This window comes from Streptomyces sp. NPDC025784 (genome assembly GCF_055558435.1).
This window is the reverse complement of record NZ_JBVHMN010000014.1, coordinates 125,712-180,848: the sequence shown is the minus strand read 5'-3', so window position 1 is coordinate 180,848 and position 55,137 is coordinate 125,712. Positions and strand designations below refer to the sequence as shown.

At 72.0% G+C, this 55,137-nt stretch carries 56 protein-coding genes (1 of these 56 cut by a window edge); 27 read left to right on the top strand and 29 right to left on the bottom strand.

From position 1 onward, the window contains the following. The 6 genes from ACZ4IF_RS29120 to ACZ4IF_RS29095 all read left to right on the top strand — a co-directional run. Nucleotides 1–390: the 3' end of a BMP family lipoprotein gene (locus ACZ4IF_RS29120; RefSeq protein WP_467568017.1), read on the top strand. Its footprint begins 660 nt before the window's first position; only the last 390 of its 1,050 coding nucleotides appear in the window; its start codon lies off the left edge, out of view; the stop codon is at nt 388–390. A 287-nt stretch (nt 391–677) separates the two neighbouring features. Beyond that, nucleotides 678–2,345: an ABC transporter ATP-binding protein gene (locus ACZ4IF_RS29115; RefSeq protein ID WP_467568015.1), complete on the top strand. Its 1,668-nt coding sequence runs from the start codon at nt 678–680 to the stop codon at nt 2,343–2,345. Continuing rightward, nucleotides 2,345–3,469 (top strand): ABC transporter permease, encoded by a 1,125-nt coding sequence (locus tag ACZ4IF_RS29110; protein WP_359493706.1) that lies wholly within the window; start codon nt 2,345–2,347, stop codon nt 3,467–3,469. Before ACZ4IF_RS29115 ends, ACZ4IF_RS29110 begins: the two co-directional genes overlap by 1 nt. Next, on the top strand, nt 3,466–4,731 hold the full coding sequence (locus ACZ4IF_RS29105) for an ABC transporter permease (protein WP_359493710.1): 1,266 nt from the start codon (nt 3,466–3,468) through the stop codon (nt 4,729–4,731). Before ACZ4IF_RS29110 ends, ACZ4IF_RS29105 begins: the two co-directional genes overlap by 4 nt. Continuing rightward, nucleotides 4,728–5,141: a cytidine deaminase gene (locus ACZ4IF_RS29100; protein WP_467568012.1), complete on the top strand. Its 414-nt coding sequence runs from the start codon at nt 4,728–4,730 to the stop codon at nt 5,139–5,141. The genes ACZ4IF_RS29105 and ACZ4IF_RS29100 overlap by 4 nt, the downstream gene beginning before the upstream one ends. Before the next feature lie 77 nt (nt 5,142–5,218). Continuing rightward, entirely contained in the window at nt 5,219–6,502 is a 1,284-nt protein-coding gene (locus ACZ4IF_RS29095; RefSeq protein ID WP_359493715.1) for a thymidine phosphorylase, read from the top strand. 57 nt (nt 6,503–6,559) lie between these two features. Here the strand turns inward: ACZ4IF_RS29095 and ACZ4IF_RS29090 are convergent, their stop codons facing one another. Beyond that, nucleotides 6,560–7,480 carry an AEC family transporter gene (locus ACZ4IF_RS29090; protein WP_467568009.1) on the bottom strand — a complete coding sequence of 307 codons (921 nt, stop codon included), beginning with the start codon at nt 7,478–7,480 and terminating at the stop codon, nt 6,560–6,562. 122 nt (nt 7,481–7,602) lie between these two features. Between ACZ4IF_RS29090 and ACZ4IF_RS29085 the strand changes: the two genes are divergently transcribed. Then, nucleotides 7,603–7,989 (top strand): STAS domain-containing protein, encoded by a 387-nt coding sequence (locus tag ACZ4IF_RS29085; RefSeq protein ID WP_467568007.1) that lies wholly within the window; start codon nt 7,603–7,605, stop codon nt 7,987–7,989. Here the strand turns inward: ACZ4IF_RS29085 and ACZ4IF_RS29080 are convergent. Together ACZ4IF_RS29080 and ACZ4IF_RS29075 are read right to left on the bottom strand one after the other, a co-directional pair. Further along, on the bottom strand, nt 7,882–8,889 hold the full coding sequence (locus tag ACZ4IF_RS29080; RefSeq protein WP_467568005.1) for a sigma-70 family RNA polymerase sigma factor: 1,008 nt from the start codon (nt 8,887–8,889) through the stop codon (nt 7,882–7,884). The two genes, ACZ4IF_RS29085 and ACZ4IF_RS29080, sit on opposite strands and share 108 nt — an antisense overlap. 237 nt (nt 8,890–9,126) lie before the next feature. Further along, entirely contained in the window at nt 9,127–10,425 is a 1,299-nt protein-coding gene (locus ACZ4IF_RS29075; protein WP_467568003.1) for an MFS transporter, read from the bottom strand. A 65-nt stretch (nt 10,426–10,490) separates the two neighbouring features. Here ACZ4IF_RS29075 and ACZ4IF_RS29070 point away from each other — a divergent pair, with 65 nt between their 5' ends. Further along, the gene (locus ACZ4IF_RS29070; protein WP_467568001.1) at nt 10,491–11,441 is read left to right on the top strand and encodes a LysR family transcriptional regulator; all 951 of its coding nucleotides are present in this window, start codon (nt 10,491–10,493) and stop codon (nt 11,439–11,441) included. 139 nt (nt 11,442–11,580) lie between these two features. Here the strand turns inward: ACZ4IF_RS29070 and ACZ4IF_RS29065 are convergent, their stop codons facing one another. Then, a complete protein-coding gene (locus tag ACZ4IF_RS29065) occupies nt 11,581–12,345 on the bottom strand; it encodes an alpha/beta hydrolase (RefSeq protein ID WP_467567999.1) in 765 nt (254 codons plus the stop codon). Between the two features lie 113 nt (nt 12,346–12,458). Between ACZ4IF_RS29065 and ACZ4IF_RS29060 the strand changes: the two genes are divergently transcribed. Next, nucleotides 12,459–13,613, top strand: a complete 1,155-nt coding sequence (locus ACZ4IF_RS29060) for an adenosine deaminase (RefSeq protein WP_467567997.1) — start codon at nt 12,459–12,461, stop codon at nt 13,611–13,613. A 139-nt stretch (nt 13,614–13,752) separates the two neighbouring features. Next, nucleotides 13,753–14,106: an ATP-binding protein gene (locus ACZ4IF_RS29055; RefSeq protein ID WP_345656359.1), complete on the top strand. Its 354-nt coding sequence runs from the start codon at nt 13,753–13,755 to the stop codon at nt 14,104–14,106. Between the two features lie 77 nt (nt 14,107–14,183). On the opposite strand, the gene ACZ4IF_RS29050 is transcribed toward ACZ4IF_RS29055, so the two are convergent. The 5 genes from ACZ4IF_RS29050 to afsQ1 all read right to left on the bottom strand — a co-directional run bounded on the left by ACZ4IF_RS29050 (nt 14,184) and on the right by afsQ1 (nt 18,112). Further along, the gene (locus ACZ4IF_RS29050; protein WP_095936224.1) at nt 14,184–14,384 is read right to left on the bottom strand and encodes a PspC domain-containing protein; all 201 of its coding nucleotides are present in this window, start codon (nt 14,382–14,384) and stop codon (nt 14,184–14,186) included. A gap of 91 nt (nt 14,385–14,475) precedes the next feature. Beyond that, complete coding sequence (locus tag ACZ4IF_RS29045) at nt 14,476–15,027, bottom strand: VanZ family protein (protein WP_467567994.1); 552 nt, start codon at nt 15,025–15,027, stop codon at nt 14,476–14,478. Nucleotides 15,028–15,118: 91 nt separating this feature from the next. Beyond that, nucleotides 15,119–15,745 carry a hypothetical protein gene (locus ACZ4IF_RS29040; RefSeq protein ID WP_359493736.1) on the bottom strand — a complete coding sequence of 209 codons (627 nt, stop codon included), beginning with the start codon at nt 15,743–15,745 and terminating at the stop codon, nt 15,119–15,121. Next, the gene (locus ACZ4IF_RS29035; protein WP_467567992.1) at nt 15,742–17,313 is read right to left on the bottom strand and encodes an ATP-binding protein; all 1,572 of its coding nucleotides are present in this window, start codon (nt 17,311–17,313) and stop codon (nt 15,742–15,744) included. The genes ACZ4IF_RS29040 and ACZ4IF_RS29035 overlap by 4 nt, the downstream gene beginning before the upstream one ends. 121 nt (nt 17,314–17,434) lie before the next feature. Further along, nucleotides 17,435–18,112, bottom strand: a complete 678-nt coding sequence (afsQ1, locus tag ACZ4IF_RS29030; protein WP_028802973.1) for a two-component system response regulator AfsQ1 — start codon at nt 18,110–18,112, stop codon at nt 17,435–17,437. Between the two features lie 295 nt (nt 18,113–18,407). Here afsQ1 and ACZ4IF_RS29025 point away from each other — a divergent pair, with 295 nt between their 5' ends. Further along, nucleotides 18,408–19,199, top strand: a complete 792-nt coding sequence (locus ACZ4IF_RS29025; RefSeq protein ID WP_467567990.1) for a SigE family RNA polymerase sigma factor — start codon at nt 18,408–18,410, stop codon at nt 19,197–19,199. A 157-nt stretch (nt 19,200–19,356) separates the two neighbouring features. Here the strand turns inward: ACZ4IF_RS29025 and ACZ4IF_RS29020 are convergent, their stop codons facing one another. Beyond that, nucleotides 19,357–20,382, bottom strand: a complete 1,026-nt coding sequence (locus ACZ4IF_RS29020; protein WP_467567988.1) for a hypothetical protein — start codon at nt 20,380–20,382, stop codon at nt 19,357–19,359. A 216-nt stretch (nt 20,383–20,598) separates the two neighbouring features. Between ACZ4IF_RS29020 and ACZ4IF_RS29015 the strand changes: the two genes are divergently transcribed. Continuing rightward, nucleotides 20,599–21,006 carry a peptidase inhibitor family I36 protein gene (locus ACZ4IF_RS29015; protein ID WP_345656364.1) on the top strand — a complete coding sequence of 136 codons (408 nt, stop codon included), beginning with the start codon at nt 20,599–20,601 and terminating at the stop codon, nt 21,004–21,006. A 29-nt stretch (nt 21,007–21,035) separates the two neighbouring features. Here the strand turns inward: ACZ4IF_RS29015 and ACZ4IF_RS29010 are convergent, their stop codons facing one another. The 3 genes from ACZ4IF_RS29010 to ACZ4IF_RS29000 form a co-directional block, all read right to left on the bottom strand. Beyond that, nucleotides 21,036–21,674, bottom strand: a complete 639-nt coding sequence (locus ACZ4IF_RS29010; protein WP_467567986.1) for a uridine kinase family protein — start codon at nt 21,672–21,674, stop codon at nt 21,036–21,038. A 97-nt stretch (nt 21,675–21,771) separates the two neighbouring features. Further along, nucleotides 21,772–22,140 (bottom strand): hypothetical protein, encoded by a 369-nt coding sequence (locus ACZ4IF_RS29005; RefSeq protein WP_467567984.1) that lies wholly within the window; start codon nt 22,138–22,140, stop codon nt 21,772–21,774. Continuing rightward, the gene (locus tag ACZ4IF_RS29000; RefSeq protein ID WP_467567982.1) at nt 22,113–22,298 is read right to left on the bottom strand and encodes a hypothetical protein; all 186 of its coding nucleotides are present in this window, start codon (nt 22,296–22,298) and stop codon (nt 22,113–22,115) included. The genes ACZ4IF_RS29005 and ACZ4IF_RS29000 overlap by 28 nt, the downstream gene beginning before the upstream one ends. A 21-nt stretch (nt 22,299–22,319) precedes the next feature. On the opposite strand from ACZ4IF_RS29000, the gene ACZ4IF_RS28995 reads away from it, so the two are divergent. Beyond that, nucleotides 22,320–22,553, top strand: a complete 234-nt coding sequence (locus ACZ4IF_RS28995) for a hypothetical protein (RefSeq protein WP_467567980.1) — start codon at nt 22,320–22,322, stop codon at nt 22,551–22,553. A gap of 114 nt (nt 22,554–22,667) precedes the next feature. Next, nucleotides 22,668–23,078 (top strand): hypothetical protein, encoded by a 411-nt coding sequence (locus ACZ4IF_RS28990; protein WP_467567978.1) that lies wholly within the window; start codon nt 22,668–22,670, stop codon nt 23,076–23,078. Nucleotides 23,079–23,201: 123 nt separating this feature from the next. Here the strand turns inward: ACZ4IF_RS28990 and ACZ4IF_RS28985 are convergent, their stop codons facing one another. From ACZ4IF_RS28985 to deoC, 3 genes are read right to left on the bottom strand one after another with little or no spacing between them, the layout of a single operon-like run. Then, entirely contained in the window at nt 23,202–24,086 is an 885-nt protein-coding gene (locus tag ACZ4IF_RS28985; protein ID WP_467567976.1) for an aldehyde dehydrogenase family protein, read from the bottom strand. Continuing rightward, nucleotides 24,079–25,530, bottom strand: coding sequence for an aldehyde dehydrogenase family protein (locus ACZ4IF_RS28980; protein WP_426677299.1), 1,452 nt, complete (start codon nt 25,528–25,530; stop codon nt 24,079–24,081). Before ACZ4IF_RS28980 ends, ACZ4IF_RS28985 begins: the two co-directional genes overlap by 8 nt. Nucleotides 25,531–25,535: 5 nt before the next feature. Then, complete coding sequence (gene deoC / locus ACZ4IF_RS28975; protein WP_037765347.1) at nt 25,536–26,486, bottom strand: deoxyribose-phosphate aldolase; 951 nt, start codon at nt 26,484–26,486, stop codon at nt 25,536–25,538. A gap of 638 nt (nt 26,487–27,124) precedes the next feature. On the opposite strand from deoC, the gene ACZ4IF_RS28970 reads away from it, so the two are divergent. Then, on the top strand, nt 27,125–27,805 hold the full coding sequence (locus ACZ4IF_RS28970) for a PH domain-containing protein (protein ID WP_467567973.1): 681 nt from the start codon (nt 27,125–27,127) through the stop codon (nt 27,803–27,805). A 25-nt stretch (nt 27,806–27,830) separates the two neighbouring features. On the opposite strand, the gene ACZ4IF_RS28965 is transcribed toward ACZ4IF_RS28970, so the two are convergent. The 4 genes from ACZ4IF_RS28965 to ACZ4IF_RS28950 form a co-directional block, all read right to left on the bottom strand. Continuing rightward, nucleotides 27,831–29,042, bottom strand: coding sequence for a hypothetical protein (locus ACZ4IF_RS28965; protein WP_467567971.1), 1,212 nt, complete (start codon nt 29,040–29,042; stop codon nt 27,831–27,833). Nucleotides 29,043–29,211: 169 nt separating this feature from the next. Continuing rightward, complete coding sequence (locus ACZ4IF_RS28960) at nt 29,212–30,852, bottom strand: phospho-sugar mutase (RefSeq protein WP_467567969.1); 1,641 nt, start codon at nt 30,850–30,852, stop codon at nt 29,212–29,214. A gap of 112 nt (nt 30,853–30,964) precedes the next feature. Continuing rightward, a complete protein-coding gene (locus ACZ4IF_RS28955; protein WP_095936237.1) occupies nt 30,965–31,789 on the bottom strand; it encodes a purine-nucleoside phosphorylase in 825 nt (274 codons plus the stop codon). 128 nt (nt 31,790–31,917) lie between these two features. Continuing rightward, entirely contained in the window at nt 31,918–32,355 is a 438-nt protein-coding gene (locus ACZ4IF_RS28950; RefSeq protein ID WP_095936238.1) for a gamma-glutamylcyclotransferase family protein, read from the bottom strand. Between the two features lie 108 nt (nt 32,356–32,463). On the opposite strand from ACZ4IF_RS28950, the gene ACZ4IF_RS28945 reads away from it, so the two are divergent. Beyond that, a complete protein-coding gene (locus tag ACZ4IF_RS28945) occupies nt 32,464–33,912 on the top strand; it encodes an NAD(P)H-quinone dehydrogenase (protein ID WP_345656388.1) in 1,449 nt (482 codons plus the stop codon). Between the two features lie 178 nt (nt 33,913–34,090). Further along, nucleotides 34,091–35,059 (top strand): DeoR/GlpR family DNA-binding transcription regulator, encoded by a 969-nt coding sequence (locus ACZ4IF_RS28940; RefSeq protein WP_467567966.1) that lies wholly within the window; start codon nt 34,091–34,093, stop codon nt 35,057–35,059. A 78-nt stretch (nt 35,060–35,137) separates the two neighbouring features. Here the strand turns inward: ACZ4IF_RS28940 and ACZ4IF_RS28935 are convergent, their stop codons facing one another. Both ACZ4IF_RS28935 and ACZ4IF_RS28930 read right to left on the bottom strand, forming a co-directional pair. Next, entirely contained in the window at nt 35,138–35,683 is a 546-nt protein-coding gene (locus ACZ4IF_RS28935; protein ID WP_179332551.1) for a TetR/AcrR family transcriptional regulator, read from the bottom strand. Nucleotides 35,684–35,960: 277 nt separating this feature from the next. Further along, the gene (locus tag ACZ4IF_RS28930) at nt 35,961–37,733 is read right to left on the bottom strand and encodes an acetyl/propionyl/methylcrotonyl-CoA carboxylase subunit alpha (protein WP_467567964.1); all 1,773 of its coding nucleotides are present in this window, start codon (nt 37,731–37,733) and stop codon (nt 35,961–35,963) included. Between the two features lie 355 nt (nt 37,734–38,088). On the opposite strand from ACZ4IF_RS28930, the gene ACZ4IF_RS28925 reads away from it, so the two are divergent. Beyond that, nucleotides 38,089–38,580, top strand: coding sequence for a hypothetical protein (locus ACZ4IF_RS28925; protein ID WP_095936241.1), 492 nt, complete (start codon nt 38,089–38,091; stop codon nt 38,578–38,580). Here the strand turns inward: ACZ4IF_RS28925 and ACZ4IF_RS28920 are convergent, their stop codons facing one another. The 4 genes from ACZ4IF_RS28920 to ACZ4IF_RS28905 all read right to left on the bottom strand — a co-directional run bounded on the left by ACZ4IF_RS28920 (nt 38,581) and on the right by ACZ4IF_RS28905 (nt 41,372). Beyond that, nucleotides 38,581–39,201 (bottom strand): Maf family protein, encoded by a 621-nt coding sequence (locus ACZ4IF_RS28920; RefSeq protein WP_467567962.1) that lies wholly within the window; start codon nt 39,199–39,201, stop codon nt 38,581–38,583. A 67-nt stretch (nt 39,202–39,268) separates the two neighbouring features. Continuing rightward, the gene (mmpB, locus tag ACZ4IF_RS28915) at nt 39,269–39,397 is read right to left on the bottom strand and encodes a morphogenic membrane protein MmpB (protein WP_359493777.1); all 129 of its coding nucleotides are present in this window, start codon (nt 39,395–39,397) and stop codon (nt 39,269–39,271) included. A gap of 145 nt (nt 39,398–39,542) precedes the next feature. Beyond that, nucleotides 39,543–39,752 (bottom strand): acyl-CoA carboxylase epsilon subunit, encoded by a 210-nt coding sequence (locus ACZ4IF_RS28910; RefSeq protein ID WP_028802995.1) that lies wholly within the window; start codon nt 39,750–39,752, stop codon nt 39,543–39,545. Between the two features lie 27 nt (nt 39,753–39,779). Further along, a complete protein-coding gene (locus ACZ4IF_RS28905) occupies nt 39,780–41,372 on the bottom strand; it encodes an acyl-CoA carboxylase subunit beta (RefSeq protein ID WP_095936243.1) in 1,593 nt (530 codons plus the stop codon). Between the two features lie 136 nt (nt 41,373–41,508). On the opposite strand from ACZ4IF_RS28905, the gene ACZ4IF_RS28900 reads away from it, so the two are divergent. Together ACZ4IF_RS28900 and ACZ4IF_RS28895 are read left to right on the top strand one after the other, a co-directional pair. Further along, nucleotides 41,509–42,384: a biotin--[acetyl-CoA-carboxylase] ligase gene (locus tag ACZ4IF_RS28900; RefSeq protein ID WP_467567959.1), complete on the top strand. Its 876-nt coding sequence runs from the start codon at nt 41,509–41,511 to the stop codon at nt 42,382–42,384. 151 nt (nt 42,385–42,535) lie between these two features. Continuing rightward, complete coding sequence (locus ACZ4IF_RS28895; protein WP_467567957.1) at nt 42,536–43,798, top strand: adenylate/guanylate cyclase domain-containing protein; 1,263 nt, start codon at nt 42,536–42,538, stop codon at nt 43,796–43,798. Between the two features lie 73 nt (nt 43,799–43,871). Here ACZ4IF_RS28895 and ACZ4IF_RS28890 read toward each other — a convergent pair whose 3' ends face one another. Continuing rightward, on the bottom strand, nt 43,872–44,972 hold the full coding sequence (locus tag ACZ4IF_RS28890) for a hypothetical protein (RefSeq protein ID WP_467567955.1): 1,101 nt from the start codon (nt 44,970–44,972) through the stop codon (nt 43,872–43,874). A 450-nt stretch (nt 44,973–45,422) separates the two neighbouring features. Between ACZ4IF_RS28890 and ACZ4IF_RS28885 the strand changes: the two genes are divergently transcribed. From ACZ4IF_RS28885 to ACZ4IF_RS28865, 5 genes are all read left to right on the top strand, one after another. Next, nucleotides 45,423–46,253: an enoyl-CoA hydratase/isomerase family protein gene (locus tag ACZ4IF_RS28885; RefSeq protein ID WP_467567953.1), complete on the top strand. Its 831-nt coding sequence runs from the start codon at nt 45,423–45,425 to the stop codon at nt 46,251–46,253. 342 nt (nt 46,254–46,595) lie between these two features. After that, nucleotides 46,596–47,747, top strand: a complete 1,152-nt coding sequence (locus ACZ4IF_RS28880) for a GGDEF domain-containing protein (protein WP_467567951.1) — start codon at nt 46,596–46,598, stop codon at nt 47,745–47,747. Nucleotides 47,748–47,879: 132 nt separating this feature from the next. Continuing rightward, nucleotides 47,880–49,418 (top strand): histidine ammonia-lyase, encoded by a 1,539-nt coding sequence (gene hutH, locus ACZ4IF_RS28875; RefSeq protein WP_467568143.1) that lies wholly within the window; start codon nt 47,880–47,882, stop codon nt 49,416–49,418. A gap of 217 nt (nt 49,419–49,635) precedes the next feature. Then, nucleotides 49,636–49,839, top strand: coding sequence for a cold-shock protein (locus ACZ4IF_RS28870; RefSeq protein ID WP_168510673.1), 204 nt, complete (start codon nt 49,636–49,638; stop codon nt 49,837–49,839). Nucleotides 49,840–49,973: 134 nt separating this feature from the next. Then, the gene (locus tag ACZ4IF_RS28865) at nt 49,974–51,755 is read left to right on the top strand and encodes a DEAD/DEAH box helicase (protein ID WP_467567949.1); all 1,782 of its coding nucleotides are present in this window, start codon (nt 49,974–49,976) and stop codon (nt 51,753–51,755) included. A 190-nt stretch (nt 51,756–51,945) separates the two neighbouring features. Here ACZ4IF_RS28865 and ACZ4IF_RS28860 read toward each other — a convergent pair whose 3' ends face one another. Beyond that, nucleotides 51,946–52,695, bottom strand: coding sequence for a DUF2625 family protein (locus ACZ4IF_RS28860; RefSeq protein ID WP_467567947.1), 750 nt, complete (start codon nt 52,693–52,695; stop codon nt 51,946–51,948). Between the two features lie 38 nt (nt 52,696–52,733). Continuing rightward, the gene (locus ACZ4IF_RS28855) at nt 52,734–53,051 is read right to left on the bottom strand and encodes a hypothetical protein (protein ID WP_345656397.1); all 318 of its coding nucleotides are present in this window, start codon (nt 53,049–53,051) and stop codon (nt 52,734–52,736) included. Between the two features lie 110 nt (nt 53,052–53,161). Here ACZ4IF_RS28855 and ACZ4IF_RS28850 point away from each other — a divergent pair, with 110 nt between their 5' ends. Further along, nucleotides 53,162–53,506, top strand: a complete 345-nt coding sequence (locus ACZ4IF_RS28850; protein ID WP_467567945.1) for a hypothetical protein — start codon at nt 53,162–53,164, stop codon at nt 53,504–53,506. Between the two features lie 206 nt (nt 53,507–53,712). After that, nucleotides 53,713–54,981 carry a L,D-transpeptidase gene (locus ACZ4IF_RS28845; protein WP_467567943.1) on the top strand — a complete coding sequence of 423 codons (1,269 nt, stop codon included), beginning with the start codon at nt 53,713–53,715 and terminating at the stop codon, nt 54,979–54,981. The last annotated feature ends 156 nt before the right edge of the window (nt 54,982–55,137 follow it).

Genomic DNA, 55,137 nt, shown 5'->3' with positions numbered 1-55,137 from the left:
GCCGCCGAGGGCCAGATCGAGAAGAAGGCCGACGTCGTCTACGCGGCGGCCGGTCTGTCCGGTCAGGGTGTCATCGAGGCCGCCGCCGCCAACAAGGTGTGGGCGATCGGTGTCGACTCCGACCAGTACCGGCAGGAAGCGCTGGCCAAGTACAAGGACTCGATCCTGACTTCGGCGACCAAGAACGTGGCGAGTGCTGTATACAACCTTGCCAAGTCGGTCGAGGACGGCAAGCCGGAGACCGGTATCGTACGGGGCGATCTGAAGACCGGTGAGGTCGGCCTGGCCGATTCCAACCCGGAGTTCAAGAGCAACAAGGCGATCCAGGACGCCGTCAAGGCGGCCCAGGAGAAGATCGTCAGCGGCGAGATCAAGGTCAAGACCAGCTGACGAGCAAGACCTCAGGAGCAGCCACGCGGCCCCGAGGACGTACAGGCGCGACCCCCTGCCGCCCGGCACGGGAGCGCACCTGTCCTGCCTCGGAGCCGCTTGGTAACCGCGGGGTTACGTCCGCTCAACGGGATACGAGGAGTCTGGCTCCCCGTATCCCGTTCTCGCGGGGCGTGGCCCCCTTCGTTGCCGTAGGGGCGCTACGCGCGTAGACGACCCCCTTTCCCTCAGGAGAGTGCGCCATCAACGCGTCCAGCAGCCCTCCGGCCGGCGCGGTCAACGGTCAGGTGACCGCTGTCGAACTCGCCGGGATCACCAAGCGGTTCCCCGGTGTCGTGGCCAACCACGACATCCACCTCAGCGTCCGCAAGGGCACGGTCCACGCTCTGGTCGGCGAGAACGGTGCCGGCAAGTCGACGCTGATGAAGATCCTCTACGGCATGCAGAAGCCGGACGAGGGCACCATCGCCGTCGACGGCGAGCAGGTCACCTTCTCGTCGCCCGCCGACGCCATCGTGCGCGGCATCGGCATGGTCCACCAGCACTTCATGCTGGCCGACAACCTCACCGTCCTCGAGAACGTCGTCCTGGGCAGCGAGAAGCTGTACGGGATCGGCGCCAAGGCCCGGCGCAAGATCAAGGAGATCTCCGACCGCTACGGCCTGGGTGTCCGCCCCGACGTCCTGGTCGAGACCCTCGGCGTCGCCGACCGCCAGCGCGTGGAGATCCTCAAGGTCCTCTACCGCGGCGCCCGCATCCTGATCCTGGACGAGCCCACCGCCGTGCTCGTGCCGCAGGAGGTCGACGCACTCTTCGACAACCTGCGCGAGCTCAAGGCCGAGGGCCTGTGCGTCATCTTCATCTCGCACAAGCTGGGCGAGGTCCTGTCGGTCGCCGACGACATCACGGTCATCCGCCGCGGGACGACGGTCGGCACCGCCGTCCCCTCCGAGACGACGCCCCGCCAGCTCGCCGAGCTGATGGTCGGCAGCGAGCTGCCCACGCCGGAGACCGCGGAGTCCACCGTCACGGATCAGCCGGTCATCCAGGTCAAGGGCCTCACGGCCTTCGCCAGCGGTGGCGCCTCCCTCGGCGACCTCGCCGAGCCGACGCCGGACAGCGGCCTGGTCGCGGAGGACAAGGCCGAGACCGCCGACGCGGTCAAGCGCGTCCTCGACGACGTCACCTTCACCATCCACGCGGGCGAGGTCATGGGCATCGCCGGCGTCGAGGGCAACGGCCAGACCGAGCTCATCGACGCGCTGATCGGCCTCAAGCGCGCCGACTCCGGTTCCGTCACCTTCCTCGGCGAGGACATCACCGCCTGGGCCACCCGCAAGCGCCGCGAGCAGGGCATCGGCTACATCCCCGAGGACCGCCACCGCCACGGTCTCCTCCTGGAAGCCCCGCTCTGGGAGAACCGCATCCTCGGTCACGTCACCGAGAAGCCCAACGCGAAGGGCGTCTGGCTCGACATCAAGGGGGCCCAGGAGGACACCAAGCGGATCGTCAAGGAGTACGACGTCCGCACCCCCGGCATCGAGGTCACCGCCGCCTCCCTGTCCGGCGGCAACCAGCAGAAGCTGATCGTCGGCCGCGAGATGAGCCACAACCCGAAGTTCCTGATCGCCGCCCACCCCACCCGCGGTGTGGACGTCGGCGCACAGGCGCAGATCTGGGACCAGATCCGTGCGGCGCGCCGCGAGGGCCTGGCCGTGCTGCTGATCTCCGCGGACCTGGACGAGCTGATCGGCCTGTCCGACACGCTCCGGGTGATCTACAACGGCCGGCTCGTCGCGGACGCCGACCCGGCCACCATCACCCCGGAGGAGCTCGGCTCGGCCATGACCGGCGCCGCCTCCGGACATCTCGAGAACGAAGAGCTCGCAGCGCAGGCGGAGCTCGAAGAGCACGCCGAAACCCCGGCAGACGCCCCGGAAGACGAGGCCCGCTGATGAAGAAGTTCGACAAGGAGCGCCTGCTCCTCGCGGTGGCCGGGCCGGTCATCGCGCTCGTCGTGGCCGTGGCGCTGACCTCGGTCGTGCTGATCGCATCGGGCAAGAACCCGATCGAGCCGTACTCGATCATGTTCGAGCAGGCCACGTTCTCCGACATCCAGGTCCTGATCGTCAACCAGGCCTCGCTGTACTACATCGCGGCCCTCGCGGTGGCCATCGGCTTCCGGATGAACCTGTTCAACATCGGTGTGGACGGGCAGTACCAGCTCGCCGCCATGATGGCCGCGGTCGTCGGCGCCCACGTCGCGCTGCCCGCGGCGCTCCAGCTTCCGCTGCTGATCCTGACCGCGGTCTTCACCGGCGCGTTCTGGGCCGGCATCGCCGGTGTCCTCAAGGTCACCCGCGGCGTCAGCGAGGTCGTCGCGACGATCATGCTCAACGCGATCGCGACCTCCGTCATCGCCTACCTGTGGCTGCCCAGCGTCTTCGGCGTCAAGGTCGGCAACAACAACACCACCGGCGAGATGCACGAGTCCGGCTGGGTGCCCGGCTTCAACATGGGCGAGGCCGGAGAGATCTACGGCCTCGTGATTCTCGCCGTCCTCCTCGGCATCGGCTACTGGGTCGTCCTCAACCGCACCCGCTTCGGCTTCGACCTGCGCGCCTCCGGCGCCTCGGAGAGCGCCGCCTCGGCCAGCGGTGTCGACCCCAAGCGCATGGTGCTCACCGCCATGCTCGTCTCCGGCGGCATGGCCGGCCTCGCGGGCCTGCCGATCCTGCTCGGCGACACGCACACCTACAGCCTGAACTTCCCGACCGGCATCGGCTTCCTCGGCATCGGCATCGCGCTCCTCGGCCGCAACAGCCCCGTGGGCATCGCCTTCGCGGCCCTGCTGTGGGCCTGGCTCGACAAGGCGTCGCCCGAGCTGGACTTCCACGGGTACGACAAGGAGATCGCGGTCATCATGCAGGGCCTGATCGTGATCGCGGTCGTGGTCTCGTACGAGGCCGTGCGCGAGTGGGGTCTGCGCCGTCAGCAGCGCCGTGTCGGCGCGGAACTCGCCGCGGGCCACGTCCTCGGCGCCGCCAACAACACCGAGAAGGAGGTGGCTGGCCGATGACCACCGCAACCGACGTCAACCAGCCCACGCTGCAGCCCGCGGCACCCGGCAGCCGCCGGATGTCGCTCCCCGTCCTCCTGCTGGTCATCGCGGGCGCCCTGGCGCTGACCTCGATCGTCCGCATCATCACGGGCGCCGACGGCATCACCAACGTCAGTCAGATGTCGACCGCGCTCCAGCTGGCCGTCCCGATCGGCCTCGCCGGTCTCGGTGGCCTCTGGGCGGAACGCTCGGGCGTCGTCAACATCGGCCTCGAAGGCATGATGATCCTCGGCACCTGGTTCGGCGCCTGGGCCGGCTACCAGTGGGGTCCGTGGACCGGTGTCCTGGTCGGCATCATCGGCGGCGCGATCGGCGGCCTGCTGCACGCGATCATCACCGTCACCTTCAACGTGAACCACATCGTCTCCGGTGTGGCCATCAACATCCTGGCGCTCGGTGCCACCCGCTACCTCGCCCCCCTCGCCTTCGAGGGCGTCCAGGGCGGCTCGGCCAAGCAGTCCCCGCCGGTCGAGTCCCTCGGCCACTTCACGGTGCCGGGACTGTCCGACTGGCTCAGCACGCTCAACTCCAAGGGCTGGTTCTTCCTCTCGGACATCGCGGGTCTGCTCGGCGGCCTGGTCACCAACGTCTCCTGGCTGACCCTGATCGCCGTCGCGCTGATCCCCGCCACCTGGTGGATCCTCTGGCGTACGCCCTTCGGTCTGCGCCTGCGGTCCTGCGGCGAGAACCCGATCGCGGCCGAGTCGCTGGGCGTCAACGTCTACAAGTACAAGTACCTGGCGGTGATCATCTCCGGTGGCCTGGCCGGCCTCGGCGGTGTCTTCCTGTCGATCGTCGCCAACCCCTTCTACCTGGAGGGCCAGACCAGCGGCCGCGGCTACATCGGTCTCGCCGCGATGATCTTCGGCAACTGGATGCCGGGCGGACTCGCCATCGGCGCGGGCCTGTTCGGCTACACCGACAGCCTCAACCTGCGCGGCGGCGCCGAGAATGTCCACGCGCTGCTGCTCCTCGGTGCCATCCTGCTCGTCATCGGCGCGATCTGGTCGGTGGTCAAGAAGAAGTACGTGACCTCCGCGATCACCTTGGCCGTCGGTGTGCTCGTGTTCCTCTGGTACTCCCTCACCGACGAGGTGCCGAACCAGATCGTCTCGGCCACGCCGTACGTCATCACCCTGCTCGTCCTCTCGCTCTCGGCGCAGCGCCTGCGGATGCCGAAGGCGGACGGCATGCCGTACCGGAAGGGACAGGGCAAGTGACCGCCGCCGGCGCGGGGTCCCCGGGCTTCGACTGGGAGGCTCTGCGGGCCGTCGCGCGGGACGCCATGTCCCGCTCGTACTCCCCGTACTCGGGCTACCCGGTCGGCTGCGCGGCCCTCGTCGACGACGGCCGGACGGTCTCCGGCTGCAACGTCGAGAACGCCTCGTACGGGCTCGGGCTGTGCGCCGAGTGCGGTCTGGTCTCCCAGCTGCAGAACACGGGCGGCGGCCGGCTGACGCACTTCACATGTGTCGACGGACAGGGCGAGATCCTCGTCCCGTGCGGACGCTGCCGCCAGCTGCTCTTCGAGTTCGGTGGTCCCGAGCTGCTGCTGGAGACCCCGGCCGGAGTCCTGCCGCTCTCCGAGATGCTGCCGCAGGCCTTCGGGCCCGGCCATCTCGCCCAGTAATTCCCGCGGCCCCTCCCGGTCCTGTGATCTCCTGATCCCGCCGGGAGGGGCCGCCCATTTTCTTCGGAAGGAAAGCCATGGCCATGGACGCCGTCTCCGTCATCCGCACCAAGCGGGACCGCGGTGAGCTCAGCGACGCGCAGATCGACTGGGTCGTCGACGCGTACACCCGCGGCGAGGTCGCCGACTACCAGATGGCCGCGCTCAACATGGCGATCCTGCTCAACGGCATGAACCGCCGCGAGATCGCCCGCTGGACCGCGGCGATGATCGCCTCCGGCGAACGCATGGACTTCTCCTCGCTGTCCCGCCCGACGGCCGACAAGCACTCGACGGGTGGCGTCGGCGACAAGATCACGCTCCCGTTGGCGCCCCTCGTGGCAGCCTGCGGTGCCGCGGTCCCGCAGCTGTCCGGACGCGGCCTCGGCCACACCGGCGGCACGCTCGACAAGCTGGAGTCCATCCCCGGCTGGCGCGCGCTGCTGTCCAACGAGGAGATGCTGGACGTCCTCGACACGACCGGCGCGGTGATCTGCGCGGCGGGCGACGGTCTGGCCCCCGCGGACAAGAAGCTGTACGCGCTGCGCGACGTGACCGGCACGGTCGAGGCGATCCCGCTGATCGCCTCCTCGATCATGTCGAAGAAGATCGCGGAGGGCACGGGCTCGCTCGTCCTGGACGTCAAGGTCGGCACCGGCGCCTTCATGAAGACCATCGAGGACGCGCGGGAGCTGGCGTCCACGATGGTGGGCCTCGGCACCGACCACGGGGTGAAGACGGTCGCGCTGCTCACCGACATGTCGACGCCGCTCGGCCTGACCGCGGGCAACGCCCTGGAGGTCCGCGAGTCCGTGGAGGTCCTGGCGGGCGGCGGCCCGGCCGACGTCGTCGACCTCACCGTCGCCCTCGCGCGCGAGATGCTCGACGCCGCCGGCATCAAGGACGCGGACCCGGCGAAGGCGCTGGCCGACGGCTCCGCGATGGACGTGTGGCGCCGCATGATCGCCGCGCAGGGCGGTGACCCGGACGCCGCGCTGCCCGTCGCCCGTGAGCAGCACGTGGTGACCGCCCCGGCCTCCGGCGTGCTGACCCGTCTCGACGCGTACGACATCGGCATCGCCGCCTGGCGCCTCGGCGCCGGCCGCGCCCGCAAGGAGGACCCGGTGCAGGCCGGCGCGGGTGTGGAACTGCACGCGAAGCCGGGGGACACGGTGACCGCGGGCCAGCCGCTGCTCACCCTGCACACCGACACCCCGGAGCGCTTCGAGTACGCGCTGCAGGCGGTCGACGGTTCGTACGACATCGCGGACGCCGGCACGGACTTCGCGGCGACGCCGATCGTGCTCGACCGGATCGCCTGACCGGAACGACCCCGACGGGGCCGGCGCTTCGGCGCCGGCCCCGTCGGCGTTCCGGCGTCAGCCCAGCACGGCGGCGATCACCACGAGGACCGGCACGGCGAGGATCGTCGACAGCAGGATCGACTCGCGGGCCAGGGTCTCGCCGACCCGGTAGCGCGAGGAGTAGGTGAACAGGTTCTGCGCGGCGGGCAGGGCCGAGGTGACCACCACGTCGAGCAGCGGCGCGCCGTGCAGTGCGAACAGGCCGACGGCCAGCGCCCAGGCGGCGAGCGGCTGGCCGACCGCCTTCAGCGCGACGGACAGCAGCACCGGATGCCGGTCGAATCCGCGCCCCGGCATGCTGCTGCCGCACAGCGATATGCCGAACGCCAGCAGCACCGCGGGCACCGACATGCCCCCGATCAGCTGGAGCGGGTCGAGGATCGGTCCCGGCACGGTCAGACCGCTCGCCGACACCGCGACCCCGCCGAGCGAGCCGACCGCGATGGGGTTGCGCAGCGGGGTGATCAGCCGCTGCCACAGGGGACGCCTCTCGCCGCCCCCGGTGAGGTCGAGAACGGTGAGGGCGATGGGGGTGACCATGATCTGCTGGAACAGCAGCACGGGAGCCACCAGCGAGGCGTCGCCGAGCACGTACACGGCGATCGGGATGCCCAGGTTCCCGGAGTTGACGTAGCTGGAGCAGAGCGCGCCGATCGTCGTGCGGCCCACGCCCCAGCGGCGCGCGACGCCGACCGCGACGAACACACCGGCCGCCGCGGCCGTGCTCATCGCCGTGACCAGCAGGCGGCTGGAGAAGATGACCGACAGGTCGGCCTGCGCGAGCGTCGTGAACAGCAGTGCGGGGGAGGCGACATGGAAGGCGAGCTTCGTCAGCACCTCCCGGCCGTTGTCCCCGAGGTGGCCGCGCCGGCCGATCACGTACCCGACGCCGATCACCACGGCGATGACCGCGAAGCCCGTCAGCACCCCCTGCACGGCACCTCCCCGGCGGTGAGGAAGCCGTCGGCCATCGCGGGAGGCGCTGATTCTTGGGGCATACACCTAACCCTCCGGGGAAGGCTGGGCGCAGGTCAATGTGATCCTTTACGGACTACGCGATGAGTTCCCCGTTCCCGATCGGTCTACTGACTGTGGATTCCACGACACCCGCCGTACTCGTGCTGCCAGGACTCGTCACCAGGGACGAGGTGCCCCGGCTCTGCGACGAACTGCTCGCCCGGCTGAAGGTGGCCGGGGGCGGGGTAGTGGTCTGTGACGTCGCCGGGATCGGTCCGCCGGGGCTGGCCGTCGTCGACGCGCTGGCGCGACTGGAGCTGACCGCCCGGCGCGCTGGGGGCCGCATACGTCTTCGCGACCCGGACCCCGCGCTGCGCGGTCTACTCGCCCTGGTCGGTCTCCGCTTCGAGACGGAGGGGGAGCCCGAAGAGCGGGAACCAGCGGGCGGTGTCCAGGAAGCAATGGAAACCGGCGATGCGTCCCTTTGAGATCTCCAGCACCTGAACCGCCCAGGGCGTGAACCCGCCCTCCTCCGGGTCGGGCTTGTACTGAGCGAAGCCGGGCAGGCCGTTCACCTCGACCGGCACCAGCCGCGAACCCTCGCACGCGGCGCCCATGGTCGTCATGAATCCGGTGATGTCGTCCGTGCCGCGCAGCCACAGGTCGAACGGCGGCATCGTCATGATCGCGTCCTCGTGCAGCAGCGCCGTCAGCGCCGTCATGTCGTACCCCTCGAACGCGGCCACATAGCGCTCCAGGAGCTTGCTCTGTTCCTCGTCGAGCGGGTCGGACACGGCGGCGTCGGCGCTCGCCGCGTCACTGTCGGCGAGCGTCGCGCGGGCCCGCTGGAGCGCGCTGTTGACCGATGCGACCGAGGTGCCGAGGAGCTCGGCGACCTCGCTCGCCTTCCACGCGAGGACCTCGCGCAGGATGAGCACGGCACGCTGCTTGGGCGGCAGTTGCTGGAGGGCCGCCATGAAGGCGAGGCGCACCGACTCCTTGGCGACCGCGGCCTCGGCCGGGTCGGCGGTGGTCGGGAGCACACGCGCGTCGGGGACCGGCTCCAGCCATGTGTTGTCCGGGCGGGGGGTGAGTGCCGCCTGGGCCAGCGGCGAGGGGGCGGAGAGGTCCATGGGACGAGCCCTTCGGTTGCCCGCGTTCAGCATGTCCAGGCAGACGTTCGTCGCGATGCGGTACAGCCAGGAACGCATCGAGGAGCGGCCCTCGAACTTGTCGTAGCTCCGCCAGGCGCGGACCATCGTGTCCTGGACCGCGTCCTCGGCCTCGAAGGAGGAGCCGAGCATGCGGTAGCAGTAGCCCGTCAGCTCGACCCGGTGCTTCTCCAGCCGGATGTCCAGGTCTGTCGTCGTCGCCGTACCGTCGCTCATCGCCAACCCACCCCTGAGGCTGTTCCGTTCCGCGCGTCGTCGCGCCAGCACCTCGGAAGCTACCGCAGCCCACTGACAATGGCCCCCGGAGTGGACGAACCCGCAGCTCGGAAGGGGTCCGGCTGCGGGGCTCACGGGTGTCCCGGGGGCTTCGTCCACGGAACCACGCAGCGGCGAGGAAAGCCTCGTCCTCGGTCGCCGGACCGGCCGGGACTCCCCGGCGCGGGGCCGCGGACCTCAGTGGGCCGTGGCCGCCGTGCGGGTGTGGGTACGGGCCGCGTGGGAGCCGAGGAGGGTGATGGTGACGACGCCGAGGACGGCGAACAGGCCGAGGGCCACGGTCCCCGCCCAGCCTCCGGCGTGGAAGGCGACCGCCCCGAGGGTGCTGCCGGCGCTGGACCCGATGTAGTACGCGGACTGGTAGAGCGCGGAGGCCTGGGCACGCCCCCGCTGAGCGGTGTGGCTGACGGACGACGACGCCACGGCGTGCCCGGCGAAGAAGCCCGCCGTGATCAGGACCAGCCCGGTCAGGACCGTCGCCAGCGAGTCGGCCAGGGAGAGCAGGAGGCCCGCGGTGGTCGTGCCGCCCGCCAGGTACAGGGCGCCCCGGCGGCCGAGCCGGGTGACGAGCCGGCCCGCGGTCGACGCGGACACGGTACCCACCAGGTAGACGAGGAAGATCGAGCCGACGATGCCCTGCGGGAGGGAGAAGGGGGCGTCGGTCAGGCGGTAGCCGATGACGGTGTAGACGCCGCCGAACACCGTCATGAACAGCGCGCCGATCGCGTACAGCCGGCACAGCAGGGGGTTCGCGAGGTGGTCGCGGACCGTACGGGCCAGCACCCGCGGCCGCAGCGACCCGGGTGTGAAGTGCCGGGGCGCGGGGAGCAGCAGCCGGAACGCGATCGCGCAGGCCACCGCGATCACTCCGATCGCGCCGACGGCGACCCGCCAGCCCCATTCCTGCGCGACCCAGCCGGTGATGACCCGGCCGCTCATCCCGCCGACGCTGTTGCCCGCCACGAACAGGCCGATCGCCGTGATCAGCGCCTTGGGGCGGACCTCCTCGGCCAGGTACGCGGTCGCCGAGGCCGGGAGCCCGGCCAGTGCCGCGCCCTGCACCGCGCGCAGCGCGACCAGCGCGCCGATCGAGGGGGCGAAGGGGACCAGCAGCCCGACCGTCACCGCCACCGCCAGGGACGCCGTCATCAACGTACGTCGTCCGAAACGCTCCGACAGGGCGCTCATGGGCAGGACGAAGAGGGCCAGTGCGCCGGTCGCGGCCGACACCGTCCAGCTCGCCTCACTCGCGGTGACCCCGAAGTCCGTGGAGACGAGGGGGAGGAGGGCCTGGGTGGAGTAGAGGAGCGCGAAGGTCGCGACGCCCGCCAGGAAGAGGGCGAAGCTCATCCGGCGGTATCCCGGCCCACCCGGGGCCATGCGGGTGTCGGCCCCGGAGACGGGCGCGGAGGCGGCGGAAGCGGACGGAGTGGCGGCGTCCAGGGTGGTGGACGCCCCGGTACTGGCGGAAGGCATACCTCGAAACTAAGCAGCCGCAGCTCATCCGTCCAATGCATGGAATCGTCATAATCGTTCCTGTGATGCATGAGAAGAGGTCAGAGACGCGCCTGTCACCGTCCAGTGACACAGAAGACATCGCGGCGGTGCTCGCGCCACGCCTCGCGCACTTCGCCGGGGTCGCCCGCATCGAGCATGTGACCCGGGCCGCCCAGGAGATGCAGGTCCCGCAGTCGACGCTGTCGCGGGCCATGGTGAGGCTGGAACAGGACCTGGGTGTCGACCTGTTCGCCCGCCGCGGCCGTACGGTGTCGCTGACGCCGGCGGGCCGCACCTTCCTCGCCTCCGTCGAGCGCGCCCTGTCCGAGATCGAGCGCGCCGCCGACGAGGTGCGGGCGGACGCCGACCCGGCCACCGGCAAGGTCGCCTTCGGCTTCCTGCACACCATGGGGTCGGAGACCGTTCCGGGACTGATCCGCGCCTTCCGCGCCGATCACCCCCGCGTCCGCTTCAGCCTCGTCCAGAACTACGGCGAGGCCATGCTGGAGCGGCTGCGCTCGGGCGAGCTGGACCTGTGTCTCACCTCGCCCGTGCCGGACGCGCCCGATCTGGTGGCCCGCCGTCTCGACGAGCAGAAGCTGCGGCTCGTGGTGCCGGCCGATCACCGGCTCGCCTCCCGCAGGCGCATCCGTCTCGCCGAGGCCGCGGACGAGACCTTCGTGACCCTCGAACCCGGCTACGGGCTGCGCCGCATCACCGACGACCTGTGCCGGGAGGCCGGCTTCAAACCGCGGATCGCCTTCGAGGGGGAGGAGACCGAGACGCTCCGCGGGCTGGTGGCCGCCGACCTCGGCGTGGCCCTGCTGCCGCCGCCGGCCGTGGCCCGGCCGGGGGTCGTCGAGCTCACCGTCACCGCTCCGCGCGCCGTGCGCGAGATCGGGGTGGCCTGGCTGGGCGGCCATCCGGACACACCGCCGGTGGCCGCGTTCAAGAGGTTCCTGTTGTCCCGGCGGGGTCATCTCCTGCCGGACTGACCGAGCGCCCGGCTGCCGCACGGCATCCCGCGCGGCGCCCCGCCGGTACCCGGCCTGCGCCTCGCCCGCGCCCCGGCCGGGAGCCCGCGCACGCTCCGGGCCGACGGAGACGGCAGGGACGGCAGGGACGGCAGGAACCTCAGCGCCGCCTCAGCGACTGCCCGAAACCCGCCGCCAGCGGCATCCGCAGACCCAGCGGCGGCGGCGCCGCCAGCGCGTCCTCCACGGGCCGGGAGAAGGCGTGCCCGAACAGCGTGCCCATCACGAAGTCCTCGGCCAGGGCGAGGACTTCGCTCCGGTACTGGTGCAGCGCGTGTCCGTCGGCGTGGACCTCGAAGCGGCAGATGTCACGGTTGGCCTTCTTCGCGCGCGCCGCGAGCCGGAAGGACAGCTCCGGGTCGGTGCGTTCGTCGTTGGTGCCGTGCACGATCAGCACCCGCCGGCCGGCCAGCTGCTTCACCGGTTCGGGTGGCGCCGCCACGCCCTCCTCGGGCAGCCAAGGGGCCAGCGCCAGGACGGAGTTGACGGCGGAGTGACCCGCCGAGCGCAGCGCCGCCCGGCCGCCCATGCCGATGCCGGCGAGGCAGACGGCGACGTCACCGTAGCGGCGTACGACCTCGTCGACGGCCCAGGAGGCGTCGCGCGCCAAGTGCGCCTCGCTGCCGTTCCAGCCGCGAAACCGGTAGTGCACCACGTGTGTGACCAGACCGTCCGCCTGTCCGGCGCGGGTGAGGCGGCGCCCCAGTGCCCGGACCGAGGCGGTCGCCATCATGGGGGACGGCCTGCGGGCGGAGGTCTCCTCGCCGCCCGGGAGCAGCAGAACCACTGCGCTGACCGCCGTCGGCTCCGGGCCGAGCGCCCTCCCCAGCCGGGCCGTGCGAACCGGCGTCGCTTGCTGTGCCATGACAGAACAGTGTCAGAAGCGACGGTGTACGCCACCCGTCCGCACGGTCACCGTTACGTATCGACGGCTTCGTACAACAGGAGTTCTACGCGCGTAGGGGCTACAGTGCGGAAATGACGAGCCAGATCCAGAACACGCCGAGCTCGGAACAGATCCGCCGGGCGCCCAAGGTGCTGCTGCACGACCACCTCGACGGGGGCCTGCGCCCCGACACGATCGTCGAACTCGCCGAGGAGACGGGGTACTCCGCTCTCCCCGAGACCGATCCCGACAAGCTCGGCGTCTGGTTCCGCGAGGCCGCGGACTCCGGCTCCCTGGAGCGGTACCTGGAGACCTTCGCCCACACGTGCGCCGTCATGCAGACCCGGGACGCCCTCGTCCGGGTCGCCGCCGAGTGCGCCGAGGACCTCGCCGAGGACGGCGTGGTCTACGCCGAGGTCCGCTACGCGCCCGAGCAGCACCTGGAGGGCGGCCTCACCCTCGAAGAGGTCGTCGAGGCGGTCAACGAGGGCTTCCGGGAAGGGGAGCGCCGCGCCCGGGAGAACGGCCACCGGATCAGGGTCGGCGCGCTGCTGACCGCCATGCGGCACGCGGCCCGCGCCCTGGAGATCGCGGAACTGGCCAACCGCTACCGTGACTTGGGCGTCGTCGGGTTCGACATCGCCGGTGCCGAGGCGGGCTACCCGCCCACCCGGCACCTCGACGCCTTCGAGTACCTCAAGCGCGAGAACAACCACTTCACCATCCATGCCGGCGAGGCCTTCGGGCTGCCCTCCATCTGGCAGGCCCTCCAGTGGTGCGGCGCCGACCGGCTCGGCCACGGCGTCCGGATCATCGACGACATCCAGGTGCGCGAGGACGGCTCGGTGGAGCTCGGGCGACTGGCCTCGTACGTCCGCGACAAGCGCATCCCGCTGGAGCTGTGCCCCAGCTCCAACCTGCAGACGGGTGCCGCCGACTCGTACGGTGCCCATCCGATCGGACTGTTGCGGCGGCTGCACTTCCGCGCGACGGTGAACACCGACAACCGGCTCATGTCCGGTACGAGCATGACCCGTGAATTCGAGCATCTTGTCGACGCATTCGGTTACACGCTCGACGACCTGCAATGGTTCTCGGTCAATGCTATGAAGTCAGCATTCATTCCTTTCGATGAACGACTGGCCATGATCAATGACGTGATCAAGCCTGGATATGCGGAACTGAAGTCCGAATGGCTGTTCCAGCAGACCGCCTCCACCAGCGGTTCTGCGACGCATCAGGCCTGATGGGAGGGGTCGGAAGGCGGCCGGGTCTTCACCCCATCTCCATGACTCGGCCGTTTTTCGATGTTTGCGACGCGTTGCCTCGCGTGTTTACGTTTTTGGACCGCTCACCCCGTCTCACGGATCCAAGGACGCGTTAGAAATGAAGCAGTCTGCTGCCAAGACCCTCGGTGTCGCCGCTCTCGGTGCCGCCTTCGCCGCGGCCGGCGCGGGTGCCGCCAACGCGGCGCCGGCCGTGCCGGACACCTCCGCGGCGCTGGACACGGTCACCCAGACCCTGCCCGCCGAGAACGTCGCCAAGGCGCTGCCCGGTGCCGGTGAGGCGCTCACCCAGGGGCAGAGCGCGCTCGGCACGGGTGTGGCAGCCGCACAGCCCGCGGCGGCGAAGCTTCTCGCCGACGGGCCCACCGCGCCGGTGGCCGGACTGCTCGGAGGTCTGCCGGTGCAGGGACTGCCCACCCACGGTCTCCCGGTGAACGGTCTGCCGATCGGCTGATGCCTGCCGTGTGCACAACGCCGATGGGGCGCACCCCGGTTGGGGTGCGCCCCATCGGCGCGTGCGCAGGAGGCGGCTCACCAGGCGGTGCGGGCCTTGTCCTCGGACGGGAACAGGATCCACAGCGCTATGTACAGCAGGAACTGTGGGCCGGGCAGCAGGCACGACACCAGGAAGATGACACGCATCGTGGTCGCGGAGGTGCCGAAGCGCCGTGCCAGCGCGGCGCACACTCCGCCGATCATGCGGCCGTTCGTGGGGCGGGCAAGGGCGGTCATGGTGGCTCCTTCGCGAACCGTCTCCGAGTGCCGGACCCTCCGGCCTTCGATGTCTTCGACGCTACGCGGACGAAGCGGGACAGGCCTCGCTCTACGGTGCGATCCCGACCCTGGGAATCGTCGGGGTCCGACCCTGAGCCGTGTCCTCCCGGGGAAGGGCCACGGCGTCGCGGGTCTCGGCCCGTCGGCGGAGCCGGGCACGGGCCGCGGGCACGACGGCGAGGTGGGCGAGGGCCACGCCCACCGTGTTGAGCAGCATGGAGTCGACGTCCACGACCTGCCCGGGTACGCCGGTCTGCAGGAGCTCGATGCCCAGCGAGATCAGGGCGCCCGCGGCGACCGTACGGGCCAGGGAGCCGAGGCGGGAGACGGCCAGCTTGCCGCCGGCCAGGGGAAGCAGCACCCCGAGCGGGGCGAGCAGGCCGACCCCCTCGGCGATGCGGCGGGCCGCCTCCTGGGGGCCCAGCGCGAGGTCGGCTCTGATCCCCGCGAACGGCCGCAGATTGGCGGCACTCACCCAGGGGACGTCCAGGGGGCGCAGTGTGATCCAGGCGACGAGGGCGAGGTGTGCGACGAGGAGGACACCTCCTGCCACACGGACGCGGGTCACGGCACTGCCGCCGTCTGAGCCTTGACGCTGCACGACCCCCAAGACGCGACGCCCGGCACGATCGGTTCCGGGCGACAGGTTTTCGACCCGTCCGGACTCCCGACCCGCCCGGTCGGGGGAATCCCTAGCCCTCGACCGCCGACGACGGGGGCGCGTTGGTGCCGGGATCGGAGCGGACCTCGGGGGTGCACTGGTAGCTGCGGAGCGGGGCCGGCACGGGACCGCCGAGGACCACCGAACCGTCGTCCTCGGCGGCGGCCGAGTCGGCGAAGGTGCAGACGATCTGGGCCAGCGCCGCCCGGGTGAGGTTCTCCGGCGGGGTGCTCAGCCGGAGCGTGTCCTCGGGATCCCTGCCCCGGGGACCGCCGACCGTCATGCCGCCGCGGACGTCCGTGGTGTAGCCGGCCTGCTGCTCGGTCGGGGAGGGCGTCTCGGCCAGCTCGTCGAGGAGCCCCTGGGCGACCAGGACGCGGCGCGCCGCCTCCGCGGTCCCGTCCGGGATGCGGACCGACCGGTCGACGGTGACCAACTGGGCCGAGCACAGCAGGAAGACCTGGACCGGCACCCCCCGCGAGGACTGGGTGGAGATGTCGGTGCCCGACAGGGCGCAGGGCACCCGCGACGGCGCCGGGCCGAAGTCCGTGGGGACCTGGGTGGAGCGGATGCCGCAGCCCGCGAGCAGCGCGGCGAGCAGCGGGACGGCCAGCAAGGGGCGTACGCCACGCCGGCCGAGGGGTCGTGCGGTGGTCATCCGGCGGTGCCTTCCGTGCCGTTCCCGTTCCTGTCGCGGGGGTCGTCGGCGAGCAGTTCCGACGCGTCCTGGGGCAGGCGCAGCGTGAACACCGCGCCTCCCTCGGGGGAGTTCGCCGCGGTGATCTCGCCGCCGTGGATGTGCGCGTTCTCCAGCGCGATGGACAGTCCGAGACCGCTGCCCTCGGAGCGCGGGCGCGACGCGCTCGCCTTGTAGAAGCGGTCGAAGACGTGCGGCAGGACGTCCTCGGGGATGCCGGGACCGTGGTCCCGCACCTCGATGACCAGTTCCTCGCCCTCCAGCCGCACGGCCACCCGTACCGGCGAGCCGCCGTGCTTGAGGGCGTTGCCGATCAGGTTCGCCAGGATGACGTCGAGGCGGCGCGGGTCGAGGCGCGCCATGATGCCGCGCTCCGCGTCCAGGTCCACCGCGTCCAGCCAGGCCCGCGCGTCGATGCACGCCGTGATCTGGTCGGCGATGTCCACGTCGTCGAGGACGAGGCGCGCGGTGCCCGCGTCGAAACGGGTGACCTCCATCAGGTTCTCGACGAGGTCGCCGAGTCTGCGGGTCTCGCTGACGACGAGGCGCACGGCCGGCTCGATCATCGGGTCGACGCTGCCGGTCTCCGCGTCGAGCTCCTCCTCCAGGACCTCGGTGACGGCCGTGATCGCCGTCAGCGGCGTCCGCAGTTCGTGCGACATGTCCGCCACGAAGCGACGCGAGGCCTCGTCACGGGCGCTCATGTCCGCGACCCGTTTCTCCAGTGCTTCCGCCGTACGGTTGAACGTCCTCGACAGGTCGGCGAGTTCGTCGGTGCCGGAGACCCGCAGACGGGTGTCGAGCTTGCCCTCGCCGAGGCGGCGGGCCGCGATGCCCAGACGGTGCACGGGCTTGAGGACCGTGGTCGCGGCGGCCTGGGCGAGCAGCGCGGAGCCGATCAGCGCGAGGCCGGTGGCGATGCCCAGGGACCACGCGAGCGAGTTGAGGTCCTTCGCCTCGGGTTCGAGGGACTTGAGCATGTAGCCGGTGGTGGTGCCGCCGATCACCTTGGCGCCGCCCACGAGGTACGGCTTGTCGTTGTCGGTGACGCGCTGCCAGTACAGGTGGTACTCGGACTTGTTGTTCGAGTTCACCGGCTGCTTCCTGTTCACCGCCTGCTGCAGGGACTCGGGCACGTCCTCCAGCGTGAAGGTGTCCAGCGCGGAGTTGCCGACGACGGTCTTGCCGGCGCTGTCCTCAGCGACCAGGAGCACGCTGAAGCGCTGACTGCTGTTGGCCATCTGCCCGGCCGTGCGCTGGAGTTCGTCCTGTCCGGGGTGCACCGGCAGCATGCTCGCGTGGTTGCGCATCTCCTGCTGGAAGTCGCGCAGCACCGCGTCCTGCGTACGCGTCAGCACGGCCTCGCGGTTGAGCCAGTACGCGATGCCCGACGCCGACACGGCAGCCGTCAGCGCGACCAGCCCGAACACCACGACCAGCCGCAGCCGCAGGCTGGTGAAACGCAGGCCGGACAGCAGCGCCTTGCGCGCCGCGGCCCAGCCGCGGAGCTTGTCCTGCGGTTTGGTCACGGTGTCCGAACGCTCGCTTCCCCGCGCGTGCGGCGCCCGGACGCGATCTGCGGTCCCGGTGCGCGGAGGGTGCGGCGACGGCCCCCGCCGGGGCGCGGCCCGACCGCCGCCCTGGCGTCGCTCACGACGGAGAGTCCAGCCGGTAGCCGACGCCCCGCACGGTGCGGATCAGAGTGGGGGAGGAGGGGACGTCCTCGACCTTCGCGCGCAGCCGCTGCACACACGCGTCGACGAGCCGCGAGTCGCCCAGGTAGTCGTGCTCCCACACCAGACGCAGCAACTGCTGGCGGGACAGCGCCTGACCGGGACGCCGACTCAGCTCCAGCAGCAACCGCAGCTCGGTGGGCGTCAGTTGGAGGTCCTCGCCGTTCTTGGTGACCGTCATCGCGGCACGGTCGATGACCAGCGAGCCGAACGTGGCCGAGTCGTTGGCCTCACGCTCGCCGCGTCGCAGCACGGCACGGATACGGGCGTCGAGCACCCGGCCCTGCACGGGCTTGACGACATAGTCGTCGGCGCCGGACTCCAGACCGACCACGACGTCGATGTCGTCGCTGCGCGCGGTCAGCAGGATGATCGGCAGCTGGTCGGTGCGCCGGATGCGCCGGCACACCTCGAATCCGTCGATGCCGGGCAGCATCACGTCCAGCACGATCAGATCCGGTCGCTGCTCGCGCAGCAGTTTCAGACCGTCCTCGCCGGTGGCAGCGGTGGCCACACGGTGGCCCTGGCGCGTCAAAGAGAGCTCCAGGGCCGTACGGATGGCGTCGTCGTCCTCGATCAGCAACAGGGAAGGCACGAACGTCATTCTGGCCCATGTCATGGCCGGGTATCGACCGTTGGAGCGCTCCCATCCATCTCCCGCACGGAAGGAGGGCCCTCCCGCGTGGCGGGGAGGACCCGAGTGGTCATCTGCGTAGTCGTACCGCTCTTCTCCGTGATCGGCTTGTGGCGCGCCCACGGACGGGCCCTGTGACAGGTCTGTGACAGTCGGCGGACACGGCCATGAAGTGCCCCGGGCAAGCTTTTCGACACGAGCAAGGCAGTACGGCGAACGAGCCGAAGAACCGGGACTCCACGACGGGGGGCGCGAGATGAACACGCTGCACAGCACCAGCACTAGCGCAGTTGTCACGCGTCTGCATGACGTCGCCCGGGTCACGGAGAAGTCCGGTGCCGTGAGCGGGCGGGGGTGCGCTCGCGGCACCGGGCGTCAGCACACCGCGTACATGACGGTGGTTGACGCGTTCACGGGGGAGAGCCCCGCGGCATCCGCCGCGGGCGCTGCCGGGGGGAAGGCTCACGGGGGAGCCGCGTACGGGGAGGACACGGGGGAACGCCGCCGGGCGGCGGAGACGGCGAATGCGGAAGCGGCGTTCACCGCCTACGTCCAGGAGCGTCGTGCCTCCCTGTACGCAACCGCCTATCACCTCACCGGTGACCGGTTCGAGGCCGAGGATCTGCTGCAGAGCGCGCTGTTCTCGACGTACAAGGCCTGGGACCGGATCAGCGACAAGGCCGCGGTCGGAGGCTACCTCCGCCGCACCATGACGAACCTGCACATCAGCGCGTGGCGCCGCCGCAAGCTGAACGAGTACCCGACCGAGGAACTGCCGGAGACGGCCGGTGACACGGACGCGATGCGCGGCACCGAGCTGCGCGCCGTGCTGTGGCAGGCGCTCGCCCGGCTGCCGGAGCTCCAGCGGACGATGCTGGTCCTCCGTTACTACGAGGGCCGCACCGATCCGGAGATCGCGGACATCCTCGACATCAGTGTCGGCACGGTGAAGTCGAGCATCTGGCGGTCCCTCCGCCGGCTGCGCGAGGACGAGGTCCTCAGCTTCGGCCGTGACGAGGAGGAGTCCTTCGGGGAGCTTGTCGCCTGAAGGCCTGGGGGGAACGCAAGGGGAAACAGGCAGCACTCGGGGGAGTGGTGCCGGGGGGAACCAACGGGGTCACGGGGGACCACGGGGGAAACGAGAGAAGGTCCAGGCGGACGGGGGGTTCGCCTGGACTTCTTTTCGTGTGCCCGCGTACGCCGGGCTATTCCGTCTTCTTCTTCCTCGCGTCCGCGAGGACCGAGCGCGACCGCTCGACCATGCGGCGCTTGCGTTCCGCTACCGCGGCCAGTGCCTTCTCGTGCTGCCCGATCAGCCGCCTCTGGTGCCCCGACTCGATGTCGTGACGCGTCACCACGTAGTCGGTGGTGCTCTTGCAGCGCACGTCGGCCTCCGCCGTCCTGATCTCCTCGGCCGAGGGAGCGGGGAAGGCCGGGTGCGGACCGTCCGGGCTCGTCCGCCGGCTGCGCCAGGTGGTGTCGTCGACCGCGGAGAGCGGGTCGGGATAGCGCAACCCGGACTCGCCCATGCAGGCGCTCCACCGCTGGTCGAGGGCGCGGACCGCGGCGTCGTCGCGGGTGGTGGCGGAGGCTTCGAGGAACACTTTCTGAACGGTCATCAGGTCGTCGGCGGCGCGGTCGGCCAGGGCGGCGCGCTGGGCCGCGCCGTGGCAGCCGCCCTCGGGCACCCCGTCCGGTACCGGGGTCGCGGCCGTTCCGCTCCTCTTGTCGGCCCGCTGTGCGATACCGGTGTAGACGGCCTTCGCGGCGGGCGTGATCGTCCGTTCCTGTGCCGCGCCCCGCTGCTGCGCCGCCACGGCCTGCCGCTTCGTGACGCCGTCGGGCAGCGGCGGCTCGTAGCCGTAGACACGGACCGACTCCAGGTCCGTGGGCCCGTACTTGCGTGCGTTGGGCGGCAGCTCACCGGCGGGCGCCCGGTAGGCGGGCCAGCCCACGCCGTACTTCTTCATGCAGGAGCGGGTCAGTGCGGAGACGGCGCGGTTGACGGCATCGGTCTCCCGGGCGTCCGGGAGGTAGGCGTCCAGGGGGTACGCCTTCGGGGCGTGGGCGAAGGAGGTGGCGACCGCGGGTGCGGTGTCCTCGCCGTCCCGCCCGTCGTGTCCGCCCCGGGCCTGCTCGCCCGAGGAGCAGGCGGCGGCGAGGAGCGCGGCGGCGGCCGTCACGGTAATCGCCGCCCCCGAACGGGTCGCCGTTCTCGTCCAGTTGAGCATGTTTCAGATGATCACTCGTGCCGCGGGCCGTCAAGTTCCTTCAGGCGAATGACAGTTCGAGCATGCGGTTTCTGGTCGTGATCGATGATCTTTCGGCCATTCACCGGAACGCGTTCCGGTGCGGCGCCGGCCGATGTGCCAGGGTCACGAGCGCAGTACGGCGCTCTCCGCCCGCACGGGCGGTGGGCCCCACAGCGCCGGAAAGAAGGGTACGGAATGAGAAGCGCACGCGTTCTCGCGGCCGCATCGGCGATGTCCGTCGCCGCGATCCTCGCCGCGACGACCCCCGCGCAGGCAGCCAGCAACGACGGCACCTGCAACACGGACGAAGCCTGCATTTACCGCCTCGCGGACTACTCGGGCGGCATCTACGACACGCTGTCCAGCAAGAAGAGTTACAGCGGTCTCGTCTTCCACGGCACGTCGACCACCATCGACAACAAGGCGAGCGCGGCCAAGAACAGGGACCCCGACAACAACCTGTGGTTCTACCAGCTGGACAACTGGGCGGGGGACAGGTGGGGCGTGCCGGCCGGCGCCTCCACGAACTTCACCGGCTCGGACGACAACAAGTGGTCCTCGCACTGCTGGTCCGGCGCCACCGCGGGCTGCCCGGGCGGCTGACCCGCCCCGCGCCGCCGGGTGCCGGGCCGCTATGCCGCCGTCGGGCGCGCGGTCACCCGGCGTCCGGCGGCAGCGGCGGTCAGCCGGCCCAGCGCCTCGGCCTTGTCACAGGGGTGCGCGCCCAGAGCCGCCTGGCGCGCCACGATCGAGCGCTCGGCGCGCATCAGCCGCCAGCCGCGGCGCAGCAGGAACGGCACCGACTTGCGGCCCTCGCGCAGATCGCGCACGAACCGGCGGCGGAACGTGGTGACCGGACCGCGCGACAGGCACAGCGCGTCCGCCAGCAGACCCAGCTCCCGGCAGCGCTCCACGATCTCCGCGGCGAAGACCCCCTCCGCGATGAACAGCGGCGTCCGCTCGAAGCGCAGCGTCTCGCTGCCGGCGCGGGCGCTCAGCGAGATGTCGTACACGGGGACCGTCGTCCCGCCCGTACGGCACAGCTGCTCGATCGCGGCGACCGCCGTGTCCGCGTCCCAGGACAGCGGATGGTCCCAGTCGATGTCCTGGCTGTCCTCGACCAGCGGCAGCGTGGGGTCGGTGCCCTCCTTGTAGAAGTCGTCGAGCCGGAGGACGGGGAGCCCGGAGTCCGCCGCGAGAAGGGACTTCCCGGAGCCGGAGGGGCCGCAGAGCAGCACCACACGGGTGGGTATCGGGGGCTGGGTACCCAATGTTCTGGACCTTCTGTGAATCGGCCTGGCTTCGCCACGCGTCGGACGCCTCCAGGACATTATCCCCCTCTCCGGGCCCGCCCCGGCCCCGCGGGAATCAGCCCGTGACGGTCTCCGTGGCCGGGTATGTCTTGGTGATCAGCTTGGTGGCGCCGCCGAGCCGCGCGACCAGGGCGCCGTACAGGATCAGGTCGTCCGCGTGCGACCGCTCGCGGGGGAGGACGCCCATGAACTCGTGCAGCACGGCGTGCACTTCGACGTCCGCGGGCAGACAGCGGGCGCCCGGCGAGTGGATCGCCCGCAGCGCGGCCACGTCCTGCTCGAAGTGTCCGCCCTGCGGGTACGCCACCGACACGCAGCGCACGCCCTCGCGCGCCGCCGCCACCGCCTCCAGGACGCTGATCGCCAGGGAGCTCGACGGCGGTACGAGCACGGCGGTCAGCGTGCCGAACAGCTCCCGGTCCACGACCAGTCCGCGCCCGGCGAGGTCGCCGCAGATCCCTCCGTCCGCGCCGCGCGCAGCACCTCGGCCGCCGTCGACTTGCCCAGCTCCTTCACATAGGCCACGGATTCGGCCGGCGGGGGCAGCTCGGCGCGTTCGGGCGGGATACCGGGGTCGGTCATGAGGCGGTGGCGGGCGCCAGGGTGCGTTCCCGCAGCCCGTCCAGGGCCAAGGCGCTGCACTACGGCCTGCGCGACATGATGGCCGAACTTTTCTCGTACGAAGGGCTGAGCCACCCCGGACGGGTGCACTACGTCTACATCGGCGCCGACCGCAGCGGTTTCCACAGCGGCTTCACCAGGGCCGGCCAGGACCTGATCGAGATCGACTTCACCACGCACGGGGTACGGCTGGCGCACACGGTGGACTGGCGCTGATATGCCCTATGACCCGCAGGGGCGAATCCGCCGCCGGGACGGCCCGGAACGCACACGGGTCAACTACTGTGCGTGTCGTTCACGTTGCTCTCCGCTCTTCGAAGAGGAAATCTGATGGCGCGACACGCAGCCCGGCAGACCACCATGGCCCGCACCACCGCGCGCATCGCCGCCGCGGTCGGGGTGGTCGCTGCCGGCGCGGCCGCGGCCACCCCGGCCTTCGCGGACACGGCCCCCGCCGTGGACGTCATGCGCACCCGGCCCACCACCATGGGCAACCTCGACCCGCAGGCGGGCGTCGAGGCCCTGACCGGCACCGTGGGATACGTGACCGGCCCTGTGGAGGGACTGAAGCCCAACCCGCTGGCCGGCACCGGAGTGGACCCGCTCGACAACGGGGTGGGCACGCAGCTCGCCGACTTCAAGCCGCTGTCGTCGCAGTCGCTGACCCGGCCGCTCGCGCAGGCGCCGTCGGTGGGCAGCATCCCGGTCCTCGGCCAGGCGACGGGCCTGCTGCACGGCTGACGCCGGACGCGAGAGAGCCGCGCTCCCCCCGGACGGAGGGGAAGCGCGGCTCTCTGTCGTGCGGGACCCCGGGGACACGGATCGGGGTCCCGGGTCCTCGGTGCGAGGCGCGGGACGAAGGCCTCAGTAGGACGAGCCGGACGCGCCCAGCGCGCCGGTCGGGTGCCAGACGGTCTTCGTCTCCAGGAACGCCGTGAGGCGCTCGATGCCGGGCGTCGCAAAATAATCCACAGCCTGTGGACGGACGACCCGCTTGAGATTGTCCGCGGCGGCGATCTCCAGCTCCTTCGCCAGGACGTCGTCGGCGCCCGCGAGGTCGATCGCGTTGACGTCCTGGTGCGCGGCCAGCGGTGCCGCGATCTCCGCGGTCCGGCCCGACAGCACGTTGACGACACCGCCGGGGACGTCGGAGGTCGCCAGCACCTCGCCCAGCGACAGCGCCGGGAGAGGGGACTTCTCGCTGGTGACCACGACGGCCGTGTTGCCGGTCGCGATCACCGGGGCGAGCACCGAGACCAGACCCAGGAAGGACGACTCCTGCGGGGCCAGCACCGCCACGACACCCGTCGGCTCGGGCGTGGACAGGTTGAAGTACGGGCCCGCGACCGGGTTGCCGCCGCCCACGACCTGGGCGATCTTGTCCGTCCAGCCCGCGTACCAGACCCACCGGTCGATCGTCGCGTCCACGACGGCCGCGGCCTTCGACTTCGACAGCCCCTCGGCGTCCGCGACCTCCCGCACGAACTGCTCCTTGCGGCCCTCCAGCATCTCCGCGACGCGGTAGAGGACCTGGCCGCGGTTGTACGCCGTCGCCCCGGACCAGCCGCCGAACGCCTTGCGCGCGGCGACGACCGCGTCACGGGCGTCCTTGCGGCTCGACTGCGGCGCGTTCGCCAGCCACTTGCCCTTGGAGTCGGTCACCTCGAACACCCGGCCGCTCTCGGAACGCGGGAACTTCCCGCCCACGTACAGCTTGTAGGTCTTGAAGACGCTCAAACGGTCAGACATCGAGGTACGCCTCCAGGCCGTGACGACCGCCCTCGCGGCCGAAGCCCGACTCCTTGTAGCCGCCGAACGGCGAGGTCGGGTCGAACTTGTTGAACGTGTTGGACCAGACGACACCGGCGCGGAGCTTGTTCGCCACCGCCAGGATGCGGGAGCCCTTCTCCGTCCAGATGCCCGCCGACAGGCCGTACTGGGAGTTGTTGGCCTTGGCGACCGCCTCGTCCGGGGTGCGGAAGGTCAGGACCGACAGCACCGGGCCGAAGATCTCGTCCCGGGCGATGGTGTGCGCCTGGGTGACGTTCGTGAACAGCGTCGGCGCGAACCAGTAGCCGGACGAGGGCAGTTCGCAGGCCGGCGACCAGCGCTCGGCGCCCTCGGCCTCGCCCTTGTCCGCGAGCGCGGTGATCCGCGCCAGCTGCTCGGCGGAGTTGATCGCGCCGATGTCGGTGTTCTTGTCGAGCGGGTCGCCCAGCCGCAGGGTGGACAGCCGGCGCTTGAGGGAGTCCAGCAGCTCGTCGTGGATCGACTCCTGGACGAGCAGGCGGGAGCCCGCGCAGCAGACCTGGCCCTGGTTGAAGAAGATGCCGCCGACGATGCCCTCGACGGCCTGGTCGATCGGGGCGTCGTCGAAGACGATGTTCGCGCCCTTGCCGCCCAGTTCGAGCGTGACCTTCTTGTCGGTGCCCGCGACCTGACGGGCGATCGCCTTGCCGACGGCGGTGGAGCCGGTGAAGGCCACCTTGTTCACGTCCGGGTGCTCGACGAGCGCAGCGCCCGCGTCGCCGTACCCCGGAAGGATGTTGACGACGCCCTTGGGCAGGCCCGCCTGGCGGCAGATGTCCGCGAAGAACAGGGCACTCAGCGGCGTGGTCTCGGCCGGCTTCAGCACGACCGTGTTGCCGGTCGCCAGCGCCGGGGCGATCTTCCAGGCCAGCATGAGCAGCGGGAAGTTCCAGGGGATGACCTGGCCCGCGACGCCGAGAGGCCGGGGGTCCGCGCCGAAGCCGGCGTGGTCGAGCTTGTCGGCCCAGCCCGCGTAGTAGAAGAAGTGCGCGGCGACCAGGGGAAGGTCGGCGTCGCGGGTCTCCTTGATGGGCTTGCCGTTGTCCAGCGTCTCCAGGACGGCGAGCTCGCGGGAGCGCTCCTGGATGATCCGCGCGATGCGGAAGAGGTACTTGGCACGCTCGGAGCCGGGCAGTGCCGACCACTTCTCGAACGCCTTGCGGGCCGCCTTCACGGCGCGGTCGACGTCCTCGGCACCGGCCTGGGCGACCTCGGACAGGACCTCCTCGGTGGCGGGGCTGACGGTCTTGAAGACCCTGCCGTCCGCCGCCTCGGTGAACTCGCCGTCGATGAAGAGCCCGTACGACGGGGCGATGTCGACGACCGCGCGGGACTCCGGCGCGGGCGCGTACTCGAATGCGGATGACCGCTTCTCGATGGTCATGGTGATCAGTCCACCGTCACGTAGTCGGGGCCGGAGTAGCGGCCGGTGGCGAGCTTCTGACGCTGCATCAGCAGGTCGTTCAGGAGCGAGGAGGCGCCGAAGCGGAACCAGTGGTTGTCGAGCCAGTCCTCGCCCGCCGTCTCGTTCACCAGGACCAGGAACTTGATGGCGTCCTTGGAGGTGCGGATCCCGCCGGCCGGCTTCACGCCGACCTGCACCCCGGTCTGCGCGCGGAAGTCGCGCACCGCCTCCAGCATGAGCAGCGTGTTCGCCGGCGTCGCGTTCACGGCGACCTTGCCGGTGGAGGTCTTGATGAAGTCCGCGCCGGCCAGCATGCCGAGCCAGGAGGCGCGGCGGATGTTGTCGTACGTCGACAGCTCGCCGGTCTCGAAGATGACCTTCAGGCGCGCGGCGCCCGAGGCCTCCTTCACGGCGACGATCTCCTCGTACACCTTCATGTAGTGGCCCGCGAGGAAGGCCCCGCGGTCGATGACCATGTCGATCTCGTCGGCGCCCGCGGCGACGGCGTCTCGCACGTCGGCCAGCTTCACGTCGAGCGCGGCGCGGCCCGCCGGGAAGGCGGTGGCCACCGAGGCGACCTTCACGCCGGAGCCGGCGACGGCCTCCTTGGCGACGGCCACCATGTCGGGATAGACGCACACCGCGGCCGTGGTGGGGGTCGCGGGGTCGGTCGGATCGGGGTGGACCGCCTTGGCGCCGAGCGCCCGGACCTTGCCCGGGGTGTCCGCGCCTTCCAGCGTCGTCAGGTCGACCATCGAGATGGCGAGGTCGATGGCGTACGCCTTCGCGGTGGTCTTGATGGAACGGGTGCCGAGCGAGGCGGCGCGCGCCTCCAGTCCGACCGCGTCGACGCCGGGCAGCCCGTGGAGGAAGCGGCGCAGCGTGCTGTCGGACGCGGTGGCGTCGGCGAGGGCAGCGGGTGCAGAGGTGGGCATGGTCACCAGACGAGCATATCTACGCGCGTAGCGGCTGTACACCCCCGGGGCGGGAGTGGGCGCTTTCTTCGCTCTCCGTGTGGGGGCGCTCCCTGGGCGGGGCGGGGGCCGGGCCGTGGTCTCGGCTGTCCGTCCGCGCTCGGTCTCCGGGTCGGGGTGGTCCCGTCCGTTCCTCCCCATTCTGGGGCAGGATGCTCCCCGTTCCGGGGCCGGACGGGATTTCGCCCCCCCCTCCGCCCCTGCCCGTCCCTCGCCCCCGGGCTCCCCGCCCCGGACCCCGCTCCTCAGGCGCCGGAGGGGCTGGATCTTCCCGGGGAGCGTGGGAGGGCCGGGGCTTCCCGGCCGGAGCGAGGGGGCGCGGGACGGGAGGGGCTGGAGGCCCCCGGCGGGGCAAGGGGAGCGTCGGGGCGGGCGAGTCACCTGGTGGGCGGGTCGGGTGGTGGGGAAGGTTCGGAGGGCTCGGGGCGGCTGGGCGGAGGCGAAGCATGTGGCGGGCCGGGGTCGGCCGGCTGGTGGGGTGAAGACGTGCAGGTGGCCCGTGGGGGTGCCGGTCGGCGGGGAGGCTTCCGGGAGGCCGGGGGCGGCTGGTGGGCGGGGTAGGGGTGGGGGTGGTGGGGGCGTCGGGCACAATCGGGGCCATGAGCACCCCGGACCCCCAGTCACCTGTACCGGACGCCTCGCGACCCGAGTCGAAGGACCGGATCTACCGGTCGCCCGCCGGTATCGCGGGCGGCGCCCTGCTGCTCCTCATCGCGGGCTGGCTCGGCGTGGACGCACTGATCTCGGGGCACGGCCGCACCCCCTGGCTGGCCCTCGCCGCGCTGATCCTCGTCGTCCCGCTCGTGTCCGCGTTCACCCTGCGGCCCGCGGTCTTCGCGAACGAGGACAGGCTGCGCGTCCGCAACCCGTTCCGCGTCATCGTGCTGCCCTGGGCCCAGGTCGCCTCCCTGCGCTCCAGCTACTCCAACGAGGTCGTCGCCGCCTCCGGCACGAAGTACCAGTTGTGGGCGGTGCCCGTCTCGCTGCGCGCCCGCAAGAAGGTCACCAAGCAGCAGGCGCGTGCCGCCGGCGGCGACGGACGCCGTCCGGGCTCGGCGGGCCGTCCGTCGCCGATGGGCCTCGGCCGCTCCCACCAGCCCGCCACCGCGCCGACCCGCACCACGACCGACCAGATCATGGACGATCTGCGCCAGCTCGCGGAGGCCAGGGCCGGCGAGCGGAGCGCACAGGGCGAGGTCACCGTGCGCTGGGCGTACGAGGTGATGGGACCCGCGATCGCCGGGGCGGTCCTGCTCGTCATCCTGCTGGCGACGGGCTGACCCGCACACCCGCGGGGCGGCCCGGTCACGGCGCGCTCGGCCACACCAGCGCCATGTACGCGCTGCAGTACGCCGAGAGCACGATCGCGCCGGTCAGTGCCACGGTCCGGAACCGGGGCGAGGACCGGGCCAGGTGCAGGGCCGCCGGGAGCAGCAGCGGGAAGCCGGGCAGCAGGAAGCGGGCCCGCGGGAAGTAGACGCCCCCGCTGCCGAGGACGATCAGCAGCAGGACCCCGGTGAAGACCAGCAGCGGGAGCGGCTGGCGGTCCCAGAGGGACAGGGCGTACAGGGCGACGGACACCAGCAGCGTCACGGTGACCATGACGAGGAACAGTTCGGGCGCCGAGTCCCGCCCGAGGATCTCCCGCAGCCGGCGCAGAGTCTCGGTGCCGCCGTCCCACTCGTTGTGCCACAGCCGCTGGACGGCGAAGTAGCCGTCCCAGCGGTGCACCCGTACGCCCACCCAGCCGACGTACGCCAGCCAGCCGGCGGGGGCGGTCAGGGCCGCCGCGAGCGCGCGGGCCGAGAACCCGCGGCGCAGCGACAGCAGGGCGGTGACGGTGACCGCCGCGGCGACCGCGATGCCCGTCGGGCGGGTCAGCCCCGACAGCGCCGCCAGCGGACCGGCCCAGAGCCAGCGGCCGGTGAGCACCGCGTACAGCGACCACGCGGCGAACGCGGTGAACAGCGACTCCGTGTACCCCATCCACTGGACCAGGCCCACCGGGAGCGCCGCCCACAGCACGGTCAGCAGGACACCCACGCGGCGGCCGTGCAGATGGCTGCCCACCGCGTGGATCCCCCAGGCGGCGGCGAAGGAGCCCACGACGGCGATGGCGACGCCGGTCGTGGCACGGGTGCCCGGAGTGACGGCGGCGATCGCCTTGACGAGCACCGGGTACAGCGGGAAGAAGGCGAGGTTGTTGGCGTCGTAGGCGGCGCCCAGCAGACGCGTGTAGCCGTGGTCGGCGATGCCGAGGTACCAGTCCGCGTCCCACTTCGTCGCCAGCAGCGGCCAGACGCCGTGGTGCCGGCGGTGCGCCCACACGGTGAGCACGAGGAGGCCGGCGAGGCGTACGGCCGCGTAGGCGAGCAGGGCGGGCGCCGCGCGGCGCAGCGCGGCGCGGAACCGGGCCGCGACGGTGACCCGCCGCGGCGGGCGCCGGGGGGTGGGGGAGAGTCCGCTCGGGGCGTTCCGGGGTGGGGCGGTTGTCGGCCGGGAAACGGTCGAGGACACGCGGCAGCTCCTGGGACTCGGCGGTGCGCTACCGGTAACCGTGCCTCGGTCCCGCGGTGGCGCCCGGGAGTGCTGCGACAACTGCCGTGCGGAAATCACCCGTAAGGGCGCTGATGGGAAAGGTGTTCGGCACGGGCCCGTCCGTTCGACGGGCCCGCACCGGGCGGCCTCAGATGCCGGCCGCGGCCGACAGGTCCCGCTTGATCGCCGCGAGCAGCGCGGCGGCCTCGGCGTGGGCCTCGGGGAGGCCGTCCCGGGAGCCCACGGGCACCACGACCTCCAGGTAGCACTTCAGCTTCGGCTCCGTGCCGCTCGGGCGGACGACGACCCGTGCGCCGTCCAGCGTGTAACGCAGGCCGTCGGTGGGCGGGAGGGTGTCCGTGCCCTTGGTCAGGTCCTCGGCGTTCGTGATCGCCAGACCGCCGAGCCGCGTCGGCGGCCGCTCGCGCAGGCGCAGCATGGCGTCGGCGATGACGGACAGGTCCTCCACCCGGACCGACAGCTGGTCGGTGGCGTGCAGGCCGTACTCGACGGCGATGTCGTCGAGGAGGTCCAGCAGGGTCCGTCCCTGCTCCTTGAGCTCGGAGGCGAGCTCGGTGATCAGGAGGGCGGCGGTGATGCCGTCCTTGTCGCGCACGCCGTCCGGGTCGACGCAGTAGCCGAGCGCCTCCTCGTACCCGTAGCGCAGCCCGTCCGCGCGGGCGATCCACTTGAAGCCCGTGAGGGTCTCCACGTACGGCAGGCCGGCCTTCTCGGCGATCCGGCCGAGCAACGACGACGAGACGATCGACTCGGCGAAGGTGCCGCGCGCCCCGCGGCGCACCAGGTGCTCGCCGAGCAGCGCGCCGACCTCGTCACCGCGCAGCATCCGCCAGTCGCCCGCTTCGCCGCGCTCCCTGACGGCCACCGCGCAGCGGTCGGCGTCGGGGTCGTTCGCGACGATCAGGTCGGGGCCGGTCTCGCGGGCCTTCGCGAAGGCGAGGTCCATCGCGCCGGGCTCTTCCGGGTTCGGGAAGGCGACGGTGGGGAAGTCCGGGTCCGGCTCGGCCTGTTCGGCGACCAGGACCGGCGCGGGGAACCCCGCCCGGTCGAAGGCCGCGAGCAGTACGTCCTTGCCGACGCCGTGCATCGCCGTGTAGACGGTGCGGGCGGTGCGCGGCGACCCCTCGGCCAGCACGGCGTCCGTACGGGCCAGATAGGCGTCCAGGACGTCCTCGCCGAGGATCTCCCAGCCGGACTCCGGACGGGGCACGTCGGCGAGCGCGCGGACGGCGTCGATCTCGGCCGCGATCTCCGCGTCCGCCGGAGGGACGATCTGCGAGCCGTCGCCCAGGTAGACCTTGTAGCCGTTGTCGCGGGGCGGGTTGTGGCTGGCGGTGACCTCGACGCCCGCCACGGCGCCGAGATGCCGGATGGCGAAGGCGAGGACGGGGGTGGGCAGCGGCCGGGGGAGCACGGCGGCGCGCAGCCCCGCGCCGGTCATCACCGCCGCGGTGTCGCGCGCGAAGTCCGCGGACTTGTGACGGGCGTCGTAGCCGATGACGACGAGACCGCCGGCCTGTCCGCCGGCCTTCAGGTAGGCGGCCAGGCCCGCGGCGGCGCGTAGGACGACGGAGCGGTTCATCCGCATCGGGCCCGCGCCGAGCTCGCCACGCAGGCCGGCGGTGCCGAACTGCAGGGTGCCGCCGAAGCGCGCGGCGATCTCCGTGACGTCCCCGGCGTCGATCAGCGCGGCGAGTTCCGCACGGGTGTCCGCGTCGGGGTCCTCGGCCAGCCACGCCTCGGCCCGTGCGATGAGTTCGTCCTGCACCTCGGGTGAACCTCTCTCTTCGTCTTCTACGTCGCCGGCGGCCGTCACGGCGGGTCCGCCCCTGCGCCCCTGTCGTCCCCCAGGGGCCGGGGGAACCGCGGCCGAAGCCGGACTACAGCCGGTCCAGCACCTGGGTGAGCAGCTCGCCCATGCGGGCGGCGGAGTCGCGGCCGGCCTGGAGGACCTCCTCGTGGTTGAGGGGTTCGCCCGTCATACCGGCGGCGAGGTTGGTGACGAGGGAGATGCCGAGCACCTCGGCGCCCGCCTCACGCGCGGCGATGGCTTCCAGGGTCGTCGACATGCCCACCAGGTCCGCGCCGATGACCCGGGCCATCCGGATCTCGGCGGGGGTCTCGTAGTGCGGCCCGGGGAACTGCGCGTAGACGCCCTCCTCCAGGCTGGGGTCGACCTCCTTGCACAGCGCGCGCAGCCGCGGCGAGTACAGGTCCGTCAGGTCCACGAAGTTCGCGCCGACGATCGGCGAGGCGGCCGTCAGGTTGATGTGGTCGCTGATCAGCACCGGCTGCCCGGGGCGCATGCCCTCGCGCAGACCGCCGCAGCCGTTGGTGAGCACGATGGTCTTGCAGCCGGCGGCGACGGCGGTCCGCACGCCGTGCGCGACGGAGGCGACGCCGCGACCCTCGTAGTAGTGGGTGCGGCCCAGGAAGACCAGGGCGCGCTTGTCGCCGAGCCGGTACGAGCGGATCGTGCCGCCGTGCCCCTCGACGGCCGGCGGGGGGAACCCGGGCAGCTCGGTGACCTGGAACTCGGCCTCGGGGGAGCCGAGGGCGTCCACGGCCGGAGCCCAGCCGGAGCCCATCACGAGGGCGACGTCGTGGGTCTCGGCGCCCGTCAGCTCGCGCAGACGCGAGGCGGCGGCGTCGGCGGCGGCGTAGGGGTCGCCCTGGATGTCGTCCGGAAGAAGAGATGCGTTCACGCGGATGAGCGTAGCCGGTCTTGGCCTACGCGCGTAGATGATGGAGCTCACGGTCTTGCGATCGTTGTCTTGTCGTTTCCGACAAGACGTGCGGCGAAGGACGGGGAAGACGATCTTCGAGGGCGGGCTCAGCAGGGCCGCTTGCGGAGCTCCATGACGTAGTCGTGCGGGGCCCCGGCCGACTCCGCCGCGTCGGCGACCTCGCCGAGGTAGCGCGCCGAGGGGAGACCGCCCTCGTACCCGTTGAGGACGTACACCCACGCGGACTCCTCGCCCTCCAGCGTGTGCACGCGTACGCGCATCCGCCGGTAGACGTCGAGGCCGACCCCCTCCCAGCGGTCCATGGAGTCCTCGTCCGGCGGGGCGATGTCGTACAGCGCCACGAACACCTGCGAGCCGGGCGCCTCGACGATCGTCGCGAGCGCGCCCTCCCAGCCCATGTGCTCCCCGCCGAACGTGAGCCGCCAGCCGTTCAGCCAGCCGATGGCGCGCAGCGGCGAATGCGGGGCGCGGCGCGTCATCAGCCGCGGGTCGAGATTGCCGGCGTACGCGGCGTAGAGCGACATGCGGTCGAGGGTACGGCAGCGGACCCGTGCGCCTCTCGCGTAACAGAAGTGGCTCGAAAGCACGCGCGTCGGCCCCCGGGGCGTCGGCACCTTGAAGCGTGCGGGACAATGGAGTACGTGACTCGGATCGTGATCATCGGTGGCGGACCCGGCGGATACGAGGCGGCCCTGGTGGCCGCCCAGCTCGGCGCGGAGGTGACCGTCGTCGACTGCGACGGTCTGGGCGGGGCGTCGGTGCTCACCGACTGCGTGCCGTCGAAGACCCTTATCGCCACGGCCGAGGTGATGACCACCTTCGACTCCTCGTACGAGGAGCTGGGGATCATCGTCGCCGACGACACGCCTCCGCTGGAGCAGGCGGCCAAGGTGGTCGGCGTCGATCTCGGCAAGGTCAACCGCCGTGTGAAGCGTCTCGCGCTCGCCCAGTCGCACGACATCACGGCCTCCGTCACGCGTGCCGGCGCACGCGTCCTGCGCGGCCGGGGGCGCCTGGAGGGCATGCAGGCTCTGGACGGCTCCCGCAAGGTCGTCGTGCGGGCCGCGGACGGCACCGAGGAGACGCTCGTCGCCGACGCCGTGCTCATCGCGACCGGCGGTCACCCCCGCGAGCTGCCCGACGCGCAGCCCGACGGCGAGCGCATCCTGAACTGGACCCAGGTCTACGACCTCGACGAGCTCCCCGAGGAACTCATCGTGGTCGGTTCCGGTGTCACCGGCGCCGAGTTCGCGGGCGCCTACCAGGCGCTCGGCTCGCGCGTCACGCTGGTCTCCAGCCGCGACCGGGTGCTGCCCGGCGAGGACCCCGACGCGGCGGCCGTCCTGGAGGACGTCTTCCGCCGCCGCGGCATGAACGTCATGGCGCGTTCCCGCGCGGAGTCCGCCAAGCGGGTCGGTGACCGCGTCGAGGTCACGCTCTCCGACGGCCGGGTCATCAGCGGCTCGCACTGCCTGATGGCGGTCGGCGCCATCCCGAACAGCAGCGGGATGGGCCTGGAGGAAGCCGGCGTCAAGGTCAGGGACTCCGGTCACATCTGGACCGACAAGGTGTCGCGGACGACCGCTCCGGGTGTGTACGCGGCCGGTGACGTGACCGGTGTGTTCGCTCTCGCGTCCGTGGCGGCCATGCAGGGCCGTATCGCCATGTACCACTTCCTCGGCGACGCGGTGGCCCCGCTGAACCTGAAGACGGTCTCGTCGAACGTCTTCACCGACCCCGAGATCGCCACCGTGGGTTACACCCAGGCGGACGTCGACGCCGGCAAGATCGAGGCCCGCGTCGTGAAGCTGCCGCTGCTGCGCAACCCGCGCGCCAAGATGCAGGGCATCCGGGACGGCTTCGTCAAGATCTTCTGCCGCCCCGGCACCGGGATCGTGGTCGGCGGTGTCGTGGTGTCGCCGCGCGCCTCGGAACTGATCCATCCGATCTCGATCGCGGTCGACAACAATCTGACGGTCGAGCAGATCGCGAAGGCCTTCACCGTGTACCCCTCGCTCTCGGGCTCGATCGCCGAGGTGGCACGGCAGTTGCACACCCGGAAGGCGACCGGAGAGGGCTGAGGCCCGCTGACGTCCCACGTCGACTCCCCGGCCGGTCACGGGGAGTCGTCGACCATTCGTACGGCATAGGCGGCGCGAGTAGGCGCCTATACCACCTCGCGCCCTGCCATGCGAACAACTTCTGTTATTCGGCGCAAACTGCTGAAACCAGACGGTCGTTGGGGTTACTGTCAGTTTCGTGTTCGCTGCAGAACGTCGCCAATTGATCCTCGAAATGGTGCGTGCGAACGGGGCCGTGTCGCTCCGTGAGCTCGCCCGCGTCGTCCAGACCTCCGAAGTGACCGTACGGCGGGACGTGCGCGCACTGGAGGCAGAAGGACTCCTCGACCGCCGGCATGGCGGTGCGGTATTGCCGGGCGGGTTCACGCGGGAGTCCGGCTTTCCGCAGAAATCGCATCTCGCGACCGCCGAGAAGACGGCCATCGCCGATCTCGCCGCGGGTCTCGTCGAAGAGGGCGAGGCCATCGTGGTGGGCGCGGGGACCACCACGCAGGAGCTGGCACGCCGGCTCGCGCGGGTGCCCGGACTCACCGTCGTCACCAACTCCCTGCTGGTGGCACAGGCGCTGGCCCACGCCAACCGTGTCGAGGTCGTGATGACCGGCGGCACCCTGCGCGGCTCCAACTACGCCCTGGTCGGCTCCGGCGCCGAGCAGTCCCTCCAGGGGCTGCGCGTCTCCCGGGCCTTCCTCTCCGGGAGCGGGCTGACCGCCGAGCGCGGCCTGTCCACGTCCAACATGCTCTCGGCGTCCGTGGACCGGGCCCTGGTGCAGGCGGCGGCCGAGGTCGTGGTCCTCGCCGACCACACCAAGCTCGGCACGGACACGATGTTCCAGACCGTGCCGACCGACGTGATCACGCGTCTGGTCACCGACGAGCCGCCGGCGCACGACGACCGTGCGGTCACCGAACTCCAGGCGCTGGCCGACCAGGGCGTCCAGATCGCGGTGGCGGGGTCATCCGCCTCGGGCGGTGCGGGAGGGGATCCCGTCCCGGCGGGGCGTCAGCCGCGCCGGGACGTCCCCCTCCCGGGACCACGTCGCAGCCAGGTGGTTCCGGGCACGGGCCCGCAGCTGCGCAGCGCCACGGTCCTCGGGGAACAGCCGCAGGGCGAGCGGGCCAGGGTGGCCGATCTCCGCCGCCGCTGACCGCTCCTGACGGGCCCTCCGGCACTCCCGCGGGGGCCTGCGACGGGGCCTGTCCCATCGGCCGGGCCCCGCGCGGGGTCACGCCTTCAGACCACGCAGGGTCAGGCCGAGCAGACGGTCCGCCAGTTCGGGCTCGTCCGGGGTCTCCTCGGCGGCCAGCGCGATCGCGTTGGTCAGCTGGAGCAGATCGCCGATCGAGACGTCGGGGCGTACGGCGCCGGCGTCCTGGGCGCGGCGCAGCAGGGCGCTGCCCGCCTCGGTCATCGGGCCGCTGCACCGCGCGAGATCCGAAGTGTCGTCCCGGGCGGCCGACATGAGGGCACGCGCGAGCCCGCGGTACTCACCCGCATGAGTGATGATGGCGCGCAGCCACTCCACCAGGGCGGTGCACGGCTGCGGTGCGTCGAGGAGCTCACGCGAGCGGGACAGCAGGTCGCCGACCGCGTCCTCGAACACCGCGCTCATCAGGGAGTGCCGATTGGGGAAGTGGCGGTACAGCGTGCCGATCCCCACCCCCGCACGCCGGGCCACGTCCTCCAGGGAGGCGTCGGTGCCGTGCTCGGCGAACGCGGACCGGGCCTCGGCGACCAGCCGTTCGTGGTTGCGCCGGGCGTCGGCGCGCATGGCGCGCGGCGCCCCGTGGCCTACCGGGGACGCGGGGACGTGCGTCCTCTCCCGTGCGGTCGGGCCCGCCATGGCCGCCACCTGACCTCTCCTGCCGTGCGGATGCGGTCCAGCATGCCATCGGCGCCCGCGGGCGGTCGCCCCGGGCGGCACCCGCACGCCGGGACGGTGACGGGCGCCGGCAGGACCGGAGCGCCCGGCGGACCGGTCGACGCGGTCCGCCGGGCGCTCCCGGGTTCGGTACTGCTGTGCTGTTGTCCGCGGCCGTGGCCGCGGGTCAGTCCTTGATCTCGCAGATGGCGGCGCCCGCGGTGACGGAGGCGCCGACTTCGGCGGACAGGCCCTTGACGGTGCCGGAGCGGTGGGCGTTGAGCGGCTGCTCCATCTTCATCGCTTCGAGGACGACGACGAGGTCGCCTTCCTTGACCTCCTGGCCCTCCTCGACAGCGATCTTGACGATCGTGCCCTGCATGGGGGAGGCCAGGGCGTCGCCCGACGCGACGGGGCCCGACTTCTTGGCGGCGCGACGCTTGGGCTTGGCACCCGCGGCGAGGCCGGTGCGGGCCAGCGACATGCCCAGAGAGGAGGGCAGGGAGACTTCCAGGCGCTTGCCGCCGACCTCGACGACGACGGTCTCGCGGCCCGGCTCCTCGTCGGTCTCGGCGTCGGCCGGAGCGGCGAACGGCTTGATCTCGTTCACGAACTCGGTCTCGATCCAGCGGGTGTGGACCGTGAACGGGTTGGTGGTGCCGGCCAGCTCGGGGGCGAAGGCCGGGTCCTTGACCACCGCGCGGTGGAAGGGGATGGCGGTGGCCATGCCCTCGACCTGGAACTCCTCCAGGGCGCGGGAGGCGCGCTGCAGGGCCTGCTCGCGGGTGGCGCCGGTGACGATGAGCTTGGCGAGCAGGGAGTCCCAGGCGGGGCCGATCACGCTGCCGGCCTCGACACCGGCGTCCAGGCGCACGCCGGGACCGGTCGGCGGGTCGAAACGGGTGACGGTGCCCGGGGCGGGCAGGAAGTTGCGGCCCGGGTCCTCGCCGTTGATGCGGAACTCGAAGGAATGGCCGCGCAGTTCCGGGTCGTCGTAACCGAGGGCCTCGCCGTCGGCGATGCGGAACATCTCGCGGACCAGGTCGATGCCGGCGACTTCCTCGGTGACCGGGTGCTCGACCTGCAGGCGGGTGTTGACCTCGAGGAAGGAGATCGTGCCGTCGTTGCCGACGAGGAACTCCACGGTGCCCGCGCCGACGTAGCCGGCCTCCTTGAGGATGGCCTTGGAGGAGGCGTAGAGCTCCTGGACCTGCGCGTCGGACAGGAAGGGGGCGGGAGCTTCCTCGACGAGCTTCTGATGGCGGCGCTGCAGGGAGCAGTCGCGGGTCGAGACGACGACCACGTTGCCGTGGGTGTCGGCCAGGCACTGGGTCTCGACGTGGCGGGGCTTGTCGAGGTAGCGCTCGACGAAGCACTCGCCGCGGCCGAAGGCGGCGACGGCCTCGCGCACGGCCGACTCGTACAGCTCGGGGACCTCTTCGAGGGTGCGGGCGACCTTCAGACCGCGGCCGCCGCCGCCGAAGGCGGCCTTGATCGCGATGGGCAGGCCGTGCTCCTGGGCGAACGCGACGACCTCGTCGGCCCCGGAGACCGGGTCGGGGGTGCCGGCGACCAGCGGGGCACCGGCTCGCTGGGCGATGTGCCGGGCGGCGACCTTGTCACCCAGATCGCGGATGGCGTGCGGCGGTGGGCCGATCCAGATCAGGTCGGCGTCCAGAACGGCCTGCGCGAACTCCGCGTTCTCGGACAGGAAGCCGTAACCGGGGTGGATCGCGTCCGCCCCCGAGTCCTTGGCGGCCTGGAGCACCTTGGCGATGTCCAGGTAACTGGTGGCCGGGGTGTCACCGCCCAATGCGAACGCTTCGTCCGCCGCACGGACATGCAGAGCGTCCCGGTCCGGTTCGGCATACACGGCAACGCTCGCGATCCCGGCATCCCGGCATGCCCGGGCCACGCGGACAGCGATTTCGCCACGGTTGGCGATGAGCACCTTGCGCACGATGGCTCCCTCCTTGAAACAAGCCGAGTTTAGGGACAGCCGACACGACCTTTCGACCCGTCCCCAGTGGTGAGCTTGCCCACACGGAGCGTGATGCGAGGCTCGACCGACCCGTGAAATCCCTTGTCGCACCGCAGCACGCTGGAATCCTTCCCTGAACCCTAGCCCTCTGGTGTGGTCAAGGTCTCTGTGACTCCGTGCTGCGGCCCACAAGGTTTCTTTGTGGAGTCCCTACGAATGGCCCAATGATTCTTTGCCCCGCGCAGACCCCTTGTCCCGCGGTTTACCCGTTAGTAGCGTTCGCGATGTCTTGAACGTACTGGGAGTAACAGCACGCGGAAGTGGGTGGGGACCGGTGGTGCGCAGACCGGTGGCGTGGGTGACGGCGATCGTGCTCTTCGTGGAAGCGATCGGCATCGCGCTGCTGAACTGGTTCCTCGGCGTGGTCGTCGACCGCCAGGACATGTCCCTGGCAGGGCTCGACCCCGACATGATGTCCGTGTCGTCGAAGGTCGGCGGGCTGGTCTTCGGCCTGTACTTCGCGGCCTGTGCCCTCACCGCCCTGCTGGTCGCCCTCCGCGACCGCGCACCGCGCGTTCTCGGGCGGGTCCTGCTGATCAGCGCCGCCGTGGTGCACGGCCTGCTCGGCGCGTTCACGGTGGGGCTCGTGGGCTGGGGCGCGTTCGCCTTCATGATGGTCGTGCTCGGGCTGATCGTGTTCACCCTGCTGGCGTACGACCGCCGTGAGGCGGCCGGTCCGGCCGACGCCGTGCCCGAGGGCGGCAAGGACGGGGACAACGGCGGAGGAGCCCCGGTCGCGGCCCCTCCGGCCCCCTCCGCCTCCTGATCACTGCTCCCGCGGCGTCCACAACTCGGTGATGCCGACGCCCAGCTCGGCGAGGAGCCTGCGCACGAGCGGCAGCGAGATGCCGATGACATTGCCGTGGTCGCCGTCGATGCCCTCGATGAACGGCGCCGAGCGGCCGTCGAGGGTGAAGGCGCCCGCCACGTGGAGGGGTTCGCCCGAGGCGATGTAGGCGGCGATCTCCTCGTCCGTGGGCTCGCCGAAGCGGACCACGGTGGACGCGGTCGCCGAGGCGTAGCGCTTGGCCGCCGTGTCGTAGACGCAGTGCCCCGTCTGCAGGGTCCCGGCCCGGCCGCGCATCGCCTTCCAGCGTGCGGTGGCCTCCTCGCTGTCCGCGGGCTTGCCCAGGGCCTGGCCGTCCAGGTCGAGGACGGAGTCGCAGCCGATCACCAGTGCGCCCTGCACCTCGGGGCGGGCCGCGACGACGGAGGCCTTCGCCTCGGCCAGCGCGAGTGCGAGTTCGGCGGGGGTGGGGGCGCTGACGGCCTCCTCGTCCACCCCGCTCACGATCACCTCGGGGGCGAGTCCGGCCTGTCGCAGCAGGTTGAGCCGGGCGGGGGACTGCGAGGCCAGCACGAGACGGCGGCGCGGCTGATCGGTCATGCGCCCAGGGTATCGGCGCCATCCGGGCCGCCGGCCGGGGTCCGTCCGCTCCGCTCGCCCGGGCGGCTCACGTCACGCCGAGCAGGATCATCGCGAGCACCATCGCCAGCGCCACGAGAATGCCCAGGCGCCGCAACATCTCCTGCATGTCGCGGAGTTCCTCGGGGGGTTCGTTCTCGGGGTCGGACCACAGCATGTCCCCGATCGTGCGGCCGGCGGGGGACCGGGCGCCTGAGTACGCGTACTCAACTTCGGGGGGTCACGGGACGCGGACCCGGGGTCCCCGGCGGCCGGCCCGGGACGTCCCGCGCCGGCCGGTCCACGAACCCGGGGCCGTCGTTCTAACCGGGCCAGTAGGTGCGGCCCCACGCCTTCGGGCCAGGGGCCGGCAGGCGGCTCATCGCCAGCCGGGCCGGGTCGGCCCAGGCGTCCGGCTCGCGGCGCGCGCCCGACGGGGCGGAGGCCGCCGCCGCGGCGCGCGCTCTGACCACCGCCAGTGCGGCGGCCAGCTCCTCGGGGGTCGGATTGCCCCGTACGACCTTGATCGTCATATCTGCTCCCAGGAGTCCGATCGGGGTCTAGAGGGGGATGTTGCCGTGCTTCTTCGGAGGGAGTGATTCCCGCTTGGTGCGCAGCTGACGCAGACCGCGGACGATGTGCGAGCGGGTCTGCGAGGGCATGATCACGCCGTCGATGTAACCGCGTTCGGCAGCCGTGTAGGGGTTGAGGAGCGTGTCCTCGTACTCCTGGATGAGGCGGGCGCGGGTGGCGTCCTGGTCCTCGGCGGCGGCGATGGTGCGGCGGTGCAGGATGTTGACCGCGCCCTGGGCGCCCATGACGGCGATCTGGGCGGTGGGCCAGGCCAGGTTGATGTCGGCGCCCAGGTGCTTGGAGCCCATGACGTCGTAGGCGCCGCCGAAGGCCTTGCGGGTGATGACCGTGATCAGGGGCACGGTGGCCTCGGCGTAGGCGTAGATCAGCTTGGCGCCGCGGCGGATGATGCCCTCGTGCTCCTGGCCGACGCCGGGCAGGAAGCCGGGGACGTCGACGAAGGTGATGACCGGGACGTTGAAGGCGTCGCAGGTGCGCACGAAGCGGGCGGCCTTCTCGCTGGCGTCGATGTCCAGGCAGCCGGCGAACTGCATCGGCTGGTTGGCGACGATGCCGACGGGGTGGCCCTCGACGCGGCCGAAGCCGGTCAGGATGTTGGGCGCGAACAGCGGCTGGGTCTCGAAGAACTCGGCGTCGTCCAGGACGTGTTCGATGACCGCGTGCATGTCGTACGGCTGGTTCGCGCTGTCGGGCACGATGGTGTCCAGCTCGCGGTCCTCGTCGGTGAGGGCGAGGTCGGCCTCCTCGGCGAACGCGGGAGGCTCGGAGAGGTTGTTGGACGGCAGGTACGACAGGAGCTGCTTGACGTACTCGATGGCGTCCTTCTCGTCGCCGGCCATGTGATGGGCGACGCCGGAGGTGGCGTTGTGGGTGCGGGCGCCGCCCAGTTCCTCGAAGCCGACGTCCTCGCCGGTGACCGTCTTGATGACGTCGGGTCCGGTGATGAACATGTGCGAGGTCTGGTCGACCATGATCGTGAAGTCGGTGATGGCGGGGGAGTAGACCGCGCCGCCCGCGCAGGGGCCGACCACGAGCGAGATCTGCGGGATGACGCCGGAGGCGTGGGTGTTGCGGCGGAAGATCTCGCCGTACATGCCCAGCGCGCTGACGCCTTCCTGGATGCGGGCGCCACCGGAGTCGTTGATGCCGATGACCGGGCAGCCGGTCTTCAGCGCGAAGTCCATCACCTTCATGATCTTCTGGCCGAAGACCTCGCCGAGCGCGCCGCCGAAGACGGTGAAGTCCTGCGAGAACACGGCGACGGGGCGGCCGTCGACCATGCCGTAGCCGGTGACGACACCGTCGCCGTAGGGACGGTTCTTCTCCAGCCCGAAGTCGGTCGAGCGGTGCCGGGCGAACTCGTCGAACTCGACGAAGGACCCCTCGTCCATGAGGAGTTCGATGCGCTCACGGGCCGTCAGCTTGCCCTTCGCGTGCTGCTTCTCGACGGCGCGCTCCGAGCCGGCGTGCGTCGCCTCTTGGATGCGGCGCTGCAAGTCCGCGAGCTTGCCCGCGGTGGTGTGGATGTCGGGGTGTTGCAGCTCTTCCGGCTCGGACATCGGGATGCGGCTCCCTGCCTGCTCTAGGGGGACGTGAGGGTGAGGTGCTCAGAAGGGGGACTTGCTACTCATCCGTAGCGTAGTGGCGTGCCTACCGTTCAGCAGTGCGGCGTTTACCACACCTAGGGTGGGTTGCATGACGCCGCGAGATGCTTCAGACGCGAACGACAACCGGTGGTCCGACCTGGACCGGCCGCCCCTGAACGCCACCGCCCTGAACCGGGCGCTCGTCCGCGACGGCGAGCACGGAAGCCTGTGGCGCGATGTCCAGGTGGTGGAGCGCACCGGATCCACCAACTCCGACCTCGTCGCCCTGGCCGGCGACGGGAAGGCGGACGAGGGCGCCGTCCTCGTCGCCGAGGAACAGAACGCCGGGCGCGGCCGTCTCGACCGCAGCTGGACGGCGCCCGCCCGCTCCGGCCTCTTCTTCTCCGTCCTGCTCAAGCCCACCGGGGTCCCCGTCGAGCGCTGGGGCTGGCTGCCGCTGCTCACCGGCGTCGCCGTCGCGACCGCGCTGTCCCGCGCCGCCGGCGTGGACACGGCACTCAAGTGGCCCAACGACCTGCTGGTGACCATCGACGGGGAGGAACGCAAGGCCGGAGGCATCCTCGCCGAGCGGGCCGGGACGGACTCCGTCGTGGTCGGCATCGGCATCAACGTCACCCTGCGGGAGAACGAACTGCCGGTGCCGGGTGCCGGGTCGCTGGCGCTCGCGGGAGCGGTGAGCACGGACCGTGACACCGTGCTGCGGGCCGTGCTGCGGTCCCTGGAGGACTGGTACCTGCGGTGGCGCGACGCCGCGGGCGACCCCGTCGCCTCCGGTCTCCAGGAGACGTACGCCGCCGGGTGCGCGACGCTCGGACGAGTGGTCCGCGCCGAACTGCCCGGCGACCGCTCGATCACCGGCGAGGCCGTCGCCCTGGACGGGGACGGCCGGCTGGTCATCGCCACGGAAACGGGCGTGCAGCAGCCCGTCGGCGCGGGCGACGTGGTGCACCTGCGGCCCGCGTAGGGAGCTCCGGCGGCCGAAAACCCCCGGCCGGGACGGTGCCCGTGGAAACCTCCCGACCTGGGTCCCGGCGTCGGGAGTGAGCCAGCGCACACCTGCCGTAGAGTTGAGCGCGGCCGATATCTGACCTCGGCAGATCGGAAGGGCAGCAGGCGTGACCGTCGACGACACCGGCTCCGACGCGGGCGCCCGGCCCGCCCCTGACGGCGAGCCGGGCCGTACCGCCGGGCCGGTCACCGACGCGTCGCCCCCGCCGGCCGACGCCCGGCCCGGGACACGGCCGGACGCGGGGTCCGACACGGGCCCCGACGCCCGTACCGACCCGAACGGCCACGTGGACCTCCCCTCCGAGCCGGAGGACGGCGAGGACCCCCTGGCGCTCCGCCTGGAAGGGCTCATCCTCGGCGCGGAGCGCCGCTACACGCCCTTCCAGGCAGCCCGCAGCGCCGGTGTCTCCATGGAGCTGGCGTCCCGCTTCTGGCGGGCCATGGGCTTCGCCGACATCGGGCAGGCCAAGGCGCTCACCGAGGCGGACGTACTCGCCCTGCGGCGCCTGGCCGGTCTCGTCGAGGCGGGCCTGCTCAGCGAGGCCATGGCGGTGCAGGTCGCCCGTTCCACCGGCCAGACCACGGCCCGTCTCGCCGAGTGGCAGATCGACTCCTTCCTGGAGGGCCTCACCGAGCCCCCGGAACCGGGGATGACCCGCACCGAGGTGACGTACCCCCTGATCGAGCTGCTCCTGCCCGAGCTGGAGGAGTTCCTCGTCTACGTCTGGCGGCGCCAGCTCGCCGCCGCCACCGGCCGGGTCGTGCAGGCGGCGGACGACGAGGAGATGGTCGACCGGCGCCTCGCCGTCGGCTTCGCCGACCTCGTGGGCTTCACCCGGCTGACCCGCCGCATGGAGGAGGAGGAACTCGGCGAGCTCGTCGAGGCCTTCGAGACCACGGCGGCCGACCTGGTGGCCGCGCACGGGGGACGCCTGATCAAGACCCTGGGCGACGAGGTGCTGTACGCGGCCGACGACGCCGGTATCGCCGCCGAGATCGCCCTGCGGCTCATCGAGACGATGGCGCACGACGAGACGATGCCCGAGCTGCGCGTCGGCATCGCCTTCGGCACGGTGACCACGCGGATGGGCGATGTGTTCGGCACCACCGTGAACCTCGCGAGCCGGCTCACGTCGATAGCGCCGCGCGACGCCGTCCTGGTGGACGGCGCGCTCGCGGAGGAACTGATCCGCACCGGCGAGGCCCCCGCCTCCGAGGCGGAGGCCGCCGAGGCCGCGGCCACCGCCGAGAAGGAGGGCGAGGAACCGCCCACCTACCGCTTCGCCCTCCAGCCGATGTGGCAGCGCCCGGTGCGTGGCCTCGGTGTGATCGAGCCGTGGCTGCTCGCACGCCGGGACACCGAGTCGTAGCCCCGGGCATCCGCGCACCGGCCGGGCCGTGGGCCGGTCGTCCGGGCGGGCCGGACACCGGCGCACCGGCCGCTCATCCGGGTGGCCCCGGGAGGCCGGGCGCCGACAGCCCGTGCACGCAGATGCCGACGATCGGGACGCAGACGCCCGGCGGCTCGGGCCGCGGCGCCGGGGCGTGACTGCTGGTGCCCGGCGTCGGAGTGGCCGGAGCGGTCGTCGCCCGCGGCGGCGGGGTGGTCACCGGCATGGAGGGGATGCCCGTCGCGCCCGGTGCGTCGCTCGCGACGGCACTGCCGTGGGGCCACGGCGTCGTCGGGACGGCCGAGGGCGTCGTCGGGGGCGCCGTGGGTGTGGCGCCGTCGTCCGATGCCGGAGTCGTGGCGGCACCGCCCATCACGCCGGATGCCGTGGCGGCGGTCGATCGCGCCGAGGGCACCGCCTCCACCGTGGTGACGGCGGACCCCGCCGAGCCCGCGGGGTCGGTGGCGTTCCCCGCGCGCGGCTCGGCCTCCGCGCTCCCGCCGCCCCCGATCACCGAGTCGGGGGCCACCCGCGCGAGGCTCAGCACCCCCGCGGCGAGTGCGAGTCCCCCCACGGCGAAGAGCACCCGCCTCGGCCGCGGCCTGCGGTGCCGGCCCCGCACGGGGCGGAACCGCCCGGGCGCGACGGCGGCGTCCCCGGACTTCGGCGCCCCCTCGCGAGGGCGGGGCCCCGAGGACGCGGCGCGGCGCCCGCGGGCACCGTCCGCCACGGGGGCCGACCGGACCGGGCCGCCCTTCGCGCCGGCACCACCGCTTCCGGAGCGCCGAGGGCTGCCCGAGGCGCCTTCCGGGGTGCCGCCGGCCGTATCCCTTTCCGAGGTGCCGCTGTCGTGTTCACCACCCTCCGGGGTGCCGCCGGCGGCCGTACCGCCCTCCGGGGTGCCGCCGGCGGCCGTATCGCCCTCCGGGGTGCCGTCGGTGTCCGCGGCGGCCGAGGCGCCCTGCGTGCCGCCCGTGCCGCCCGTGCCGGTCCGCGCGGGACCGTTCCCGGCCGCGCCGGGGCGTGCGGGGCGGGTGCCGGGGCTGTCGGCCCGCGGGGTGCCGCTGTCGGCCGTACCGCTCTCCGCGGTGGCGTCGGCGTCCGCGGCGGCCGAGGCGCTGCGCGTGCGGGCCCTCGACGGGCCGTCGCTCATGCCGCTCACCGACGGCCCACCGCCGCCGGCGGCCCCTCGGGTGGCGTTCCCGGTCGTGTCCGTGGGTGTGCGGCTGACGTCGTCCGGTCGGGCCGCGGCGGTGGTGGGGGCCGGGGCCGTTCCGGAAGGAGCCGGATCTGTCGTGCGGGCCGGCGCGGGGCCGGTCCGTGGCGCGTTGTTCTTCGTGGGGCCGGCCTGAGGTTCCGGGCGGGTCCTGCCGACATCTGTCGTACGGCCGTTCGTCATGGTCGTCCCTCCCCTACGTGCCCGCGCCCCCCGAAGCGCTGTGGCGGTGCGCAGGCTATGCACGGTTCGCGCGCGATGTGCGGGAGTTGGGCCGGATGTCACCCGAACGGGGACGTACGGGGCGGGGGAGCGGGTTTCCTGGGGCGGCGTCGGCTGCGATGATCGGGGCGTCGGTTGTTAACCCACGTTAACCGGGAGGGCGTCATGGCGGAGCAGGGGCCGGAGTCGACGACGGAGCAGGTCGACGAGCGGCGGTTCGGGGAGTTCGTCGCCGTACGGCGGCACGGGCACGTCGCCGAGCTCGCCCTCGACCGGCCCAAGGCCATGAACGCGGTGTCCACCGAGATGGCCCGCTCGATCGCCGGGGCCTGCGACGCGCTCGCCGCCGACCGGGACGTACGCGTGGTGGTGCTCGCGTCCACCCATGAGCGGGCCTTCTGCGTCGGCGCCGACCTGAAGGAGCGCAATTCCTTCACCGACGCCGACCTGGTGCGGCAGCGCCCGGTGGCGCGGGCCGCGTACACGGGTGTCCTGGAGCTGCCGATGCCGACCATCGCGGCCGTGCACGGCTTCGCGCTGGGCGGCGGGTTCGAGCTGGCGCTGTCGTGCGACCTGATCGTGGCCGACCGCACGGCGGTCGTCGGGCTGCCCGAGGTGTCCGTCGGGGTGATCCCCGGTGGCGGCGGCACGCAGCTGCTGCCCCGGCGGGTCGGCGCGGCCCGCGCGGCCGAGCTCATCTTCTCGGCGCGGCGCCTGGAGGCGGCCGAGGCGCGGGAGTTGGGTCTCGTGGACGAGCTGGTGGAGGCCGGACAGGACACGACGGAGGCCCTCGCGCTCGCCGCGCGCATCGCCGCGAACTCCCCCGTCGGCCTGCGCGCGGCCAAGCGGGCGCTGCGGCTCGGTCACGGCCTGGACCTGCGTGCGGGCCTGGAGGTCGAGGACTCCGCATGGCGGTCGGTCGCCTTCTCGGGGGACCGGGCCGAGGGTGTGGCGGCGTTCAACGAGAAGCGTGCCCCGCAGTGGCCCGGCGAGTGAGAAGTGCCTGCCGGCGTCTGTCCGGCGGGGGCGCCCGGTAGGGCTCCCGCCGGGGTCGCCCCGCCTCTTCAGGCGACTCCCTCGGACGCTTCGGGGGGTTCGCGCCGACGGTCTCCGGCGTCTCCCTCCGACGCTTCGGGCGGTCCGCGCGGGCCCCTGCCGGTGGCTTCCTCCGGCACTTTCGGGCGGTTCGTGCCGAGCCGTGTCCGGTGGTTCCCGCCGGCGCCCCGGGCGGCTCCCGCCGGCTCCCTGTCGGGTCCCTTCCGGCGGCGCCCGCCCGCTCGGACCCCTGTTCGCCGTATCAATGTCCCTAAATGCCATGTTTTTACCTAGCCTGGGGTGATGGGTGAGGACAGTCGGCTGAAGGCCGTGGTGGAGCTGGCGCAGGGGATGGCGGCGGCACGCACCCCACGCGAGTCGTGGCGGGCCGCGGCCCTCGGTGCGTGCCACGCGCTGACCGGAAGCTTCGCCGCGCTCTCCGTGTGGGAGCGCGAGCTGGGGCGGCTGAGGGTGCTCGCCAACGTGGGCGACCGGGCGGCGGACGAGGCCGAGTTCCCGGACGGGGAGTCCTATCCGGTGCACCAGTTCCCGGAGATCACCGAGTTCCTGCACGAGCGCTGGGCGGGCGGTGGCGGCCCGAACGCCTGGGTGGAGACAGCTGACGGCCCGGCGGGCGGCGGCGCCGGGTACTGCCACCAGCGCGTCGCCGCACTGCGCCGTCGGGGGCGCGGCTGCTGCGTGGTCGCGCCGATCGTCCTGCACGGCCGGGCCTGGGGCGAGCTGTACGTGGCCCGCTCCGCCGGTGTCCCGGTCTTCGACAGGGCGGACGCCGACTTCGCGACCGTGCTCGCCTCCGTCGTCGCCGCCGGGATAGCGCAGACCGAACGCCTGGAGGAGGCGCGGCGGCTGGCGTTCACGGACTCCCTCACCGGGCTCGCCAACCGCCGCGCCGTCGACATGCGGCTCGACGAAGCGGTCGAGCAGTACAAGAAGGACGGCGTCGTGGTCAGTCTCGTGGTCTGCGACCTGAACGGGCTCAAGCGCGTCAACGACACCCGCGGGCACGCGGTCGGCGACCGGCTCCTCGAACGGTTCGGGTCGGTGCTGTCCCTGTGCGGGGCCATGCTTCCGGGCACCCTGGCCGCCCGCCTCGGCGGCGACGAGTTCTGTCTGCTGGCGGTGGGCCCGCCGGCGGCGGCCGTGGTCCGGATCGCCGACGAACTGTGCCGCCGTGCGGCCGAGTTGGAGCTCGGCGAGGGTGTGGCGTGCGGGGTCGCCTCGACCGAGGAGGCGATCGGGCCCGTACGGTCCGCCCGCCGGCTGTTCAGGCTCGCGGACGCGGCCCAGTACCGGGCCAAGGCCGTCCGCGCGGCACGGCCCGTCGTCGCCGGGCGTGAGGGCCCCGACGACCCGGTCGTACAGCTCGCGGACGCTCCGTCGCCCACCGAGGGGGAGCGCCGCCGCTTCCGCGGACGCCACCAGCTGCGCCCCTGACCTGCCCGCCGTCGTGGACCGGGCGGCCCCGGACGTCCGGAGGTCCGCTGTGACGTTCGCCGGAGTAAGGGGTCAACCCGGCACCCACTAGTGACATCAAGGAATTCACTGCGTACGCTCCTGAATATGGATATGCACACTGTGGTGGTGGGGACGTCCGGCGTGACCGCGTCCGACGTTCTTGCCGTGGCGCGCGACGACGCCCGGATCGAGCTCTCCGGCGAGGCGGCGGCGGCCCTCGCCGCGGCCCGCGAGATCGTGGACGCGCTGGCGGCCAAGCCGGAGCCCGTCTACGGCGTCTCCACCGGGTTCGGCGCCCTCGCGACCCGGCACATCAGCCAGGAGCTGCGCGCCCAGCTGCAGCGCAACATCGTCCGCTCGCACGCGGCCGGGATGGGTCCGCGCGTCGAGCGCGAGGTCGTCCGCGCGCTGATGTTCCTGCGGCTCAAGACCGTCTGCTCCGGCCACACGGGCGTACGCCCCGAGGTCGCGCAGACCATGGCGGACATCCTGAACGCCGGCATCACCCCGGTCGTCCACGAGTACGGCTCGCTCGGCTGCTCCGGCGACCTGGCGCCGCTGTCCCACTGCGCGCTCACGCTGATGGGCGAGGGCGACGCGGAGGGCCCCGACGGCACCGTGCGCCCCGCCGGCGAGCTCCTCGCCGAACACGGCATCACCCCCGTGGAGCTCCGCGAGAAGGAGGGGCTCGCCCTCCTGAACGGCACCGACGGCATGCTCGGCATGCTGGTCATGGCCCTCGCCGACCTGGAGGCGCTGTACAAGTCGGCCGACGTCACGGCCGCCCTCTCGCTCGAAGCGCTGCTCGGCACCGACAAGGTCCTCGCGCCCGAACTGCACGCCATCCGCCCGCACCCCGGACAGGGCGCCAGCGCCGCCAACATGCTGGCCGTGCTGAAGGGTTCGGAGCTCACCGGGCACCACCAGGACGACGCCCCGCGCGTCCAGGACGCCTACTCCGTGCGTTGCGCGCCGCAGGTCGCCGGCGCGGGCCGCGACACCCTCGCCCACGCGCGCACGGTCGCCGAGCGCGAGCTGGCCTCGGCGGTCGACAACCCGGTCGTACTGCCCGACGGCCGCGTCGAGTCGAACGGCAACTTCCACGGCGCCCCCGTCGCCTACGTGCTCGACTTCCTCGCGATCGCCGCCGCCGACCTCGGCTCCATCGCCGAGCGCCGCACCGACCGGCTCCTCGACAAGAACCGTTCGCACGGCCTGCCGCCCTTCCTCGCGGACGACGCCGGTGTCGACTCGGGCCTGATGATCGCCCAGTACACGCAGGCCGCCCTGGTGAGCGAGATGAAGCGCCTCGCCGTCCCGGCGTCCGCGGACTCCATCCCGTCCTCGGCGATGCAGGAGGACCACGTCTCCATGGGCTGGTCCGCGGCGCGCAAGCTGTGCACCGCCGTGGGCAACCTCACCCGCATCGTCGCCATCGAGCTGTACGCCGCCACGCGCGCGATCGAGCTGCGTGAAGGCCTGTCCCCGGCCCCCGCGACGCAGGCGGTCATCGACGCCGTCCGCGCGGCCGGCGTCCAGGGCCCCGGGCCGGACCGCTTCCTCGCCCCCGACCTGGAGGCGGCGGACGCGTTCGTGCGCGCGGGCGGGGTGCTGACGGCCGTGGAGCCGGTCACCGGCCCGCTCCAGTAGGAGACCCCGTGGCACGCGGAGGGGCGCCGTCCGCCGGCGCCCCTCCGCACCGGGCCGCCCTCCCCGGTGTGCTAGGGTCTCGCATTGATACGTTTTGGTACCCATTTACTTTGTGCGCCTGATCGGAATCTTCCGCAGGCGCGTTTTGTTTTACCGGCATCTCCGGCATTTCCCGGTGCATCTCCGGATGGGACCCTTACCTGTTCGGGAGAACAACATGGCTACAGGAACCGTGAAGTGGTTCAACTCGGAAAAGGGCTTCGGCTTCATCGAGCAGGACGGCGGCGGCCCCGACGTCTTCGCCCACTACTCCAACATCGCCAGCTCCGGCTTCCGTGAGCTGCTGGAGGGCCAGAAGGTCTCGTTCGACGTCGCGCAGGGCCAGAAGGGCCTGCAGGCGGAGAACATCGTCCCCGCCTGATCCGGGGTCGCGCTTTTCCAGAGCCGGGGCCCGCACCTTCGGGTGCGGGCCCCGGCTCGTGCTGTGAACGCCCGTCCGCGGACGGGCTCGGTGCGTGCAGTCCGTGGGGCCCAGGAAGGAAAACCAGATCCAGCATGACTCGATCCGAACGTCCCGCCCGTAAGCGGCCGACGCGCGCACGTGGCGACGCCCAGAATGGCGGTGCCGCCCACAACGGCGGTGCCACGAGGAGCGGCGGCGCCGTGAAGAACAGCGGCGCGAAGTCCGACGGCCCGGCACGCGGCGGTGGTTCCGCCAGGTCCGGCGGTCCGGCTCGGACGGGTGGTGCCGCGCGGAACGCGGGCCGCGGCGCCGGCCGTGGTGCGGGCAGGGGCGCGACCCGCCCGGTCACGCCGCCGCAGGAGTTCTCCCTGCCCGAGACCCTCACGCCCGCACTGCCCGCCGTCGACTCCTTCGACGCCCTGGACATGCCGGCCGCGCTGACGAAGACCCTCGCCGCGAACGGTGTCACCGAGCCCTTCCCGATCCAGGGCGCGACCCTGCCCAACTCCCTCGCGGGCCGTGACGTCCTCGGCCGCGGCCGCACGGGATCGGGCAAGACGCTGGCCTTCGGGCTCGCCCTGCTGGCGCGCACCGCGGGCCGCCGCGCCGAACCGAGGGCGCCGCTCGCCCTCGTCCTGGTGCCCACCCGTGAGCTGGCCCAGCAGGTCGACGACGCGCTGACGCCCTACGCGACCTCCGTCCAGCTGCGCGTCGCCACGGCCGTCGGCGGGATGTCGATCGGCCGCCAGGCCGGTGCGCTGCGCCGTGGCGCCGAGGTGCTGGTGGCCACTCCGGGCCGCCTCAAGGACCTCATAGAGCGGGGTGACTGCGTCCTGGACCAGGTCGCGATCACCGTCCTCGACGAGGCCGACCAGATGGCCGACATGGGCTTTCTTCCTCAGGTCACGGCGCTGCTGCGGCAGGTCGAGCCGGACGGTCAGCGGCTGCTGTTCTCGGCGACGCTCGACAAGAACATCGACCGTCTCGTGCGGATGTTCCTCACCGACCCCGTGGTGCACTCCGTCGACCCGTCGGCGGGCGCGGTGACCACCATGGAGCACCACGTGCTGCACGTGGCCGACGAGACCGACAAGAAGGCCGTCGCCATGCGGATCGCGGCGCGGGACGGCCGGGTGATCCTGTTCGTCGACACCAAGCGCGGCGCCGACCGCTTCACCAAGCGGCTGCTCGCCAACGGCGTACGGGCGTCCGCGCTGCACGGCGGGCGCAGCCAGCCGCAGCGCAACCGCACCCTCGACCAGTTCAAGAACGGCCAGGTCACCGCGCTGGTCGCCACCAACGTGGCGGCTCGCGGCATCCACATCGACGACCTCGACCTGGTCGTCAACGTGGACCCGCCCACCGATCACAAGGACTATCTGCACCGCGGCGGACGCACCGCGCGCGCGGGTGAGTCCGGCAGCGTCGTCACCCTCGTACTCCCGGAGCAGAAGCGGGAGATGACCCGACTGATGGCCGACGCCGGCATCACCCCGCGCACCGCGCGTGTCAGGTCCGGCGACGAGGAGCTGACCCGTCTGACCGGAGCGCGCGAGCCCTCCGGCGTGCCCGTGGTCATCGAGGTGCCGCAGCCCGCCGAGCAGCCGAAGCCGCGTGCCAGGACCCGTCCCGGCACGGGACGCCGCGGCGGTTCCGGTGACGGCGGCGGACGCCGTGCGACGGCCGAGGGCGGTACGGGCTCGGCCCGCACGGACGGCGCCGGGCGCGCTCCGCGACGCCGCACGGGTCGCGGCCAGGACGCCGTGGCGCAGAGCGGCGGCGGTCGCGGCCGCGGCGGGCAGAACCGCGGTGGCGCCGGCCGTGGCGGCAGGGACGGCGGAGGCAGGGACGGCGGCGGCCGCAGGGCCGCGTAGCGCGCCCGCGGAAGCCCGTCGGCGGCTCCGGGCAGGACAGCCGGTGCCGCGCCCCGAGGAGAGGCGGTGGCGGCCCGGTGCGCGGCGGTTCTCGGGCCGTCCCGGTGAGCCGCCCGGCCGAGCCGCCGTGCCGGGCGGGTGGCGCCGCACCGACCTGGGGACCTCGGCGGGCCCTGTGCCCGGACCGGTGTCAGGGGCTGCCGAAGAACCCGGGGTCGACCTTGTCGAGCTTCAGGGCGAAGTCCCGGTGGAGCTGCAGGATTTCGGCCAGCGGCACCGCGCGGCGGCTGGTCGAGTGCAGGTCGCGGCGCGCCTCGGCCGACCACAGGAACGGCACGACGGAGAGGCCCTGCGTCCCGCCCAGGAGACCGGACTCGGCACGCCAGCCCGGCCAGCGCAGCGTGTCGTAGAACCGGTCGGTGCCCTCGCGCAGGAACCAGTCGAGCCACTCCCCGTGGCCCACTTCGAGGGCCTCCCAGTGCAGCGAGTCCGGCGCGAAGTAGACGATCTCGCCGGGGCGTCCGGGGCGGCCCGCCGCCTCCGGGTCGGCGCCGTTGACGAGGAAGACCCCGCCCAGCACGTCGTGGCCGACGACGAGTCCGTTCGCGGGGCGCCAGGACGGGTCGAACCGCTCGGGGAACTCGTTGACCTCGGCGAGGCTCGGCAGGTCCGCCGACGCGCCGGGCAGTCCCGTGGAGGTGTCGGCGGCCGGACTGCCGTAGATGCGCAGCCAGCCGCTGTCCAGCACCAGGCCGCCGCAGTTGAGCACCAGACCGCCCAGCCAGGACCGCGCGGTGACCTGGAGCTGGAGCAGGGTGGCACGTCCCAGCGCCGGGTCCGCGGGCAGGACGTCCATGGACACCCCGCTCGCGGCGAGTGCCTCGGACAGGAGCGGCCAGGAGGGCTCCTCGACGTCGGTCAGCTCGGTCAGGTCTCGCATGGATTCCCCGTGGGTCGGTCCGAACCGGAGTACCGCGCTCAGCAGGCCATCGTGCGCTCGCGGCGCACCGAGTACGTCACGAATCCGGCGCCCAGGGCGAGGAAGAGGGTGCCGCCGACGACGTACGGCGTCGTGTCGACGCTTCCGGTGTCGGCGAGCTGGGTGTGGGTCCCGTCGGACTGCGTGTCCGAGTCCGTCGCGGTGCGCGCCTCGGGCGTCGTCGTCGCGGTGGCCGACGCCGAGACGCCCGGACTGGGTTGGTCCTGGGTCGCGTTGGCGGACGGGACGAACCACAGGGCACCCAGGAGGGTCCCGGCTGCGGTGGCGGTCAGCAACGATCGACGTGCGGCGGACACGAAATATCGATCCCCTTGTGGCGCGGGCGAATTGGCCGTGTGGGGCGATGCTAATGAAAGGCGCGGGTCGTGGGAAAGTCGTGCCACCCCTGGGCCTTACGCTCCGTCCCATGAGTACTCCTGAGACATCACAGTTTGTACGGCTTCGTGTCGAACTCGTGCTGGAGATCGACGACGCCGACGCCGTCACCAAGGCCGCGCTGCGGCGTATCGCCGGGGACACCGACTTGCCCGCGGACGAGCGCGCGCACGCCGAGAACGCAGTGACGGAAGACACGGCCGAGGCCCTCGCCTATCTGGTGGACCCGTTCGACCTGGTCAGCGAGGTGCCCGGGATCGAGCTCGCGCAGGCGTCGTGGAGCAGCGAGCCCATCGAATACGACCCCGATTCGCCCGACTGGGACCTCGACGAGGATGATGCTGACGAGGACGACGAGGAAGACACGCTCGGCTGACGCGGCTTGGGGAAACGTGACCCCGGGCGGCAACCGCCGTCCGGGGTTTCTTCGTCTCAACAGACGCACTGACCGCATCCGCACCACGCGGCGCATGTCCGAACGTGGTGTGCCCCACACTTCCGAGGAGTGTGGAACGGGACGAACCGGTCGTAGCGTTGATGGTTCCTACGGGGCCATTCGAGACTTTTGGTGATTCGGCGACGATGGAGAAGCGTGTGATGACGGACAGTAAGCGGCGCAGGGGCCTGATGGCCGCGTCCGCACTGCTCGGCGGTGTTCTGGTGCTCTCTGGCTGCAGCGACGGCGACGCCAAGGCCGACGGCGACGGCGGCGGCGACAGCTCGTCGCAGGCCAAGGTCGACGAGGCGGCAGCCAAGAAGACCTCAGAGGCCCAGATCAAGATCACACCCAAGGACGGCTCCGACAACGCCTCCATCAACAACGGCACCGCGGTCACGGTGAGCAAGGGCACGCTCACGTCCGTCACCATGCAGACCGCGGAGGGCACCGCGGTCGCGGGCCAGATATCCGCCGACAAGAAGAGCTGGAAGCCCACCGGGCAGCTCCAGCGGGCCACCACCTACAAGATCGCCGCCGAGGCCGCCGACTCCGAGGGCCGCACCGCCCACGAGAACACCTCGTTCACGACGGTCTCCCCGGCGAACAGCTTCATAGGCAACTTCACGCCGGAGGACGGCTCCACCGTCGGCGTCGGCATGCCGGTCTCGATCAACTTCAACAAGGCGATCACCGACAAGGCCGCCGTGCAGAAGGGGATCACCGTCTCCTCCAGCAGCGGCCAGGAGGTCGTCGGACACTGGTTCAACGCCAACCGTCTGGACTTCCGGCCCGAGAGCTACTGGACCGGCGGCTCCACCGTGACCCTGAAGCTCGACCTCGACGGCGTCGAGGGCGCGAGCGGCGTCTACGGCGTGCAGCAGAAGACGGTCACCTTCAAGATCGGCCGCAACCAGGTCTCGATCGTCGACGCCAAGACCAAGACCATGAAGGTCACCCAGGACGGCAAGACCATCAGGACCATCCCGATCTCGGCGGGCTCCCCCGAGAACAAGACGTACCAGGGCCAGATGGTGATCTCCGAGAAGTTCAAGGAGACCCGGATGGACGGCTCGACCGTCGGCTTCACGAACGACGACGGCAAGGGCGAGTACGACATCAAGGACGTGCCGCACGCCATGCGTCTGTCGAACTCCGGCACGTTCATCCACGGCAACTACTGGGGTGCCAAGTCCATCTTCGGCGCGGTGAACACCAGCCACGGCTGTGTCGGCCTGTCCGACACCAAGGGCGCCGGCGACAAGAACACCCCTGCCGCGTGGTTCTACGACAACTCGCTCATCGGTGACGTCGTCGTCGTGAAGAACACGGGCGACAAGACCGTCGCCCCGGACAACGGCCTCAACGGCTGGAACCTGAACTGGGCGGCGTGGAAGGCCGGCTCGGCCGTCTGAGCGCGCTGAACCCGCCGAGGCGGGGGGGGGGCCCCCCCGGGGGGGCGCCCCCCCCCCGGGGGCCCCCCCCCCCCCCCCCCCCCGGCCCCCCCCCCCCCCCCGCGCCCGGCGAACCGGCTCCGGTCGCGGGTCGCCACCCCGGGGGCGCCGGGAACC

Bases quoted from the DNA above. Each gene is read 5' to 3' on its own strand.
- ACZ4IF_RS29110 (WP_359493706.1), top strand. From the start codon at position 2,345: ATGAAGAAGTTCGACAAGGAGCGCCTGCTCCTCGCGGTGGCCGGGCCG.
- ACZ4IF_RS29105 (WP_359493710.1), top strand. From the start codon at position 3,466: ATGACCACCGCAACCGACGTCAACCAGCCCACGCTGCAGCCCGCGGCA.
- ACZ4IF_RS29095 (WP_359493715.1), top strand. From the start codon at position 5,219: ATGGCCATGGACGCCGTCTCCGTCATCCGCACCAAGCGGGACCGCGGT.
- ACZ4IF_RS29085 (WP_467568007.1), top strand. From the start codon at position 7,603: ATGAGTTCCCCGTTCCCGATCGGTCTACTGACTGTGGATTCCACGACA.
- ACZ4IF_RS29080 (WP_467568005.1), bottom strand. From the start codon at position 8,889: ATGAGCGACGGTACGGCGACGACGACAGACCTGGACATCCGGCTGGAG.
- ACZ4IF_RS29075 (WP_467568003.1), bottom strand. From the start codon at position 10,425: ATGCCTTCCGCCAGTACCGGGGCGTCCACCACCCTGGACGCCGCCACT.
- ACZ4IF_RS29070 (WP_467568001.1), top strand. From the start codon at position 10,491: ATGCATGAGAAGAGGTCAGAGACGCGCCTGTCACCGTCCAGTGACACA.
- ACZ4IF_RS29065 (WP_467567999.1), bottom strand. From the start codon at position 12,345: ATGGCACAGCAAGCGACGCCGGTTCGCACGGCCCGGCTGGGGAGGGCG.
- ACZ4IF_RS29060 (WP_467567997.1), top strand. From the start codon at position 12,459: ATGACGAGCCAGATCCAGAACACGCCGAGCTCGGAACAGATCCGCCGG.
- ACZ4IF_RS29055 (WP_345656359.1), top strand. From the start codon at position 13,753: ATGAAGCAGTCTGCTGCCAAGACCCTCGGTGTCGCCGCTCTCGGTGCC.
- ACZ4IF_RS29050 (WP_095936224.1), bottom strand. From the start codon at position 14,384: ATGACCGCCCTTGCCCGCCCCACGAACGGCCGCATGATCGGCGGAGTG.
- ACZ4IF_RS29040 (WP_359493736.1), bottom strand. From the start codon at position 15,745: ATGACCACCGCACGACCCCTCGGCCGGCGTGGCGTACGCCCCTTGCTG.
- ACZ4IF_RS29025 (WP_467567990.1), top strand. From the start codon at position 18,408: ATGAACACGCTGCACAGCACCAGCACTAGCGCAGTTGTCACGCGTCTG.
- ACZ4IF_RS29020 (WP_467567988.1), bottom strand. From the start codon at position 20,382: ATGCTCAACTGGACGAGAACGGCGACCCGTTCGGGGGCGGCGATTACC.
- ACZ4IF_RS29015 (WP_345656364.1), top strand. From the start codon at position 20,599: ATGAGAAGCGCACGCGTTCTCGCGGCCGCATCGGCGATGTCCGTCGCC.
- ACZ4IF_RS29000 (WP_467567982.1), bottom strand. From the start codon at position 22,298: ATGACCGACCCCGGTATCCCGCCCGAACGCGCCGAGCTGCCCCCGCCG.
- ACZ4IF_RS28990 (WP_467567978.1), top strand. From the start codon at position 22,668: ATGGCGCGACACGCAGCCCGGCAGACCACCATGGCCCGCACCACCGCG.
- ACZ4IF_RS28985 (WP_467567976.1), bottom strand. From the start codon at position 24,086: ATGTCTGACCGTTTGAGCGTCTTCAAGACCTACAAGCTGTACGTGGGC.
- ACZ4IF_RS28980 (WP_426677299.1), bottom strand. From the start codon at position 25,530: ATGACCATCGAGAAGCGGTCATCCGCATTCGAGTACGCGCCCGCGCCG.
- deoC (WP_037765347.1), bottom strand. From the start codon at position 26,486: ATGCCCACCTCTGCACCCGCTGCCCTCGCCGACGCCACCGCGTCCGAC.
- ACZ4IF_RS28970 (WP_467567973.1), top strand. From the start codon at position 27,125: ATGAGCACCCCGGACCCCCAGTCACCTGTACCGGACGCCTCGCGACCC.
- ACZ4IF_RS28950 (WP_095936238.1), bottom strand. From the start codon at position 32,355: ATGTCGCTCTACGCCGCGTACGCCGGCAATCTCGACCCGCGGCTGATG.
- ACZ4IF_RS28945 (WP_345656388.1), top strand. From the start codon at position 32,464: ATGGAGTACGTGACTCGGATCGTGATCATCGGTGGCGGACCCGGCGGA.
- ACZ4IF_RS28935 (WP_179332551.1), bottom strand. From the start codon at position 35,683: ATGCGCGCCGACGCCCGGCGCAACCACGAACGGCTGGTCGCCGAGGCC.
- ACZ4IF_RS28920 (WP_467567962.1), bottom strand. From the start codon at position 39,201: ATGACCGATCAGCCGCGCCGCCGTCTCGTGCTGGCCTCGCAGTCCCCC.
- mmpB (WP_359493777.1), bottom strand. From the start codon at position 39,397: ATGCTGTGGTCCGACCCCGAGAACGAACCCCCCGAGGAACTCCGCGAC.
- ACZ4IF_RS28910 (WP_028802995.1), bottom strand. From the start codon at position 39,752: ATGACGATCAAGGTCGTACGGGGCAATCCGACCCCCGAGGAGCTGGCC.
- ACZ4IF_RS28905 (WP_095936243.1), bottom strand. From the start codon at position 41,372: ATGTCCGAGCCGGAAGAGCTGCAACACCCCGACATCCACACCACCGCG.
- ACZ4IF_RS28900 (WP_467567959.1), top strand. From the start codon at position 41,509: ATGACGCCGCGAGATGCTTCAGACGCGAACGACAACCGGTGGTCCGAC.
- ACZ4IF_RS28890 (WP_467567955.1), bottom strand. From the start codon at position 44,972: ATGAGCGACGGCCCGTCGAGGGCCCGCACGCGCAGCGCCTCGGCCGCC.
- ACZ4IF_RS28885 (WP_467567953.1), top strand. From the start codon at position 45,423: ATGGCGGAGCAGGGGCCGGAGTCGACGACGGAGCAGGTCGACGAGCGG.
- ACZ4IF_RS28880 (WP_467567951.1), top strand. From the start codon at position 46,596: ATGGGTGAGGACAGTCGGCTGAAGGCCGTGGTGGAGCTGGCGCAGGGG.
- hutH (WP_467568143.1), top strand. From the start codon at position 47,880: ATGCACACTGTGGTGGTGGGGACGTCCGGCGTGACCGCGTCCGACGTT.
- ACZ4IF_RS28870 (WP_168510673.1), top strand. From the start codon at position 49,636: ATGGCTACAGGAACCGTGAAGTGGTTCAACTCGGAAAAGGGCTTCGGC.
- ACZ4IF_RS28865 (WP_467567949.1), top strand. From the start codon at position 49,974: ATGACTCGATCCGAACGTCCCGCCCGTAAGCGGCCGACGCGCGCACGT.
- ACZ4IF_RS28860 (WP_467567947.1), bottom strand. From the start codon at position 52,695: ATGCGAGACCTGACCGAGCTGACCGACGTCGAGGAGCCCTCCTGGCCG.
- ACZ4IF_RS28850 (WP_467567945.1), top strand. From the start codon at position 53,162: ATGAGTACTCCTGAGACATCACAGTTTGTACGGCTTCGTGTCGAACTC.
- ACZ4IF_RS28845 (WP_467567943.1), top strand. From the start codon at position 53,713: ATGGAGAAGCGTGTGATGACGGACAGTAAGCGGCGCAGGGGCCTGATG.